Annotated in this window: 50 protein-coding genes, 2 tRNA genes, 3 rRNA genes and 1 other RNA gene (1 of these 56 running past the window's edge); 47 read left to right on the top strand and 9 right to left on the bottom strand. The window is 57.3% G+C overall.

Features of this window, described 5'->3' with window-relative positions:
- Positions 1–151 precede the first annotated feature (151 nt).
- From ABJM11_RS12125 to ABJM11_RS12205, 17 genes are all read left to right on the top strand, one after another.
- A 16S ribosomal RNA gene (locus tag ABJM11_RS12125) occupies positions 152–1691 on the top strand.
- 233 nt (positions 1692–1924) lie between these two features.
- Positions 1925–2001: transfer RNA gene (locus ABJM11_RS12130), tRNA-Ile, on the top strand.
- 229 nt (positions 2002–2230) lie between these two features.
- Positions 2231–2306: transfer RNA gene (locus ABJM11_RS12135), tRNA-Ala, on the top strand.
- Between the two features lie 344 nt (positions 2307–2650).
- Positions 2651–5545: ribosomal RNA gene (locus ABJM11_RS12140) — 23S ribosomal RNA — on the top strand.
- A 108-nt stretch (positions 5546–5653) separates the two neighbouring features.
- Positions 5654–5769 (top strand): 5S ribosomal RNA (gene rrf / locus ABJM11_RS12145).
- The 16S, 23S and 5S rRNA genes sit together here with 2 tRNA genes alongside, the layout of an rRNA operon.
- A 162-nt stretch (positions 5770–5931) precedes the next feature.
- Positions 5932–7482, top strand: a complete 1551-nt coding sequence (locus ABJM11_RS12150; protein WP_348296753.1) for a 2-isopropylmalate synthase — start codon at positions 5932–5934, stop codon at positions 7480–7482.
- Entirely contained in the window at positions 7475–8335 is an 861-nt protein-coding gene (locus ABJM11_RS12155; RefSeq protein ID WP_348296754.1) for a hypothetical protein, read from the top strand. Before ABJM11_RS12150 ends, ABJM11_RS12155 begins: the two co-directional genes overlap by 8 nt.
- Before the next feature lie 3 nt (positions 8336–8338).
- Entirely contained in the window at positions 8339–8845 is a 507-nt protein-coding gene (gene rimI, locus ABJM11_RS12160; RefSeq protein WP_348296755.1) for a ribosomal protein S18-alanine N-acetyltransferase, read from the top strand.
- A gap of 97 nt (positions 8846–8942) precedes the next feature.
- Complete coding sequence (gene prfC / locus ABJM11_RS12165; protein ID WP_348296756.1) at positions 8943–10523, top strand: peptide chain release factor 3; 1581 nt, start codon at positions 8943–8945, stop codon at positions 10521–10523.
- 16 nt (positions 10524–10539) lie between these two features.
- A complete protein-coding gene (locus tag ABJM11_RS12170; RefSeq protein ID WP_348296757.1) occupies positions 10540–11328 on the top strand; it encodes a TatD family hydrolase in 789 nt (262 codons plus the stop codon).
- A 241-nt stretch (positions 11329–11569) separates the two neighbouring features.
- On the top strand, positions 11570–11998 hold the full coding sequence (gene rplM, locus ABJM11_RS12175) for a 50S ribosomal protein L13 (protein WP_150993376.1): 429 nt from the start codon (positions 11570–11572) through the stop codon (positions 11996–11998).
- A 12-nt stretch (positions 11999–12010) separates the two neighbouring features.
- The gene (gene rpsI / locus ABJM11_RS12180) at positions 12011–12403 is read left to right on the top strand and encodes a 30S ribosomal protein S9 (protein WP_150993378.1); all 393 of its coding nucleotides are present in this window, start codon (positions 12011–12013) and stop codon (positions 12401–12403) included.
- 244 nt (positions 12404–12647) lie between these two features.
- A complete protein-coding gene (gene petA / locus ABJM11_RS12185) occupies positions 12648–13244 on the top strand; it encodes a ubiquinol-cytochrome c reductase iron-sulfur subunit (RefSeq protein WP_348296758.1) in 597 nt (198 codons plus the stop codon).
- Positions 13244–14476: a cytochrome bc complex cytochrome b subunit gene (locus tag ABJM11_RS12190; protein ID WP_348296759.1), complete on the top strand. Its 1233-nt coding sequence runs from the start codon at positions 13244–13246 to the stop codon at positions 14474–14476. Before petA ends, ABJM11_RS12190 begins: the two co-directional genes overlap by 1 nt.
- Positions 14476–15231 carry a cytochrome c1 gene (locus ABJM11_RS12195; RefSeq protein WP_348296760.1) on the top strand — a complete coding sequence of 252 codons (756 nt, stop codon included), beginning with the start codon at positions 14476–14478 and terminating at the stop codon, positions 15229–15231. The genes ABJM11_RS12190 and ABJM11_RS12195 overlap by 1 nt, the downstream gene beginning before the upstream one ends.
- A 108-nt stretch (positions 15232–15339) precedes the next feature.
- Positions 15340–15969 carry a glutathione S-transferase N-terminal domain-containing protein gene (locus ABJM11_RS12200; protein WP_027831043.1) on the top strand — a complete coding sequence of 210 codons (630 nt, stop codon included), beginning with the start codon at positions 15340–15342 and terminating at the stop codon, positions 15967–15969.
- Between the two features lie 56 nt (positions 15970–16025).
- A complete protein-coding gene (locus tag ABJM11_RS12205) occupies positions 16026–16445 on the top strand; it encodes a ClpXP protease specificity-enhancing factor (protein WP_348296792.1) in 420 nt (139 codons plus the stop codon).
- 68 nt (positions 16446–16513) lie between these two features.
- Here ABJM11_RS12205 and ABJM11_RS12210 read toward each other — a convergent pair whose 3' ends face one another.
- Genes ABJM11_RS12210 through ABJM11_RS12220 form a run of 3 tightly spaced genes read right to left on the bottom strand, consistent with a single transcriptional unit; the run spans position 16514 to position 19503 of the window.
- Positions 16514–17104 carry an SIS domain-containing protein gene (locus tag ABJM11_RS12210; protein ID WP_348296761.1) on the bottom strand — a complete coding sequence of 197 codons (591 nt, stop codon included), beginning with the start codon at positions 17102–17104 and terminating at the stop codon, positions 16514–16516.
- A 2-nt stretch (positions 17105–17106) separates the two neighbouring features.
- A complete protein-coding gene (locus ABJM11_RS12215) occupies positions 17107–17481 on the bottom strand; it encodes a YraN family protein (protein ID WP_348296762.1) in 375 nt (124 codons plus the stop codon).
- A gap of 15 nt (positions 17482–17496) precedes the next feature.
- Positions 17497–19503: a penicillin-binding protein activator gene (locus ABJM11_RS12220; protein ID WP_348296763.1), complete on the bottom strand. Its 2007-nt coding sequence runs from the start codon at positions 19501–19503 to the stop codon at positions 17497–17499.
- A gap of 50 nt (positions 19504–19553) precedes the next feature.
- Between ABJM11_RS12220 and rsmI the strand changes: the two genes are divergently transcribed.
- The 18 genes from rsmI to lpxC all read left to right on the top strand — a co-directional run bounded on the left by rsmI (position 19554) and on the right by lpxC (position 39247).
- A complete protein-coding gene (rsmI, locus tag ABJM11_RS12225; protein WP_348296764.1) occupies positions 19554–20420 on the top strand; it encodes a 16S rRNA (cytidine(1402)-2'-O)-methyltransferase in 867 nt (288 codons plus the stop codon).
- Positions 20421–20483: 63 nt separating this feature from the next.
- Positions 20484–20845: RNase P RNA component class A (gene rnpB, locus ABJM11_RS12230), an RNA gene on the top strand.
- A gap of 304 nt (positions 20846–21149) precedes the next feature.
- Positions 21150–21602: a division/cell wall cluster transcriptional repressor MraZ gene (mraZ, locus tag ABJM11_RS12235; RefSeq protein WP_348296765.1), complete on the top strand. Its 453-nt coding sequence runs from the start codon at positions 21150–21152 to the stop codon at positions 21600–21602.
- Entirely contained in the window at positions 21599–22558 is a 960-nt protein-coding gene (gene rsmH, locus ABJM11_RS12240; protein ID WP_348296766.1) for a 16S rRNA (cytosine(1402)-N(4))-methyltransferase RsmH, read from the top strand. Before mraZ ends, rsmH begins: the two co-directional genes overlap by 4 nt.
- Positions 22559–22591: 33 nt before the next feature.
- Positions 22592–22999, top strand: coding sequence for a cell division protein FtsL (gene ftsL, locus ABJM11_RS12245; protein ID WP_348296767.1), 408 nt, complete (start codon positions 22592–22594; stop codon positions 22997–22999).
- 30 nt (positions 23000–23029) lie between these two features.
- Positions 23030–24769, top strand: a complete 1740-nt coding sequence (locus ABJM11_RS12250; protein ID WP_348296768.1) for a penicillin-binding protein 2 — start codon at positions 23030–23032, stop codon at positions 24767–24769.
- Between the two features lie 4 nt (positions 24770–24773).
- Positions 24774–26258, top strand: coding sequence for a UDP-N-acetylmuramoyl-L-alanyl-D-glutamate--2,6-diaminopimelate ligase (locus ABJM11_RS12255; RefSeq protein ID WP_348296769.1), 1485 nt, complete (start codon positions 24774–24776; stop codon positions 26256–26258).
- A complete protein-coding gene (murF, locus tag ABJM11_RS12260; protein ID WP_348296770.1) occupies positions 26255–27646 on the top strand; it encodes a UDP-N-acetylmuramoyl-tripeptide--D-alanyl-D-alanine ligase in 1392 nt (463 codons plus the stop codon). The genes ABJM11_RS12255 and murF overlap by 4 nt, the downstream gene beginning before the upstream one ends.
- On the top strand, positions 27631–28716 hold the full coding sequence (mraY, locus tag ABJM11_RS12265) for a phospho-N-acetylmuramoyl-pentapeptide-transferase (protein WP_348296771.1): 1086 nt from the start codon (positions 27631–27633) through the stop codon (positions 28714–28716). The genes murF and mraY overlap by 16 nt, the downstream gene beginning before the upstream one ends.
- A gap of 14 nt (positions 28717–28730) precedes the next feature.
- Positions 28731–30071: a UDP-N-acetylmuramoyl-L-alanine--D-glutamate ligase gene (gene murD / locus ABJM11_RS12270; protein WP_348296772.1), complete on the top strand. Its 1341-nt coding sequence runs from the start codon at positions 28731–28733 to the stop codon at positions 30069–30071.
- On the top strand, positions 30071–31273 hold the full coding sequence (ftsW, locus tag ABJM11_RS12275; RefSeq protein ID WP_348296773.1) for a putative lipid II flippase FtsW: 1203 nt from the start codon (positions 30071–30073) through the stop codon (positions 31271–31273). Before murD ends, ftsW begins: the two co-directional genes overlap by 1 nt.
- Positions 31266–32351 carry an undecaprenyldiphospho-muramoylpentapeptide beta-N-acetylglucosaminyltransferase gene (gene murG, locus ABJM11_RS12280; RefSeq protein ID WP_348296774.1) on the top strand — a complete coding sequence of 362 codons (1086 nt, stop codon included), beginning with the start codon at positions 31266–31268 and terminating at the stop codon, positions 32349–32351. Before ftsW ends, murG begins: the two co-directional genes overlap by 8 nt.
- On the top strand, positions 32344–33789 hold the full coding sequence (gene murC, locus ABJM11_RS12285) for a UDP-N-acetylmuramate--L-alanine ligase (RefSeq protein WP_348296775.1): 1446 nt from the start codon (positions 32344–32346) through the stop codon (positions 33787–33789). Before murG ends, murC begins: the two co-directional genes overlap by 8 nt.
- Positions 33782–34756: a D-alanine--D-alanine ligase gene (locus tag ABJM11_RS12290; protein WP_348296776.1), complete on the top strand. Its 975-nt coding sequence runs from the start codon at positions 33782–33784 to the stop codon at positions 34754–34756. Before murC ends, ABJM11_RS12290 begins: the two co-directional genes overlap by 8 nt.
- Entirely contained in the window at positions 34749–35588 is an 840-nt protein-coding gene (locus tag ABJM11_RS12295; RefSeq protein ID WP_348296777.1) for a cell division protein FtsQ/DivIB, read from the top strand. The genes ABJM11_RS12290 and ABJM11_RS12295 overlap by 8 nt, the downstream gene beginning before the upstream one ends.
- Positions 35589–35624: 36 nt before the next feature.
- Entirely contained in the window at positions 35625–36860 is a 1236-nt protein-coding gene (ftsA, locus tag ABJM11_RS12300; protein ID WP_348296778.1) for a cell division protein FtsA, read from the top strand.
- A gap of 99 nt (positions 36861–36959) precedes the next feature.
- A complete protein-coding gene (gene ftsZ / locus ABJM11_RS12305; protein WP_285357980.1) occupies positions 36960–38117 on the top strand; it encodes a cell division protein FtsZ in 1158 nt (385 codons plus the stop codon).
- A 215-nt stretch (positions 38118–38332) separates the two neighbouring features.
- Complete coding sequence (lpxC, locus tag ABJM11_RS12310) at positions 38333–39247, top strand: UDP-3-O-acyl-N-acetylglucosamine deacetylase (RefSeq protein WP_150993425.1); 915 nt, start codon at positions 38333–38335, stop codon at positions 39245–39247.
- A gap of 11 nt (positions 39248–39258) precedes the next feature.
- Here the strand turns inward: lpxC and ABJM11_RS12315 are convergent, their stop codons facing one another.
- Positions 39259–39705: a DciA family protein gene (locus ABJM11_RS12315; RefSeq protein ID WP_348296779.1), complete on the bottom strand. Its 447-nt coding sequence runs from the start codon at positions 39703–39705 to the stop codon at positions 39259–39261.
- A 292-nt stretch (positions 39706–39997) separates the two neighbouring features.
- Here ABJM11_RS12315 and ABJM11_RS12320 point away from each other — a divergent pair, with 292 nt between their 5' ends.
- The 6 genes from ABJM11_RS12320 (at position 39998) to ribA (ending at position 47441) form a co-directional block, all read left to right on the top strand.
- On the top strand, positions 39998–40951 hold the full coding sequence (locus ABJM11_RS12320) for a M23 family metallopeptidase (RefSeq protein WP_348296780.1): 954 nt from the start codon (positions 39998–40000) through the stop codon (positions 40949–40951).
- 175 nt (positions 40952–41126) lie between these two features.
- Complete coding sequence (gene secA / locus ABJM11_RS12325) at positions 41127–43874, top strand: preprotein translocase subunit SecA (RefSeq protein WP_348296781.1); 2748 nt, start codon at positions 41127–41129, stop codon at positions 43872–43874.
- Between the two features lie 94 nt (positions 43875–43968).
- Positions 43969–45186 carry a bifunctional glutamate N-acetyltransferase/amino-acid acetyltransferase ArgJ gene (argJ, locus tag ABJM11_RS12330; protein WP_348296782.1) on the top strand — a complete coding sequence of 406 codons (1218 nt, stop codon included), beginning with the start codon at positions 43969–43971 and terminating at the stop codon, positions 45184–45186.
- A 2-nt stretch (positions 45187–45188) separates the two neighbouring features.
- Positions 45189–46148, top strand: coding sequence for a Nudix family hydrolase (locus ABJM11_RS12335; RefSeq protein ID WP_348296783.1), 960 nt, complete (start codon positions 45189–45191; stop codon positions 46146–46148).
- A gap of 79 nt (positions 46149–46227) precedes the next feature.
- A complete protein-coding gene (gene moaC, locus ABJM11_RS12340) occupies positions 46228–46716 on the top strand; it encodes a cyclic pyranopterin monophosphate synthase MoaC (RefSeq protein WP_348296784.1) in 489 nt (162 codons plus the stop codon).
- Positions 46717–46826: 110 nt separating this feature from the next.
- Positions 46827–47441, top strand: coding sequence for a GTP cyclohydrolase II (ribA, locus tag ABJM11_RS12345; RefSeq protein WP_348296793.1), 615 nt, complete (start codon positions 46827–46829; stop codon positions 47439–47441).
- A gap of 17 nt (positions 47442–47458) precedes the next feature.
- Here ribA and dxs read toward each other — a convergent pair whose 3' ends face one another.
- The 4 genes from dxs to ABJM11_RS12365 all read right to left on the bottom strand — a co-directional run bounded on the left by dxs (position 47459) and on the right by ABJM11_RS12365 (position 51523).
- Positions 47459–49393 (bottom strand): 1-deoxy-D-xylulose-5-phosphate synthase, encoded by a 1935-nt coding sequence (gene dxs, locus ABJM11_RS12350; protein ID WP_348296785.1) that lies wholly within the window; start codon positions 49391–49393, stop codon positions 47459–47461.
- 142 nt (positions 49394–49535) lie between these two features.
- On the bottom strand, positions 49536–50435 hold the full coding sequence (locus tag ABJM11_RS12355; protein ID WP_348296786.1) for a farnesyl diphosphate synthase: 900 nt from the start codon (positions 50433–50435) through the stop codon (positions 49536–49538).
- Positions 50435–50689: an exodeoxyribonuclease VII small subunit gene (locus ABJM11_RS12360; RefSeq protein WP_348296787.1), complete on the bottom strand. Its 255-nt coding sequence runs from the start codon at positions 50687–50689 to the stop codon at positions 50435–50437. The genes ABJM11_RS12355 and ABJM11_RS12360 overlap by 1 nt, the downstream gene beginning before the upstream one ends.
- Positions 50690–50737: 48 nt before the next feature.
- A complete protein-coding gene (locus ABJM11_RS12365; protein WP_348296788.1) occupies positions 50738–51523 on the bottom strand; it encodes an NRDE family protein in 786 nt (261 codons plus the stop codon).
- 85 nt (positions 51524–51608) lie between these two features.
- Between ABJM11_RS12365 and ABJM11_RS12370 the strand changes: the two genes are divergently transcribed.
- The 4 genes from ABJM11_RS12370 (at position 51609) to ABJM11_RS12385 (ending at position 54989) form a co-directional block, all read left to right on the top strand.
- Entirely contained in the window at positions 51609–52403 is a 795-nt protein-coding gene (locus tag ABJM11_RS12370) for a sulfite exporter TauE/SafE family protein (protein WP_348296789.1), read from the top strand.
- 15 nt (positions 52404–52418) lie between these two features.
- Entirely contained in the window at positions 52419–53207 is a 789-nt protein-coding gene (lgt, locus tag ABJM11_RS12375; RefSeq protein ID WP_348296790.1) for a prolipoprotein diacylglyceryl transferase, read from the top strand.
- The gene (locus tag ABJM11_RS12380) at positions 53204–54043 is read left to right on the top strand and encodes a thymidylate synthase (RefSeq protein WP_348296791.1); all 840 of its coding nucleotides are present in this window, start codon (positions 53204–53206) and stop codon (positions 54041–54043) included. Before lgt ends, ABJM11_RS12380 begins: the two co-directional genes overlap by 4 nt.
- A 430-nt stretch (positions 54044–54473) precedes the next feature.
- Positions 54474–54989, top strand: coding sequence for a dihydrofolate reductase (locus tag ABJM11_RS12385; RefSeq protein ID WP_348296204.1), 516 nt, complete (start codon positions 54474–54476; stop codon positions 54987–54989).
- 9 nt (positions 54990–54998) lie between these two features.
- Here the strand turns inward: ABJM11_RS12385 and ABJM11_RS12390 are convergent, their stop codons facing one another.
- The gene (locus ABJM11_RS12390) at positions 54999–56516 is read right to left on the bottom strand and encodes a DEAD/DEAH box helicase (protein ID WP_348296205.1); all 1518 of its coding nucleotides are present in this window, start codon (positions 56514–56516) and stop codon (positions 54999–55001) included.
- Positions 56517–56714: 198 nt separating this feature from the next.
- On the opposite strand from ABJM11_RS12390, the gene ABJM11_RS12395 reads away from it, so the two are divergent.
- Together ABJM11_RS12395 and ABJM11_RS12400 are read left to right on the top strand one after the other, a co-directional pair.
- Positions 56715–57503, top strand: coding sequence for a thioesterase family protein (locus ABJM11_RS12395; protein ID WP_348296206.1), 789 nt, complete (start codon positions 56715–56717; stop codon positions 57501–57503).
- Positions 57504–57548: 45 nt separating this feature from the next.
- Positions 57549–57671, top strand: partial view of a YbfB/YjiJ family MFS transporter gene (locus ABJM11_RS12400; protein WP_348296207.1) — the 5' portion only. Its footprint extends 1068 nt past the window's final position; only the first 123 of its 1191 coding nucleotides appear in the window; it begins with the start codon at positions 57549–57551; the stop codon falls past the right edge of the window.

A 57671-nucleotide genomic window follows, 5' to 3' on the forward strand; every position in this document is an offset into this window, starting at 1 on the left:
AACGCTCCGAACGCTCTTTAAAAAGTTGACCAAGTAATTCGTGTGGGCGCTGGCCGAGGTATTTCGGATACGAAATATCAGGACAGTGACTCGTCGAAATTGAGTTTTGTCTTGAGCAAGAATAGAGGATCTTCGGATTCTTGTATGATTTAAACTGAAGAGTTTGATCATGGCTCAGATTGAACGCTGGCGGCAGGCTTAACACATGCAAGTCGAGCGGTAACAGGGGGTGCTTGCACCCCGCTGACGAGCGGCGGACGGGTGAGTAATACATAGGAATCTGCCCAGTAGTGGGGGATAGCCCGGGGAAACCCGGATTAATACCGCATACGCCCTACGGGGGAAAGCAGGGGCTCTTCGGACCTTGCGCTATTGGATGAGCCTATGTCGGATTAGCTAGTTGGTGGGGTAAAGGCCTACCAAGGCGACGATCCGTAGCTGGTCTGAGAGGATGATCAGCCACATCGGGACTGAGACACGGCCCGAACTCCTACGGGAGGCAGCAGTGGGGAATATTGGACAATGGGGGCAACCCTGATCCAGCCATGCCGCGTGTGTGAAGAAGGCTTTCGGGTTGTAAAGCACTTTCAGTGAGGAGGAAAACCTTACGACTAATACTCGTGAGGCTTGACGTTACTCACAGAAGAAGCACCGGCTAACTCCGTGCCAGCAGCCGCGGTAATACGGAGGGTGCAAGCGTTAATCGGAATTACTGGGCGTAAAGCGCGCGTAGGTGGTTTGATAAGCGAGATGTGAAAGCCCCGGGCTCAACCTGGGAACGGCATTTCGAACTGTCAGGCTAGAGTATGGTAGAGGAGTGTGGAATTTCCTGTGTAGCGGTGAAATGCGTAGATATAGGAAGGAACACCAGTGGCGAAGGCGGCACTCTGGACCAATACTGACACTGAGGTGCGAAAGCGTGGGGAGCAAACAGGATTAGATACCCTGGTAGTCCACGCTGTAAACGATGTCTACTAGCCGTTGGGACTCTTGAAGTCTTAGTGGCGCAGCTAACGCACTAAGTAGACCGCCTGGGGAGTACGGCCGCAAGGTTAAAACTCAAATGAATTGACGGGGGCCCGCACAAGCGGTGGAGCATGTGGTTTAATTCGACGCAACGCGAAGAACCTTACCTGGCCTTGACATGCAGAGAACTTTCCAGAGATGGATTGGTGCCTTCGGGAACTCTGACACAGGTGCTGCATGGCCGTCGTCAGCTCGTGTCGTGAGATGTTGGGTTAAGTCCCGTAACGAGCGCAACCCCTATCCCTAGTTGCTAGCAGTTCGGCTGAGAACTCTAGGGAGACTGCCGGTGACAAACCGGAGGAAGGTGGGGATGACGTCAGGTCATCATGGCCCTTACGGCCAGGGCTACACACGTGCTACAATGGCGCGCACAGAGGGCTGCAAACCCGCGAGGGGGAGCCAATCTCACAAAACGCGTCGTAGTCCGGATCGGAGTCTGCAACTCGACTCCGTGAAGTCGGAATCGCTAGTAATCGTGAATCAGAATGTCACGGTGAATACGTTCCCGGGCCTTGTACACACCGCCCGTCACACCATGGGAGTGGATTGCACCAGAAGTGGTTAGTCTAACCTTCGGGAGGACGATCACCACGGTGTGGTTCATGACTGGGGTGAAGTCGTAACAAGGTAGCCGTAGGGGAACCTGCGGCTGGATCACCTCCTTAAACGAAGCCGAACGCTTCGGTCAGAGTCCACACGAATTACTTGGTTAGCTTAAGAGGAGAGCAAAAGGGTCTATGCAGACCCGATGTCGGTTTGACCAGGCCTCAGGGTTTGGCGCCGGATTCGCGCCAGCTGGCAAGGCGCAGGCTGAGAGAGTGAGGGAGCGTACATCAGTACGTGACCGAGTGAACGAAGACTGCAACGCAGATCAGGTGGTGCGAAGACAAGCGAAACCGGGTCTGTAGCTCAGTTGGTTAGAGCGCACCCCTGATAAGGGTGAGGTCGGTGGTTCAAATCCACCCAGACCCACCAGAATTTCACTGCTCGTCGTTGTCGAAGCACTTGCATAGCAGGCTATGCGGCGCACTTCGACGCCTAGATCAGTAAAATTCTGGTCGATAGTTGCGACGTAAGCAGAGGCGCCGGACAGATTTCGTTAATCTAGGCGCAGCGGGAGTGAGTGAAGGAGTGACCCTCGATGGGTCATGACTGAAGCGAACGAGCGTTGCAACGACGAGTAACGAAAGCTGGACAAGCATCTGGGGCTATAGCTCAGCTGGGAGAGCGCCTGCCTTGCACGCAGGAGGTCTGCGGTTCGATCCCGCATAGCTCCACCATAATTACTGACTAACTCCGGTTAGCAGTGTGCAGAAACAAGTATTTCGATTTAATGACAGGGGTTGTTAAACGAAGTCCTTCTTTCTGATCACTGGGTCAGATTTGCTCTTTAACAAATTGGACGAGATAGAACACGAAGCTATTTTTCTCATTATCTCCGAGAGAAATAGTTTCAATGTGATAGCGATTTCAAGCGTTATCCGGTGTTGTCGTTGAAGTGGTTGTATATAGCTTCAAGTGACTGTCTCTGAATCTCATCCTGGATGAGAAGGCTGTATTCACTTCGGTGAGTGCCGTGTTCTTGTTGAGGGTGAGGCACAGATCAGTTGTCTTGGGGTTATATAGTCAAGCAACTAAGCGCATACGGTGGATGCCTTGGCAGTCAGAGGCGATGAAAGACGTGGAAGCCTGCGATAAGGCTCGGGGAGCTGGCAAACAAGCTGTGATCCGGGCATCTCTGAATGGGGAAACCCACCGACTTTCGGGTCGGTACCGTACAGTGAATCCATAGCTGTGCGGGGCGAACTCGGGGAACTGAAACATCTAAGTACCCGAAGGAAAAGAAATCAACCGAGATTCCCTCAGTAGCGGCGAGCGAACGGGGACCAGCCCTTAAGCTGGACAACTGGTAGGAGAAGGCTCTGGAAAGTGCCGCCATAGTGGGTGATAGCCCCGTATCCGAAACCTGAGTCCAGTGAAATCGAGTAGGACGGGACACGAGACATCCTGTCTGAACATGGGGGGACCATCCTCCAAGGCTAAATACTCCTGACTGACCGATAGTGAACCAGTACCGTGAGGGAAAGGCGAAAAGAACCCCTGTGAGGGGAGTGAAATAGATCCTGAAACCGTATGCGTACAAGCAGTCGGAGCCGACTTGTTCGGTGACGGCGTACCTTTTGTATAATGGGTCAGCGACTTATGTTCAGTGGCGAGGTTAACCGTTTAGGGGAGCCGTAGGGAAACCGAGTCTGAATAGGGCGATTTAGTCGCTGGGCATAGACCCGAAACCGGGCGATCTATCCATGAGCAGGTTGAAGGTTGAGTAACATCAACTGGAGGACCGAACCCACTGTCGTTGAAAAGCCAGGGGATGACTTGTGGATCGGAGTGAAAGGCTAATCAAGCCCGGAGATAGCTGGTTCTCCCCGAAAGCTATTTAGGTAGCGCCTCGGACGAATACCACAGGGGGTAGAGCACTGTTTCGGCTAGGGGGTCATCCCGACTTACCAACCCGATGCAAACTCCGAATACCTGTGAGTACTATCCGGGAGACACACGGTGGGTGCTAACGTCCATCGTGAAGAGGGAAACAACCCAGACCGCCAGCTAAGGTCCCCAAATACCAGTTAAGTGGGAAACGATGTGGGAAGGCTCAGACAGCTAGGAGGTTGGCTTAGAAGCAGCCATCCTTTAAAGAAAGCGTAATAGCTCACTAGTCGAGTCGGCCTGCGCGGAAGATGTAACGGGGCTCAAACTGGTTACCGAAGCTGCGGCTGCATACTTTGTATGCGGGGTAGGGGAGCGTTCTGTAAGCCTGCGAAGGTGTGTTGAGAAGCATGCTGGAGGTATCAGAAGTGCGAATGCTGACATGAGTAACGACAATGGGGGTGAAAAACCCCCACGCCGGAAGACCAAGGGTTCCTGCGCAACGCTAATCGGCGCAGGGTGAGTCGGCCCCTAAGGCGAGACCGAAAGGTGTAGTCGATGGGAAACGGGTTAATATTCCCGTACCCTGGATAGCTGCGATGGAGAGACGGAGAAGGCTAGGTGAGCCGGGCGACGGTTGTCCCGGTTTAAGCGAGTAGGCAGTGGGATTAGGCAAATCCGGTCCCACAATGCCGAGACGTGACGACGACTGCCCTTTACGGGCGGGAAGTCATTGATGCCCTGCTTCCAGGAAAATCTTCTAAGCTTCAGGCTATTCGGGACCGTACCCCAAACCGACACAGGTGGTCAGGTAGAGAATACCAAGGCGCTTGAGAGAACTCGGGTAAAGGAACTAGGCAAAATGGTGCCGTAACTTCGGGAGAAGGCACGCCGGTGGTATGTGACGCCCCTCGCGGGTTGAGCAGAAGCCGGTCGAAGATACCAGGCCCCTGCGACTGTTTATTAAAAACACAGCACTGTGCAAACACGAAAGTGGACGTATACGGTGTGACGCCTGCCCGGTGCCGGAAGGTTAATTGATGGGGTTAGCATTCGTGCGAAGCTCTTGATCGAAGCCCCGGTAAACGGCGGCCGTAACTATAACGGTCCTAAGGTAGCGAAATTCCTTGTCGGGTAAGTTCCGACCTGCACGAATGGCGTAACGATGGGGGCGCTGTCTCTACCCGAGACTCAGTGAAATTGAAATCGCCGTGAAGATGCGGTGTATCCGCGGCTAGACGGAAAGACCCCGTGAACCTTTACTATAGCTTCACAGTGAACTTTGAGCATGTTTGTGTAGGATAGCTGGGAGGCTTTGAAACCAGGACGCCAGTTCTGGTGGAGCCAACCTTGAAATACCAGCCTGACCTGTTTGAGGTTCTAACTTCGACCCCTTATCGGGGTTAAGGACACTGTGTGGTGGGTAGTTTGACTGGGGCGGTCTCCTCCCAAAGCGTAACGGAGGAGCACAAAGGTGGGCTAAGCATGGTCGGACATCATGCGGTTAGTGTAATGGCACAAGCCCGCTTAACTGCGAGACAGACACGTCGAGCAGGTACGAAAGTAGGTCATAGTGATCCGGTGGTTCTGTATGGAAGGGCCATCGCTCAACGGATAAAAGGTACTCCGGGGATAACAGGCTGATACCGCCCAAGAGTTCACATCGACGGCGGTGTTTGGCACCTCGATGTCGGCTCATCACATCCTGGGGCTGAAGCCGGTCCCAAGGGTATGGCTGTTCGCCATTTAAAGTGGTACGCGAGCTGGGTTTAGAACGTCGTGAGACAGTTCGGTCCCTATCTGCCGTGGACGTTGGAGATTTGAGGAAAGCTGCTCCTAGTACGAGAGGACCGGAGTGGACGAACCGCTGGTGTTCGGGTTGTGTCGCCAGACGCATTGCCCGGTAGCTATGTTCGGACAGGATAACCGCTGAAAGCATCTAAGCGGGAAGCCCCTTCCAAGATGAGATCTCCCTGGACCCTTGAGGTCCCTGAAGAGCCGTTCAAGACCAGGACGTTGATAGGTCGGGTGTGTAAGCGCTGCGAGGCGTTGAGCTAACCGATACTAATTGCTCGTGCGGCTTGACTATATAACACCCAAGACAATTGCGGATAACGCAAGAGCCAAGGCCAACGCCAAAGCTCGGAAATCACCATCACAACGTTCTACCTCGTCCTCCCAGTGATCAACCGTTTTGCCTGACGACCATAGCGGTCTGGAACCACCTGATCCCATCCCGAACTCAGCAGTGAAACAGACCAGCGCCGATGGTAGTGTGGCTTCTGCCCATGTGAGAGTAGGTCATCGTCAGGCTCCTAATACCTAAACCCCGACAGCGTAAGCTGCCGGGGTTTTTTATTGCCCGAACAAAACTACAGGGCTGGGTAGGGCACGTTGTTACCGCTGCCCCTTCTCCAGTCACTCAGTGATATACTGACCGAACACACTCGTTACGTTGTTCCGACGGAGATCGCCATGCCTGCGACAGACCACCTCGTTATCTTTGACACCACTCTGCGTGACGGCGAACAAAGTCCTGGCGCCACTATGACGAAAGCGGAAAAGCTCCGTATAGCCAAAGTGCTTGAGAAACTCCGGGTTGATGTGATCGAAGCCGGGTTCGCAATCGCCAGTCAGGGTGATTTTGAAGCGGTGAAAGGTATTGCTGAGGCGATCAAGGGCTCCACCATCTGCAGTCTTGCCCGGGCTCTGGATAAGGATATCGATCGTGCAGCGGAAGCAGTAAGGCCGGCCGAACGCGGCCGCATACACACATTTATAGCAACGTCTCCTATTCATATGAAGCACAAGCTGCAGATGCAGCCCGATGAGGTCGTGGAGCAGGCGGTCCGGTCCGTCAAACGGGCCCGGGGTCATGTCGATGATGTTGAGTTTTCCTGTGAAGACGCCGGCCGCTCAGAACTGGACTTTCTGTGCCGGATTATTGAAGCGGCGATCAGTGCCGGTGCAACCACCATCAATATCCCCGACACCGTGGGCTATGCTATCCCCGAGCAATTCGGCGAGACAATCCGTCAGTTGCTGAATCGTGTTCCGAATGCGGACAAGGCGGTTTTTTCCGTGCATTGCCACAATGACCTCGGCCTTGCGGTTGCAAATTCTCTGGCGGCAGTCAGCAGCGGAGCCCGTCAGGTAGAGTGCACCATCAACGGGTTGGGTGAGAGGGCTGGTAATGCGTCCCTCGAAGAGTTAGTAATGGCCGTTCGCACTCGCCAGGATCTGTACACCATTGACACCCGCATTGATACGCAACACATAGTTCCCGCGTCCCGGTTAGTGTCGACCATTACCGGGTTTCCGGTGCAGCCTAATAAAGCAATAGTGGGGGCAAATGCGTTTGCCCATGAGTCTGGTATCCACCAGGACGGGGTTCTCAAGCATCGCGAAACCTATGAGATCATGCGGGCGCAGGATGTTGGCTGGCACACCAACAGTCTGGTACTGGGCAAACACTCCGGAAGAAATGCTTTCCGTTCCCGTTTGCTCGAGCTGGGGATTCAGTTCGAGACTGAAACCGAACTTAACGAGGCTTTTACCCGATTCAAGGCCCTGGCGGATCTGAAACACGAGATTTTTGATGAGGATCTGCAGGCAATTGCCAGTCACACCCGTCAGAAAGAGGAAGACGGCCGCTACGGCCTTGTAACCATGCAGGTATGCTCCGAAACCGGTGTCGTACCCAAGGCCTTCCTTACGCTGTTAATGGATGGAAAAGAACACAAGGTTGAGGCAGAGGGCAGTGGGCCGGTGGATGCGACGTTCAAGGCTATTGAATCCCTGGTGGATTCGGGATGTAATCTCCAGCTTTATTCCGTCAACAACATTACCAGCGGAACCGACGCGCAAGGTGAAGTAACTGTGCGCCTTGAAAGGGGGGGGCGTATCGTAAATGGCGTGGGCGCTGATACCGACATCATCATTGCCTCTGCAAAGGCGTACATCGAAGCTCTTAACCTCATCAGTCGCGGTGGCATCCGGCAGCACCCCCAGGGTGCCGATGTCTGATCATGAAAGTGGCAAGCGGGTCAGTACTATGATGACAGAGGCCGAGCGCCAGTATTATCTCGGGAAGGCGGGTATCCACCTTTGGTACGCCCGTGCGCCCTTACCGGGCGCTGCCCCCAGCCCGGAATTCCGGTTTCCGGAAGCCGATGGTGCTCCTGAGGCTGAATCAGAACTGATTGTTACCCGTTCTTCGTACTCATCAGCGCCGCATAGCCGAAGTCAAGGCCCAGGCAAAGATCGGCTTGCCGGCCTGCAGGCATTGATGGGCAATACTGAACAGAGCGTGCGCAAGGAGTCTGAGGGTGTCAAACCGGCCGAGCCGGATAATGCCGGTACCATCGGGCCGCCGACTTCTGTGGCCGATATGCCATTGTCGGGGGACGTATCACAGGATACGAGTGCTGTGGCTGAACCCGAACCACAAGCCCAGGTTGATGCGCATCTGGGCTTCTGGGTATCCGAGCATCTGGTACTTGTCAGTGGTATCTCTGATGAGGCAAGTGAGCGCTTGCAGCACACGCTGGCCGACAATATTCTCGCGTCACTTGGCGACTCCCCTGTGGAAGCCCCGCACCATATCTGCTGGCCGGTCTTTGGAAACCCGCGGGTGCCCGGGAATAGCGTGGAGGATTTCCAGCAGGTTCTTCGCAGTATGAGCAAAGAGTTCGGGTCCCGGAAACTCATCTTATTGGGGGTTATGACGGACGATATGGCTCCAGTTCGCTCTGAATGGCTGGCAGCGGCTCTTGGAGTTCCCACGGTCGATTTTCCCCGGAGTCTGGCTGAACTGGCAGCGGTGCCTGCTTACAAGCGTGAGCTGTGGCAACAACTCAAAACCGGTGTCGGAGGCTGACTGGTGCCTAACGATGTCTATCGTAGGATCGAAGCCAGTGCAATGACGGTCAGGGCGTTGTGCGAGGACGACCTCCCTGAAGTGCTTGATATTGAGTGCCAGGGCTACTCCTTCCCCTGGAGCGAGTCGGTGTTTCGCGGCTGCTTCCGTCCGGATTATCGGCTTTGGGCACTGGAAACGCACCGCAGGCTGTCGGGTTACGCAGTGGTTGCCTACATGGCGGGTGAGGCACACCTCCTGAATCTTTGTATTGCTCCCGCCGATAGAAGCCTGGGGGGCGGTCGGCACCTGCTGAGACACCTGATTGCAGAATCTGCACGTGACGGTATGTCACAGGTTCTCCTGGAGGTGAGGGACAGCAATGCCAGCGCCATGAACCTGTATGCCAGCGAAGGTTTTTCCATTATCGGTCGCCGGCCCGGCTATTATCCCGGCGGGCAGGAGCGTGAGGATGCTTTGGTAATGGCTCTGCGGGTCGGTGGGCATTGTGTCTCTTCAGGTTCGCCCTAGCTTGCTGGGTGGGCTGACACGTATTCGCTTGAGTGTGCTATTACCCCTATAATGGCGACCATTTTTACAGTTTCTCCGAATCAGGTTTTTACCAATTATGACGAGCCTTGCCAGCGAAGTATCCCATCGCCGCACATTTGCGATTATTTCGCATCCGGATGCCGGTAAAACCACGATTACAGAAAAAGTGCTCCTGTTTGGTCAGGCCATACAGAAGGCAGGCACGGTAAAGGGTAAAAAATCCGGCCAGCACGCCAAGTCTGACTGGATGGAGATGGAAAAAGAACGTGGCATCTCGGTTACTACCTCGGTTATGCAGTTTCCCTATGGCGGCCGCCTGGTGAACCTGCTGGACACGCCGGGCCACGAAGATTTCTCTGAAGATACCTACCGGACGCTGACCGCCGTCGACTCCTGTCTGATGGTGATCGACAGCGCAAAGGGGGTCGAGGAGCGCACCATCAAGCTGATGGAAGTAACCCGGCTCCGGGATACCCCGATTCTTACCTTTATGAACAAGCTGGATCGTGAAACCCGGGACCCCGTGGAGTTGATGGACGAAGTGGAAGACGTTCTCAAGATCGCCTGCGCTCCGATTACCTGGCCCATAGGAATGGGTAAGAACTTCAAGGGTGTTTACCATCTGACGCGGGATGAAGTAATTCTCTATCAGTCCGGGCAAGGACATATGATCCAGGAGAGGCGGGTTATCAGTGGTATTGATAACCCCGAGCTCGACACGGTGCTTGGTGCATATGCAAATGATCTGAGGGAAGAGATTGAACTGGTGAAGGGGGCCTCTCATGAGTTTGATCTGGAGGCGTTCCTGGCTGGTGAGCTGACGCCGGTGTTTTTTGGTACCGCGCTGGGTAACTTTGGTGTCGACCACATGCTCGATGGGCTGGTGGAATGGGCGCCGGAACCGCAGCCACGGGAAACCGACCAGCGTCTGGTTCAACCGGCTGAAGACGTGTTCTCCGGCTTTGTCTTCAAGATTCAGGCCAATATGGACCCTCAGCACCGGGATCGCGTGGCGTTTCTCCGGATTGTCTCCGGGCGGTACCACCAGGGCATGAAAGCCCGCCATGTGCGTATCGGCAAGGACGTCCGGTTTTCCGATGCGCTGACGTTTATGGCGGGCGACCGGGAGCACGCGGGGGAGGCATTTGCAGGGGACATTATAGGCCTGCACAACCACGGCACCATTCAACTGGGTGATACCTTTACCTCGGGCGAGGAGATGAAGTTTACCGGCATTCCCAACTTTGCGCCGGAGCTGTTCCGCCGGATTCGCCTGAAAGATCCGCTAAAGTCCAAACAGCTGCAGAAAGGCCTGATTCAGCTTGCCGAGGAGGGGGCTGTCCAGGTGTTTCGACCGCTGCGCAACAACGATCTGATTGTGGGCGCGGTCGGCGTACTCCAGTTCGATGTGGTGGTCAGCCGGCTCAAGAGTGAATACAAGGTCGAGGCGGTCTATGAGCCAATCAACGTGGCGACTGCCCGGTGGGTAACCTCCGCTGATGAGCGCAAACTGGATGAGTTTGAACGCAAGGCCAACGACTTCCTGGCCCTCGACGGCAGTGACCGCCTGACTTATATCGCTCCGACCATGGTCAACCTGCAACTGGCTCAGGAGCGGCATCCTGACATAAGCTTCCATAAAACGCGGGAGCACTGACTCACCCGGGGGAAGGATGAGACTCATCGACGCACATTGCCATTTTGACTTCCCGGAATTTGACGGGCGTCGAGATGCCGTGCTTGATGACGCTCGCAGTGCAGGCTTGTCCAGCCTGGTTATTCCCGGCGTTCGCCGGTGTGACTGGGGCAGAGTAAGTCGTATTGCCGCGGAGTATGAGGTGTTATATTACTGCCTCGGGATTCATCCCTGGTATGTGAGTGAACACAGCGAAGGCGACCTGGGTGCCTTGCGCGATACGCTTATTGCTCGACCGGGTCACTGCGTTGCACTGGGGGAGTGCGGGCTTGACCGTCTGCATGGTGATCTCGGTGGGCAGTATTCCTGGTTTGAGGCGCAGGTTGATATTGCAACCCAGACGCGCTTTCCGCTTGTTGTGCATTCAGTGAAGGCGCATGACGAAGTCTATGAAGTGCTGCGCCGCAAACGTTTCGCAGGCAGGGTGCTTGTGCATGGGTTCTCGGGCAGTTACCAGCAGGCATCAAAACTGATTGATCTGGGGTGTTTTATTGGTGTTGGCGGTGTTATCACCCATCCCCGTGCCCGAAAAACTCGCGACACCATTGCCCGCTTGCCAGTCGATGCCCTGGTGTTGGAGACGGACGCACCGGACATGGCGCCGGAAGGCGTATCGCCGGGGTTTAACTCGCCAGCCTTTCTTCCGTTTATTTTCAATACACTCGCGGAGTTACGCGGTGCGGGTCGCGAAGACTTGGCGCGCTCGCTGCTCGGCAATGTGCAGCGTCTTTACGGCTGGAGCGAGATCGGTGCATCCGAACGTTAGGCATGTTGGTTGGCATTGCTTCTGGCAGCATACGGGAATAACGAAACAAGCCGCTTCAGGGTTGGCTTTCCTTTGCGGTTCGGATATACTTCGCGCCCTGGCTTTTCAAGGCGATGCCATCATCTCAGCCCCGAATGATGTCACTGCCGCTTAATATACAGGTAAAGGACCTCCTCCGGATGCCATGCATTTACCGGTGGTGGTTTTTAACGTTTCTTATATAGCGTTCAAGGCGGAATCAATGAAGACTCTGAGTGCGAAACCAGAAACAGTAACACGTGACTGGTACGTTGTAGACGCAGCCGGCAAGACGCTGGGTCGTCTGTCAACTGAAATCGCCCGTCGTCTGCGGGGCAAGCATAAGCCTGAGTACACCCCTCATGTCGACACTGGTGATTACATCGTGGTGATCAATGCCAGTCAGGTACGGGTTACCGGCAAAAAAGCATCTGACAAGATGTACTACAGTCACACCGGCTTTCCGGGTGGAATCAAGTCCATCAACTTCGAGAAGCTGGTCGACAAGGCTCCTGAGCAAATTATCCAGAAGTCTGTCAAAGGCATGCTTCCCAATGGTCCGCTCGGGCGTGCCATGTTCAAGAAGCTGAAAATTTATGCCGGCGCTGAGCACCCTCATGCAGCCCAGCAGCCCAAAGAACTCGACATTTAACGGAAGGCGGATATGTCTGTAGCACAAAATTACGGTACTGGTCGCCGCAAGACATCCACGGCTCGGGTTTTTATCAAGCCGGGAAGCGGTAACATCTCCATCAACGGTCGCACCATCGAACAGTTTTTCGGTCGTGATACCCTGCGTATGATCGTTCGTCAGCCTTTGGTTGTCGCCGAATCTACTGATCGTTTTGATATCAATATCACCGTCAAGGGTGGTGGCATCAGTGGCCAGGCCGGCGCTATTCGCCACGGTCTGACCCGCGCCTTGATGGACTACGACGAAACACTGCGCCCCGCACTGCGCAAAGCGGGCTACGTAACCCGTGATGCCCGTGAGGTTGAGCGTAAGAAAGTCGGTCTGCGCAAGGCGCGTAAGCGTCCTCAGTTCTCCAAGCGTTAAGTTTTCTGGAGAAGAAGACCCGAAGAACCCGGTCCATTGGCCGGGTTTTTTTGTGGGCCTGAAAACCAATTATCAATTTGATCCGGAACAGGTAATGCTCCGGCCCGGGACCTTTCCGACTTGTAAGGGCAGGGTAATTTCATTACCATTTGAGCGCTTATATTTTTGGGTTGTGAGAAGTCCTTTTCGATGTGCAGTTTTCCTTTAAACGGGGCTGCATGTCGCCTGATGGGAGAGAACCATAATGAGTAATGGCGACGTGAGCCAAGGCAGGCGCCGGTTTCTGATCGGTGCCACGTCTGTGGTGGGGGGTGTCGGCGTCGTCGGTGCGGCCGTGCCTTTCGTAGCATCCTGGAATCCCAGTGCCAAAGCGGAAGCGGCCGGTGCACCGGTAACCGTCAATATCAGTAAACTGGAGCCTGGTCAGCAGATGACCGTTGAGTGGCGCGGCAAGCCGGTGTGGGTCATACGACGAACCGAGGCCATGAATGAGAACATTCTTGAGCTGAACGACGTGGTGAAGGATCCGCTTTCGAAGGAAGCCGATCAACCTGCCTACATTGACGGTGAGCTTCGTGCTATCAAGGATGAGTACGCGGTCGTTGTCGGGATTTGCACACACCTGGGTTGTTCTCCCCAGTTCCGGCCCGAAGTGGCTCCCGCTGATCTTGGGGAAGACTGGCTTGGGGGATTCTACTGCGCTTGCCACGGCTCAAAGTACGACCTGGCCGGTCGTGTCTTCCCGAATCAGCCGGCACCCACTAACCTGGAGGTGCCTCCCTATCGCTATGACGACGAGAACACCTTGACCGTCGGTCTGGATCCTGAGGGGGCAGCGTAATGAACAAGTTAGTAAATTGGGTTGACGAGCGTCTTCCGATTGTTGAAGCGTGGAACAAACACCTGGGCAAGTACTACGCGCCCAAAAACTTCAACATGTGGTATTTCTTCGGCTCGCTGGCCATGCTGGTGCTGGTTAATCAGCTGATCACCGGTATCTGGCTGACCATGAGTTATAACCCTTCCGCTGAAGGTGCCTTCGCGTCGGTCGAATACATAATGCGGGACGTGGAATGGGGCTGGCTGCTCCGTTATCTGCACTCCACAGGGGCTTCCGCTTTCTTCGTGGTTGTTTACCTCCACATGTTCCGTGGCCTGATGTATGGTTCATACCAGAAGCCCCGCGAGCTGATCTGGATTTTCGGCATGCTGATCTACCTGGTGCTGATGGCGGAAGCCTTCATGGGCTACCTGCTGCCATGGGGGCAGATGTCATACTGGGGCGCTCAGGTCATCGTGAATCTTTTTGGTGCCATTCCTGTTATTGGTGACGACCTTTCGCTGTGGATTCGTGGTGATTACCTGATTTCCGGCATTACCCTGAACCGATTCTTCGCATTGCACGTTGTTGCCTTACCGATTGTCCTTCTCGGGCTCGTAGTGCTGCATATCCTGGCGTTGCACGAAGTGGGTTCCAACAATCCCGATGGTATCGACATCAAGAAAAACAAGGACGAAAACGGTGTGCCTAAAGACGGCATTCCTTTCCACCCTTATTACACCGTTCATGATCTCATGGGTGTTGGTGTTTTCTTCTTTATCTTCTTTATCGTGGTGTTCTTCTTCCCGGAGATGGGCGGCCTGTTCCTTGAGAAGCCGAATTTTGAACCGGCAAACGCGCTCAAGACGCCCGATCACATAGCGCCAGTGTGGTACTTCACACCCTTCTACGCGATGCTGCGTGCGGTCACCGTTGACCTCTTCGGTCTGGATGCAAAATTCTGGGGCGTCGTCGTCATGGGTGGAGCCATCGCCATACTGTTTGTGCTGCCCTGGCTTGACAAGAGCCCGGTGCGGTCCATGCGGTACAAGGGGTGGCTCAGCAAAATTGCCCTGGCGATTTTTGCGGTGAGCTTCGTCATCCTGGGGTATCTCGGTATTGTTCCGGCAACAGCGGGGCGTACGACCGTTGCGCAGATTCTGACAACGTTCTACTTCCTCTACTTTATCCTCATGCCGTTCTACACACGCATGGAGAAAACAAAGCCAGTTCCAGAGAGGGTGACAGGATAATGAGAAAGCTGATAGTTGGTCTTTTCATAGCGATCCTGCCGGCTCTCGGGCTGGCAGCCGGGCCATCCGTTGAACTGGATACGATGGAGCCGGACCACACCAACAAAGAGTCACTCCAGCGCGGTGCGGCCCTGTTCACCAACTACTGCATGGGGTGCCACTCCATGGAGTACGCTCGCTACAAGCGGGTGTCGGAAGACCTGGATATTCCTCAGGAGCTGTATGAGGAGAACCTTATCTTCACCGGCGCGAAAATCGGCGAGCTGATGAAGAACTCCATGAACAAGGACATGGCGGCCGACTGGTTTGGCGCGCCGCCACCGGACCTGACACTGGAGTCCCGTCTTCGCGGCGAGGACTGGATCTATTCGTACCTGCGCGGCTTCTACAAGGATGATACCCGGCCATTAGGCGTGAACAATGTTGTCTTCGACAACGTTGGTATGCCCCATGTTATGGCAGACCTGCAGGGCCTGTGTGCTGTCGAGCCGCGAATTGGTGAAGGTGCAAGCGTTGATCCGCTCAGTGGTGATGTCCGCAACGCCGATACCTGCCCGGAGTGGGAAACCGAGGGATCCATGTCGCCGGCAGAGTTCAACAGTGCCATGTACGACCTGACCAATTTCATGTCCTACATGGGCGATCCGGTTAAGGTTGAGCGTGAAAGGCTTGGTATGTTTGCCCTGATCTTTGTGGCAATCTTCTTTATCTTTGCCTACCTGCTTAATCGCGAATACTGGAAGGACGTACACTGAGATTTCAGGTATAATCCTTATCCCTGAGTTCCAGCGGGCAATTGCCGGCCCGCTGGATTTTTGCGTTTTTCAGGGTCAATTCGGTTAGTCAAATCGTGAGGTAGTTCTATGGGCGTTGTGACCAAGCGGTCATCAATGACGTTTTTCTCGGACCCGGCCAGTCATTACAGCCACAGAGTCCGCATTGTGCTGGCAGAAAAGGGCGTAACAGTAGACGTCGTGAATGTTGATCCGGATAACCCTCCCGGAGAGCTGGCCGATCTGAATCCTTACAATGCCCTTCCCACCCTGGTGGATCGTGACCTTGTGCTCTACGAGCCAAATATCATGATGGAGTACCTGGACGAGCGGTTCCCGCACCCGCCATTGCTTCCGGTATATCCTGTGGCGCGGGCGAACAGCCGGCTGATGATTCATCGCATCCAGAAAGACTGGTGTGGGCTGGTGGATCAGATTCTTGCCCAGCCAAATGCCAAGGCTTCGGATGCCGCGCGCAAGGAGCTTCGCGAAAGTCTGCTGGCGACTGCACCGTTATTCGGTGAAATGCCGTTTTTCCTGTCGGAAGAGTTCACTATCGTGGACTGTTGCATTGCGCCGATTCTCTGGCGTTTGCCGTCGCTGGGAATTGAACTCAATGAAAAGCAGGCAAAACCGCTTCAGAAGTATATGGACAGCATTTTCAGTCGCGAAGGGTTCAAGGCGAGCCTCTCGGATCTGGAAGAAGATATTCGTAGTTGATTTGCAGAGCCTGAAACCGGTTCAGGAGAAAGGCAGTGCCTGATAGCAAGATAACCATGACATCGAGCCGTCCCTACCTTGTCAGGGCGTTCAATGAGTGGATTCTCGATAACGACTGCACCCCCTATATCGTGGTCGATGCCGGGGTCCAGGGCGTGCAGGTCCCTACTGAACACGTCGCAAACGGGCAGATCGTGCTCAACATCAGCCCCGGGGCCGTTCGCGGTCTGGTGATCGGTAACGGTGCGCTGGAGTTCAGCGCCCGCTTCGGTGGCGTGCCTATGCAGGTGTTCATACCTCTGCAGGCGGTTATGGCGGTCTATGCCAAGGAAAACGGCGAGGGTATGGTTTTTGGCAGTGAGCCTGGCTCGCCGGATCCGGAAGGCCCGGAAGGCAAACATGGAGATAATGCTGGCGACAATGGACAGAACGGAGATCGGCCCAGTGGCCGGCCAACCCTCAAGGTGGTGAAATAACCCCTCGTCATTCCGGAAAGTGTTGTCAGCCCGAAAAAGCCAATGGTTAGAACCCGTTGGCTTTTTTCTTATCCGCCGAAAAGTTTTTCGTCAATCAGCCCACACAGAGCGTTGATGATCACCAGCATGATAGGCGTTGCGGCAGTTGGTGAAAGGTTATCGAGCGCAATCTCATGATCTTCGGGATGCAATAGCGATGTAATGTCGGTCTTTTCCTTGGCGCTCAGTACCACAACGTTCATCTCCCTGTCGTGGGCGGCCTGAATGGCCTGTATCAGATTGGCCTTGTGGCCGTCATCCACGAAGACCATTAGCAGGTCGTTGGCTTTGCCAATGGCCCGTACCTGTCTGGAAAACGTGTCATTGAAACGGTTGTCGCGGCAGATGGCAGAATAGGTGGTTGCGTCTGCACCCAGGTTAATCGCCGGCAGTGCCGGGCGATCCTGCTCAAACCGATTTAGCAGCGCGGTACAAAAGTACTGGGCAAGGATGTTGGCGTTACCATTGGCGCAGGTAATAATTTTGCCGTCACTGAGCAGGGTGCCGACGAGGGCGTCCGAGGCTCTTTCTATGCCGGGTGCTGTGGAGCTGGCTGCGTGTGCGGTGTGCTCCATGTGGTTGGCGAACCACTGATTTATCTGTTGCTCGGTATCCGTCATAATCAGGCCTGAATGGCATTTTTGATCCATTGTATCCGGTATTTTGTGCTTTTGCCCGGTGCGATCGCAACCACATCGATGCGACTAGAGGCATTCCACAGGCCATGTTTGTGGAGATAGAACGAGGCCGCTCTGATCAGTCGTTTCTGTTTCGTGGGGGTGATCGACTCTGCTGCCCCGGCCAGGCTGCCGCCTCCCCGGAAGCGAACTTCAAAAAACACCAGTGTTTCCTCATCGAAGCCGATCAGGTCGATCTCGCCGCCCCGGCTGAAAACGTTTCGCTCAAGGATATTAACGCCACGGCTCATAAGGTAACGAGCGGCGACACCTTCTGCGTGATTACCGGTGGATTTTCTTGTTTGCTGAGCGCCATCCATGGCGGGGACCTGTGTTTACTGTTCCTGTAGGGGGAGTTCGTTTGTTTCCCGCGTTTCTGTCGTCCCGGACTCTTCAAGTGGTGGCAGGCTTTCTGGCGTTCCGTTACGGAAGCGTGCCCACAGTTGTTCCCGGTGGATGCTACCCTGGGGGGTCATGGCCAGCTGTCCGGTCTGGCCGTCGAGGGTTGCTCCTTCAACGTGCTGAAGTAGCGGCAGACGTTTGCTCAGATTCCAGGCGTCCGCGCCCATGGCGAAGAGGCGCCCAAGCTGGCCTCTTATATCCGGCATGGCCTCTTTTACAATACTGCGAAACGGATTGTTTTCTTTCAGTATCCATGGCGTGTCGGTAAAAATAACCCCATTCAGGTCGCGGTCCCGGGATGGATCCGGGTTGCCCTCATAGACCATCGAGGGAGAATATACTGGCAGATCGCCCCCAAAATAGAAGGCGAATAACGGTTTGAACTGTCTGGCAATCCTGGGCTCGGCAACCATGACGATGCCGTCTGCATCCTGGCGACGCCGGGGTTCGAACTCCACGTCGATGCCAGCCGTGCGCTCAACGTCGATGGCCCGGTCTCGGGAGACGGTAATTCCCAGCAAATCGGCCGTCACTGCCCGAAGATTGTCTTCAGGGTAGTACCGCTCTATGTCCAGCGCCGCGCCGTCGTTCTGTTCCAGACGCTGAAGCAGGGCGTTCTCGAGTCTGTCGCCCCACTCCCCGGCGGGGATCAGTGCCAGAATCTGGTCGATGCCTTCGGTCGTCATGCGGTCAGCGATCTGCCGCGCCTCGTCCTCTGCAGAAAGGCCGAACTGATAAAGCCCGGACGGCGCTTCGGTATCTGACGGCAAATAGTTCAGCCCAAGTACCGGAACCGGCAAAGCGTCCATCTCGGCCAGTGATGCCAGCGCGTCTTTTTCCAGCGGGCCGACGATCAGGTCCTGGTTCTCATTGGCCAGCTCCTTGTAAAGCTGGGTGAAGGAGCTGCCAGAGGTATCTACAACCCGGACGCTGATTTTTTCCCGGTCCGCTGAGTCGTCTTCATAATAGGCGGCAAAGAATCCGTCGCGGATGGCGGCGCCGGCGCTGGCGAGAGGGCCGCTTAGTGGGACTGCCAGAGTAATGCGTTCGGGGCGGTTTTCGGCGAGACTGGCAATGAGCTGCAGCTCTGCCGGTGGTGTGGAGGCAGCGGGGTGGTCCGGCCAGTTATTCTGCCACTTACGGATCATCCTGCCCTGTTCTTCCAGATTGGCACCTGGCTCTCTGAGAATGCCTGCCAGCTCAAGCCAGCCCTGGGCCTCGTAGCCAATGGCTCGTCCTTCCTTGTCCGCCAGTTCGGTGTTGGATGTCTGTTTCAGGTTCTGCCAGATAGCGTCGTGGAGAGCCTGGACGTCAGCGTTGGCGTCGGCCTCTGCAAGCAGGATCAGAGTGACAGCTGCTGCCAGGTTGTCGCCGGCAAGCCGATAGGTCTGCTCCTGCAGCTTTGCGGCGCGGTCAATCAGGTTTCGCTCATAATTTAGAAAGTGGTCTGGTGTAATTGTCGCCGCGATTTCTTCTGCCCACGGGGCATCCTCGAGAGCGGTTGCGCTTGCCATGGACAGAAGCAGTTGCTGGTTTGCCGTCTCCTGATCGGCTGCGTCAAACTGTTCACTCTGCAGAAGAGTTCTGGCGTCCCGGTGCTGATTCTGGTTCTGGAATCTGTCTGCTGCCCGCAACAGGTAGGACTGTGACTCTTTGCGGTCTCCCACGCTACCAGCAATATCAAGCGCTTTACCGGCGCTGGTGGCGACGTGGGAGTCGAGGTTCACGCTGGCGCAACCCGCAAACAACAGTACCATCGCCATAAAGAGGGCGGTGATTCTCAGGTTCAGGCGATATCTGGTCATGGCTGGCTCACAATACTCCGGGTTATTACGCTTGTGGCGCCGGGTAATCGGCGGCATCATGCCGGAAGCCCGAGTCCGGCCGGGCTTCCCGTAAAGGGTTTGCTTTATCAGGCCCGCAAGTTTAACAGCTCCCACGTGAATTCACATGACGTTGGTGTCATACGCAGGAGTAAAGAGAGGTGTTCGTGAACTCGGAGAATGACCAGCCAGAGAAATCTGGCACACTTTACATCGTGGCCACTCCCATCGGTAATCTGGATGACCTGTCTCCCAGGGCCGCCTCCATTTTATCACGGGTTTCCATAATCGCTGCGGAGGACACCAGGCACAGTGGCCGACTTCTACAGCACCTGGGAATTCGCAAGCCTATGATGGCGCTGCACGATCATAATGAACGGGACAAGGCCGTTCAGATTCTGGACAGGCTTGCGGCCTCCGAGGATGTTGCCTTGATCTCCGATGCCGGAACACCACTGATTTCTGACCCGGGGTATGTGCTGGTACGAGAAGCTCGTGCTCGTGGTTTTCGGGTCACTCCTGTACCCGGGGCCTGTGCTCTTGTCTCGGCATTAAGCGCGGCCGGCTTGCCAACTGACCGGTTCTTGTTCGCTGGTTTTCTGCCCGCCAGGCAGGGCGCCCGGAAAGCAGCCCTGGAGCGCCTTGCCAGGGAGCCCGCAACCCTCGTGTTCTATGAGTCCCCCCACCGGATTGTCGACACGGTCAGGGAGATTGAGCGGGTTATGGGGAGTCAGCGTGAGCTGGTGCTGGCCCGGGAGCTTACCAAGGCGTTCGAGACTTTCTATGCAGGAGGGGCCGGTCCGGTAGCCGATGCCCTTGAGGCCGACCCTCATGGTAGCCGCGGTGAATTCGTGGTCATGGTTCACGGGGCCAGTGATGCCGAGGTTGCTGTAGGTTCGGTTGAGGTAGACCGTGTACTGGGGGTCCTGCTGCAGGAGCTGCCGGTTAAGAAAGCGGCAAAGCTGGCGGCAGAGTTGACTGGTAGCTCCAAGAACGAACTCTACCAGCGTGCGCTGGAGCTGAAAGCGGAATAGTCCGTGCCATGATGTTGTTCGTTTTCCCTTGCCTGACATCGTGAGCTGGAGTATGGTCTCGCCCGAGCTCGCCAGACAGTCGCCGCCGGTTTTTCCGGGGGAGGAAAGTCCGGGCTCCACAGGGCAAGGTGCCAGGTAACGCCTGGGCGGCGCGAGCCGACGGAAAGTGCAACAGAAAGTATACCGCCTAAGTGGTCGTGACACGTTCACGGTCGCCGGTAAGGGTGAAACGGTGCGGTAAGAGCGCACCGCGTGACTGGCAACAGTTCACGGCGATGGTAAACCCCACCTGGAGCAAGACCAAATAGGAATCCTATGGCGCGGCCCGCGCTGGATTCGGGTAGGTCGCTTGAGGCCTGTGGCGACGCAGGCCCTAGATGAATGACTGTCCCAGACAGAACCCGGCTTACCGGCGAGCTCATTTTCTTTTCTGCTTTATGTGACATCTGTCATTCTCACCAGCGTGCTTTTATAGCCAAAAAATCTTAGAGCTCACTTGTCATCTTCACTTCTGTCTGCAGGTGATTGATTTTTGGGTTTTTCTTATCCGTAATCTCCAGGTTGATGCCAGTCTTGTTCTGTAACCTCTTGTCATAAAAGGAACTTTCCCGGGTGTGGCGCTGTTCGCGGCGCTTGCATTGTGTATTGCGTGTTTCTATAGTGTGCACAAGTGGGAAAAAGTGGTTTCTTGTGGTTATTTGTGGTTTCTGAACCCCGGAATTGGTGCAAATGAGCAATTTTCTTGGCAGTCATGCCATCAATATGGATGCGAAGGGTCGTCTTGCGATCCCCGCCAGAGTGCGTGAAGAGCTCGCGCATGCCTGTGGTGGCCGCATTGTATTGACGGCCAACGCCGACGAAGAGCGCTGCCTTTTAGTGTATCCGGAGCCGCAATGGGAAGTTCTGAGGCCGCAAATTGAAGCACTCCCCAACATGAACAAGGCTGCGCGCAGGCTGCAGCGCCTGTTATTGGGGCACGCTACGCCACTGGAGCTGGACTCTGCCGGCCGAATCCTGGTGCCGCCTACGTTGCGTAGTTATGCACGCCTCGAGAAGAAGCTGATGTTGATAGGTCAGGGCAAGAAACTGGAGCTCTGGAGTGAAGAGCGCTGGTTCGCATGGCTCGACGAGTCGTCGGATGAAGAAGAAATGCCGCCTGAAATGGAGGCGTTGTCGCTATGACCCCCGGCCGCCGTCAGGAGCCGGCCGGGGAGTACCGGCATCGCTCTGTGCTCCTGGACTCGGCGGTCGATCTGCTGGTCAGCGATCCGGATGGCGTCTATATCGACGGCACCTTCGGTCGAGGTGGGCACAGCCGTCTGATTCTCGGCCAGCTTGGGCAGGGCGGAAAACTGTTGGGTATCGACAAGGATCCGGAGGCTATTCGGGTGGCCCGCGATCTGGCACTTGAGGATTCGCGTTTTCAGCCATATCACGGCTCATTTGCTGAACTTGGTGCGGCTGCTGATGCCCAGGGATGGATGAAGGTTAATGGCGTATTGCTGGATCTTGGTGTTTCATCCCCGCAGCTGGATGACGCTACCCGGGGATTCAGCTTCATGCGGGATGGTCCGCTGGATATGAGGATGGATCCGGGGCAGGCGCCGAGTGCGGCGCAGTGGCTGGCCGAGGCGGACGAAAAAGACATCGCCTACGTGATCTGGCGATACGGTGAGGAACGGTTCTCCCGCCGTATCGCCCGTCTCGTTGTGGAGCGTCGTAAAGAGGCGCCAATCGAGACCACGCATCAACTGGCTTCACTGGTTAGTGAGGCGGTTCCAAAAAAGGAAAAGCACAAGCATCCGGCGACCCGGACGTTTCAGGCGATCCGGATTTTTATAAACCGGGAGCTGGAAGATCTGGAGGCAGGGCTCAGTGCTGCCGTTGAAAAGCTGATGCCCGGCGGAAGGCTGGTGGTCATCAGTTTTCACTCTCTGGAGGATCGGCTGGTGAAGCGTTTCATGCGGGACCTTGCTCGCGGCCCGAGGTTGCCGAAAGGTGTTCCGGTAACGGCGGAGGAGGAAGCCTCGGCATTCCGGCTGATCGGTAAGGCGAACAAGGCGGATTCGGAAGAAGTCAGTGACAACGTGCGAGCGAGGAGCGCGGTTATGCGTGTTCTCGAACGGATATCGGAATAACACAAGCAAAAACACAGGTAGGGAGCGCGGACCATGGGCGCGGTAGCCATTGAAAGGCCGACAAGAACAGCACGACTCAACAAGCAGCGGGTCAGAGATGGTGTGGCTACGGCGGTCAGGCTGTCGCAGCAGGTATTCAGTGCGCTTCAGCAGAGACGTGTACTGATATCCATGGGGTTGGTGATGCTTCTGGTGATTTCATCACTGGGTGTTGTCGTCAGCGCCCATGAAAACAGGGAACTGTTCAACACCCTGTCGCAGTTGCAGGAGCAGCGTGATAACTACCAGCGCGAGTGGAGCCAGTTGCTACTGGAACAGAGTGCATTGAGTGCGCATGGTCGGGTTGAGCAGTTAGCTTCCGAACGGTTCGGCATGGTCGTGCCGGGTAAACAGGACATCGTCCTGGTGCCATTGATAGCGCCTCTCGTCGGGGCGCGATAAACGAATATAACAAACCGTAAGGTGAAGGCATTGTCCGATCAGGGAAAGACAGCATCATGGGGCCAGCGACTGGCTGCCGGGCTCGGAGCCTGGCGGTATGGCACTGTGCTGGGTGTGTTTCTTCTGGTAGTGGGTGCCCTGGCGTGGCGCCTGGTTGACCTGCACGTAGTGGATAACGAGTTCCTGCGAAAGCAGGGTGATGTAAGGACTATAAGGGTCGAAAGTATCGATGCCCATCGGGGTGTTGTGACAGATCGCCATGGTGAGTCGCTGGCTGTCAGCACACCGGTTCAGACCATCTGGGCGAATCCGTCGGAGACCGATCCGGACGAGCCCGCGTTGACCAACGTTGCGCGCTTGCTGGGTATTAATGAAGCCCGGCTCCGGGAGCGGCTTCGGAAGTATGCAGAGCGTGAGTTTGTCTACCTGCGCCGCAAACTTCAGCCAGAGATCGCAAGGCAGGTTCTCGCCATGGGAATTCCCGGGTTGTATAGCCGTCAGGAATACCGTCGCTATTACCCGGCCGGAGAGGTGACTTCCCATGTCGTGGGCTTCACCAATATTGATGAAAGTGGCCAGGAAGGTATCGAGCTGGCCTACAACGAGTGGCTGAGCGGTGAAAGCGGACGAAAGCGGGTGCTCAAGGACAATCGTGGGCGTGTCATCAAGGATCTGACGCTGATCCGTGATGCCAGGCCCGGGCGCAATCTTGAGCTCAGTATCGATTTGCGATTGCAATACCTGGCTTACCGCGAACTCAAAGCTGTGGTGGGTGCTCATGATGCCCGCGGCGGCACACTGGTGATGCTGGATGTGGACACCGGTGAAGTTCTGGCGATGGTGAATCAGGGATCTTACAACCCGAATGATCGCACCCAGCTCAGCCCTGACCGTTTGCGGAACAAGGCGATAACCGACCTGTTTGAGCCCGGGTCGACCATGAAACCTGTGTCCATGGCGGCTGCCCTGGAATCGGGCAAATTCAAGGCGTCCAGCACAATAGACACGGCGCCGGGGTATCGGCGTTTTGGTCGTTTTACGATCCGTGATCACCGGAACTATGGCGTGATCAGCCTGACAGATGTGATTGCAAAATCCAGCAACGTCGGTATCAGCAAGATTGCCACTGAGTTGGGTGGCGACACCATACGGGATCTTTACGCTCGCCTCGGCCTGGGCCAGCCCACCGGGATCGGTTTCCCCGGTGAGGCCGTTGGTGTGCTTCCGGCCCCACCGAAGTGGCGTCCGGTTGAAGAGGCGACCCTGTCCTATGGCTATGGTATGAGCGTCAACGCTCTTCAGTTGGCTCAGGCCTACATGGTGCTGGCCAATGGGGGCATCCGCTATCCGTTAAGTCTTCTGAAAGTGGAGGAACGCCCTGTCGGGGAACGAGTTCTTTCTGAGCAAGTCTCATTTCAGGTCAGGGAAATGTTGCGTGAGGTGGTGGAAAACGGCACCGGGAAACGAGCTCAGCCCGGTTTTTATTCTGCCGGGGGCAAAACCGGAACCGTTCACCTGGTTGGCAAGGGTGGATATGAAGATAGCCAGTACAAGGCGATATTCGCAGGGATGGCTCCGATCGACAATCCGAGAATTGTCACAGTGGTGGCTGTGGATGCGCCCCAGTCCGGAGAATATTACGGTGGCGAAGTGGCGGCACCGGTATTCGCCCGGGTGATGGGTGACGCGTTACGGCTGCTGAATGTAAAGCCGGAACTGGAGCTGGGCGGGGCGAAAGAGCTGCGCGGGGCTTCCGGGGAGCGGGGTTAGGGTTATGTGTATTACATCACTCAGCACATTGTTGCAGGGAATTGCGCCGGTGCCATCGGTGTTTGATGTCACTATCCACGGCCTGAAAACCGACAGCCGCGAAGTCAGGTCGGGTGATGCCTTTGTTGCACTGGCCGGAGCCCGAACGCCCGCGGACCACTATATTGAACATGCTATCCGTGCGGGGGCCACCGTTGTCCTGCTGGAAGTGATGCAGGCGGATGAGTGCCATGAGCATGAAGGGGCGCTGATCGTGCCTGTGACGGATTTGCGAGCCCGGCTGGGAAAAATCGCGGACCGGTTCTTCGAGCACCCGTCCCAGCGATTACGCCTGATAGGCGTGACCGGCACCAATGGCAAAACCTCCGTGAGTCATTACGTCGCCACTCTTTTGCAGGAGACCGGTACCCCGTGCGGTGTTATCGGTACGGTTGGTTATGGCATGCCCGGTGCGTTGCAGCAGGGCTCCCATACCACACCGGATGTTGTGGAGATAAATCACGTACTGTCGCGGATTCTTGCGCAGGGGGGGCGTGCGGCGGCAATGGAAGTGTCGTCCCACGCTCTTGATCAGGGGCGTATCGATAACCTGACCATGACCGGGGCGGTTTTCACTAACCTTACCAGGGACCACCTGGACTACCACGGTTCCATGGAGGCCTATGGCGCTGCGAAGGCCCGCCTGTTCGAACGGGAAGAGTTGCATTTTGCCGTCGTCAATTTTGATGATCCGTTCGGATGGCAGCTTTATGAGCAGCTTGAGGGCAAGTGCGACCGCGTGCGTTACAGCCTGCACGAGGCCCAGACCGAACTGTGGTTGACGGAGTTCTCGCCCTCGATCGACGGATTTACGGCCCGTGTTGATGGGCTATGGGGGCAGTTGGAAATTTCCGCTCCGGTACTGGGTAGCTTTAACGTCAGCAACGTTCTGGCTGCGATGGCGGCAGTTCTCAGCCTCGGTGTGCCTGTTGAAAGAGTTCAGCGCGCCATCGAGAGGTTGTCGCCACCGCCCGGTCGACTGGAATCGTTCGCCGGTGGTAACGGTGTGCGCGTGGTTGTGGACTATGCCCATACGCCGGATGCCCTGAACAGCGCGCTTGCGGCCTTGCGCCCTCATGTGAGTGGTCGGTTATTCTGCGTTTTTGGATGCGGGGGAGACCGCGACACCGGCAAGCGCCCTGAGATGGCCCGCGAAGCTGAACAAGCAGCGGACGTGGTGATCGTGACGGATGACAACCCCCGCAGCGAGGACCCTGGCACCATCACCGCCGACATAGTCGCTGGTTTTAGCCATCCGGAACAGGTAGCCGTTATTCACGACCGCGCCGAGGCTATCCGACAGGCCATTCACCTCGCGGTGGCGGGTGATATTGTGTTGATAGCGGGTAAGGGGCATGAGGCCTGGCAGGAAATGGCTGGGCAGCGCATTCCGTTCAGCGATGCCGAGCAGGTTCGGCACGCACTGGCATTGAACGGAGGTGTCGCATGATGCAGGCCTTCGCTTTGACCGACGTCCTGGCCTGGCTGGGTGGTACGGCCACCCGAGCCAGCCTGGAAGGGCTGATGTTCCGTGGCGTCTCCACAGACACGCGCAAAATTGCGAAAGGTGATCTGTTTGTGGCGCTGCGAGGTGAGAACTTTGACGGCCATGACTACCTGGAAGTTGCTGAACAGGCAGGTGCCGTAGCTGCGGTGGTCGACACCGCCTATCCGGACCTGGCCCTTCCACAGATCCTGGTGCCTGACACGATTGAAGCACTGGCAAAACTGGCAGCAGGTAACCGTAACGCCAGCCGGGCACGGTTTGTGGCTATCACCGGGAGCAGTGGCAAAACCACGGTGCGGGAAATGGTCGCTGCGATTCTGTCCCGCGTCGGTAGCACTCTGGCCACCGAAGGCAATCTCAACAATCACATCGGTGTCCCCCTGACCCTGTTCCGGCTGGCCCCTGAACACGAATATGGCGCGATCGAGCTGGGTGCCAGCGGGCTGAATGAAATTTCCCACACCGTCAACATTGTACGCCCGGATGTGTCGATCCTGACCAATGCGGGGCAGGCTCATCTGGAAGGCTTCGGCAGCTATGAAAACATCGTACTTGCCAAGGGTGAAATTATTGACGGCGTCACCGAAGCCGGCCTTGTTGTGCTTAATCGGGATGACCCTGCATTCGATCAATGGAAACGGCGAGCCGGTGAACGGCGGGTTGTTGGTATCAGCAGACACGCCAGCGCCGGAGGCGACTACTTTTCCGAAAGTACCCATGATGACGAAACTTCGCTGGCCTTTCGCGCTTGCGGCCCTGCGGGCTGGACCTGTGACGTGAGCCTGCCATTGCACGGTGAGCACAACATTACCAATGCATTGCTGGCGATTGCCGCCACACGGGAGCTGGGCGCCAGTGATGAGGCTGTTCAGCTGGGGCTGGCGTCGGTTCAGGCGGTCAAGGGGCGGCTGCAGATTCTTGAGCTGTCGCCCCGGTTAACCGTCATTGATGACAGCTATAACGCCAATCCGGCTTCGATTAAAGCAGCGCTCGGCGTGTTGGCGGCGCGCCAAGCCAGTCGTGTTGCGGTTCTGGGAGCCATGGCGGAGCTGGGGCCGGACAGTCTCGCGCTGCATCGGGACATTGGGGAGTTTGCCAGGGCCGTGGGTATCGAACGCCTGCTTGTCGTGGGCGATGGTTGTGAGGGATATGTTGACGGGTTCGGGGATGCCGCCGAGGTGTGTACGACCCATGAGGACGCGGTGCGTCGTCTGTTCGAGGGGCCTGCCGATTCGCAGACGGTACTGGTCAAGGGTTCTCGCAGTTCCGCCATGGATCGTGTGGTGGAGGGAATTAAAGAAAAGGTGGGTAACACATGCTGCTCTGGCTGACAGAGGCTCTTTCACAATATTTTTCCGCGCTCACGGTTTTCCAGTACCTGACCGTCCGGGGCATTTTCGGTGTGCTGACGGCATTGCTGATTTCCCTGCTCATTGGGCCGTTCATGATTCGCAAGCTAAGTCAGTACCAGATCGGTCAAGCGGTACGTGACGACGGCCCACAGACGCATCTGAGTAAAGCCGGGACCCCGACCATGGGTGGGGCTTTGATCCTGGTGGCAGTGGGAGTCAGCTCATTGCTGTGGGCTGATCTGAGCAACAGGTATGTCTGGGTCGCGATTCTGGTAACCCTGTTCTTCGGAGCCATTGGCTGGGTGGATGATTATCGCAAGGTAGTGGAGCGCAACCCCCGTGGCCTGCCGGCCCGCTGGAAGTACTTCTGGCAGTCCGTGATTGGTGCCACGGCGGCTTTTGCATTGTTCATGAGCTCCTCGCTGCCTCAGGAAACATCGCTGTATGTACCGTTCCTGAAGAATGTGTCGCTGACCCTGGGCCCGGTGCTGTTCATACTGCTGAGTTATTTCGTGATTGTTGGCAGCAGTAACGCGGTGAACCTCACCGATGGCCTTGATGGTCTCGCGATCATGCCGACGGTTATGGTCGCGGCGGCTCTGGGCATCTTTGCCTATGTCTCCGGCCATGCCCAGTTCGCGGATTACCTCCTGATCCCCCACCTGCCGGGCACAGGTGAGCTGATTGTTTTTTGTGGCGCGCTGGTGGGTGCCGGGCTGGGTTTCCTGTGGTTCAACACCTATCCCGCCCAGGTCTTCATGGGCGATGTGGGAGCACTGGCCCTGGGCGCCGCCCTGGGCGTGGTGGCCGTGATTGTGAGGCAGGAGATAGTGCTTTTCATCATGGGCGGTGTGTTCGTGATGGAAACCATCTCGGTGATTCTGCAGGTGGCGTCTTTCAGGCTGACCGGCCGGCGGATATTCCGCATGGCGCCCCTGCATCATCATTTTGAATTGAAAGGTTGGCCTGAGCCACGGGTTATCGTGCGCTTCTGGGTCATTACCGTTGTACTTGTACTGGTTGGCCTGGCCAGCCTGAAACTCAGATAGGGAAGCAGAACACCATGGGTGTCATCGTTTCGGATCGTCGTACGCTGGTGGTAGGGCTCGGTAAAACCGGGCTTTCCTGCGTGCGCTATCTGTGCGAACAAGGCCGCGAGGTTGCCGTGGCCGACAGCCGCCCTGCGCCTCCCGGCCTTGAGGAACTCTCGACCGGTTGGCCAGAGCTGCCCGTGTATCTGGGGGATTTTGATCCGGATGTGTTCGCCGGTTTCAATGAGCTGGTGGTCAGCCCTGGTATCAGCATCGCCGAGCCCGCTATTCGACATGCGGCAGAACAGGGCGCAACCATCCGTGGTGATATTGACCTTTTCGCTGAGGCAGCAGACGCGCCGATTGTTGCCATTACCGGCTCAAATGGCAAAACCACCGTGACCACCCTGGTGGGAGAAATGGCCCGGGCGGCCGGCCGCAACGTGGAGGTGGGTGGCAATATTGGCACCCCCGCGCTGGACCTGCTTGGCCGCGGCGCGGACCTTTACGTGCTCGAATTATCCAGTTTCCAGCTGGAGACAACCCGCGAGCTCAACGCACTGGCAGCCACCGTTCTCAATGTCAGCGACGACCATATGGATCGGTACCCGACCAAGATGGCCTATTTCCAGGCCAAGCAGCGGATTTTCAACGGCTGCAAGAATGCGGTGGTGAATCTCGACGATGCCCTGAGCACGCCGATGGCACGGGACAGTCTCCGGTTCCTGTGCTTCGGTTTTCATCGCGTTAACCCGGATACCTTCAGTACACGTGAGGACGACGAGGGAACCTGGATCACCTTTGGTTTCGATAACCTCTTGCTGGCCGATGAGCTGGGTCTGATGGGGAGCCACAACATCAGTAATGTGATGGCAGCTCTGGCTCTGGGGCATGCCGCAGGGTTACCGATGGATGTCATGCTGGGGACGGTCCGGAACTTCAGGGGGTTGCCGCACCGGTGTGAGTTCGTCCGGCGGGTTGGCGAGGTGGATTACATCAATGATTCGAAGGGCACCAATGTCGGCGCCACCGTCGCGGCGATCGAAAGCCTGATGCCGGCGAACGGAAAAGTGGTTCTTATCGCTGGGGGCGAGGGCAAAGGGGCCGACTTTTCGCTGCTGGCGGAGCCGGTCGCGACACGTTGCAGGGCTGCAGTATTGATGGGGGCCGACGCAGGGCTTATAGCATCTGCCCTTGGCAATGAGGCCGAGATTGTAATGGCAGCCACTATGGAGGACGCCGTTCGCAAAGCTGCTGATCTGGCCGAACCCGGCGACCGGGTGCTGTTGTCGCCAGCCTGCGCCAGCTTTGATATGTTCCGCGATTACATCGATCGCGGTGACAGTTTTCGCAAACAGGTGGAGGGGCTGTGATGCACGCTGAGCTGTCGCGCCCCGATTATCAAGGCCTTTTCCGCGATCTGCGCCCGCTGCCGTTGCTGGTTATCAGTGCGGCGGCGTTGCTGGTGATGGGGATTGTGATGATTTCATCCGCTTCCATGGATATGGCAGCGGAAACCATGGGCAACAGTTATCACTACGTGATCCGGCAGTTGATTTTTGCCGGCATCGGCTGTGTGTTCGCCCTGATTGCAGTGAATGTGCCGATCTCCTGGTGGGAGCGCAGTGGGTGGCTTTTGTTGGGAATCGGGCTGTTGTCACTGTTGTTAGTGTTGACGCCACTGGGCCGCACGGTTAACGGCTCCACCCGCTGGATCTCTTTCGGCCTGTTCAATGTGCAGGTGTCCGAAATCGCGAAATTGTGTCTGATCGCCTACCTGGCGGGATACGTGGTGCGTCGAAGGGAAGAACTGCTGAATACCTGGTCAGGATTCCTGAAACCACTCGGTGTTCTTGGAATTGCCTCCGTTCTTCTGGTTATCGAGCCCGATTTCGGGGCCACCGTTGTACTTGTGGCTGCCGCAGCCGGCATGATTTTCCTGAGCGGGGTTCGCCTGAGCCGGTTCATGCCGCTGATTGGCGTTCTGATAGTGATGGGCGCCATCCTTGTATTTACCCAGCCCTACCGTTTGAAGCGGGTTGTCAGCTACCTCGACCCCTGGAAAGACCAGTTTGATACCGGCTACCAGCTTACCCAGTCGCTGATTGCCTTTGGTCGCGGCGAATGGGCCGGCACGGGGCTCGGCAATTCGGTGCAGAAACTGTTCTACCTGCCCGAAGCCCATACTGATTTTATCTTTGCCATCATCGCCGAAGAGTTCGGACTACTGGGTTCACTTATTGTGCTTGGCCTCTTCACCATTCTGGTGGTCACGGGGTTCGTGATCGCCAGAAGGGCAGAAAAGGCCGGGATGCCGTTCGCAGCGTGCTTCTCCTACGGCATCACACTGCTGATAGGTTTGCAGGCCAGTATCAATATGTCGGTCAGCACCGGGCTGCTGCCTACCAAGGGGCTGACGTTGCCTCTGGTGAGCTACGGCGGCTCAAGCCTGATGATTACAGCGGTCTGTATCGGCGTGTTGGCGCGGGTAGAAATGGAACGGCTCGACCGTGAAAGAGTCGCCAGCGAGAAGACGCGCAAACCGGCAGCCAGGGGAGGTGCGGTTTATGACTGATAAGCGGCGCTTTCTGATGATGGCCGGGGGAACGGGCGGGCATGTGTTTCCCGCCCTGGCCACCGCAAGAAATCTACAGGAAAAAGGTCACGAGGTGTTCTGGCTTGGCTCCAGAGGGGGCATGGAAGAGCGTTTGATTGGTGAAACTGACATACCGCTGTCGTTGATCCGGATTTCAGGGTTGCGGGGCAAGGGCCGGCTGGCTCTCGCGCTGGCCCCCTTCCGGTTGATGCGGGCATTGGGGCAGGCGTTTATGGTGGTCCGGGGCCTCCGGCCCCATTGCGTCATCGGCATGGGTGGGTTTGTCACCGGTCCGGGTGGTGTTGCTGCCTGGCTGACAAAAGCGCCGCTGGTGATTCACGAACAGAATGCGATTGCCGGTATGACGAACCGGATTCTCGTGCGTTTCGCAACCACTGTGCTGGAAGCATTTCCCGGCAGTTTCGGTGCGGATGTGGTAACGCGCTGTACCGGCAACCCGGTAAGGCAGGACCTGGCTGCACTTCCTGAGCCGGAGCAGCGGCTGGCCGGTCGCGCCGGGGCGCTCCGGTTGCTGGTGGTGGGAGGAAGCCTCGGTGCCCAGGTCTTCAACAGCACCTTGCCTGCGGCACTGGCGAAGATGGCCAGCGCCGAGCGGCCGACGGTTCGCCACCAGTGTGGCGAAAAGAATGCAGACGAAGCCCACCAGGCCTACGAGGAACATGGCGTGGAAGCGTCTGTGGAACCCTTTATCAAAGACATGGCTGAGGCCTATGGCTGGGCGGATATAGTGCTGTGCCGGGCCGGGGCTCTGACGGTGTCTGAACTTTGTGTGGCCGGCATCGGCGCGGTCCTGGTGCCGTTTCCCCATGCCGTGGATGACCATCAGACCAAAAACGCGCAGCAAATGGTTAATACCAAAGCCGCAATCCTGATTCCGCAGCCCAAGCTGTCGGCGGATCTGTTAGCCGAAACCCTGACGGATCTGGCAAAAGACCGCGGCCGGATTATTGAAATGGCGAAGGCCGCGAAAAGCCTGGCCCGCCCTGATGCAACGGAGAGAGTCGTGAATTACTGTCTGGAGGCTGCCAATGGCTGAGCCCACTAATCCCCCGCTGGTCTATCAGGTGCCCGAGATGCGCCGTATCCGCAACATCCACTTTGTTGGGATAGGCGGTGCCGGCATGAGCGGTATTGCCGAAGTGTTGAAGAACCAGGGTTATGAAGTCTCCGGTTCGGACATTCGTGAAGGTGCGGTTACCGACCGGCTGACAGCGATGGGTATCGAGGTGTTCATTGGGCATCGTGAGCAGAACAGTGCTTCGGCGGATGTCGTGGTGGTGTCCTCGGCGGTGGGCGGTGACAACCCGGAAGTGACTGCGGCTCGTAGTCGTCGGGTGCCCATCGTGCCCCGCGCGGAGATGCTGGCGGAGATCATGCGTTACCGCCATGGTATTGCGGTAGCCGGTACTCATGGCAAAACCACCACCACCAGTCTGATCGCCTCAATACTGGGAGAAGCCGGCCTTGATCCCACGTTCGTGATTGGCGGCAAACTCAACAGTGCCGGCACGAATGCCCAGTTGGGCGGCTCCCGTTACCTGGTGGCCGAGGCCGACGAGAGCGATGCCTCGTTCCTTCATCTGACGCCGGTTATCTCTGTTGTCACCAATATCGAAGCCGACCACATGGACACCTATGGGGGTGATGTCGGGCGGCTGAAGCAGACCTTTGTGGACTTTCTTCACAATCTGCCATTTTACGGCGTGGCCGTGATGTGCGTGGATGACGACTATGTGCAGGAGATCATTCCCAGGATTTCCCGCGCCATCATCACCTACGGCATCGACAACCCGGAGGCGGATTACCGTGCCGAGAACATCCAGTCGGACGGGCTCAGAACCCGTTTCGTTGTTCGTCGCCCCGGCGGGCGCAGTGATCTGGATGTGGAACTGAAAATGCCGGGGCGCCATAACGTCCTGAATGCCCTGGCATCGATTGCCGTGGCCACGGATGAAGGTGTGGAGGATGCTGCCATCTGTCGTGGCCTGGCGGGCTTTGCCGGTGTCGGTCGCCGGTTCCAGGTCTATGGCGACTACAAGACGCGCAAGGGCACCATCACGCTGATTGATGACTACGGCCATCACCCCACGGAAGTCGAGGCAGTTATTCGTGCCGCCCATGATGCCTGGCCTGACCGCCGGCTGGTGATGCTTTACCAGCCGCACCGCTACACCCGCACCCGGGATCTTTATGAGGATTTCGTGCGGGTGTTGTCGGAAGTGGACGGTTTGCTGCTGATGGAGGTTTATTCCGCAGGTGAGCCCGCCATTAACGGTGCCGACGGCCGCGCGCTTTGCCGCAGTATCCGTCAGCGCGGCAGTGTCGAGCCGGTGTTCGTGGAAGACAACAACGAGATTGAAACCCTGCTTGCCAACAATCTGCAGGACGGTGACCTGCTGATTACTCAGGGGGCGGGGGATATTGGTGGTGTCGCGGCTCGTCTTGCTGCGGCAGGAGTGATTGCAGATGAGTGAGTTGAACCGGGTGGACACTCAGGGTTACCAGGCTGATCCGGAATTGCTGAAAGCGTTCGGGCGCGTTGCCGTTTTTATGGGCGGGGACTCCGCCGAGCGTGAGGTTTCGCTGAAAAGCGGTCAGGCAGTGCTGTCGGCCCTGTTGTCGGCCGGCGTGGATGCCTACCCCGTGGATGTTCGCGGGTGTCTGCTTAAAGCCGTGGAAGATCCCCAGTTTGACCGTGTATTCATTGCACTGCACGGCCGCGGTGGAGAAGACGGCACTATTCAGGCAATCCTGTCCCAGGCGGGCATTCCCTACACCGGCAGCGAGCTGTTGGCCTCGGCACTGGCCATGGACAAGCTGCGCACCAAGTATGTTTTTGAGGGCTGCGGATTACCCACTCCGAAATTCCGCGCCATGGCCTCGGTGGATGACGCCGACAGTATTCTGCAGGCACTGAGGCTGCCGCTGAGTGTCAAGCCTTCGCGGGAAGGGTCCAGTATCGGCATTCGTAAGGTGGCCAGCCGAGAGGAGCTGGTTGAAGCCTATCAGCAGGCTGCGGTTCTGGACCCACTGGTACTGGTCGAAGAATGGGTGGAAGGCCCGGAGTTTACCGTCAGTCTGCTGCAGGATCAGCCACTGCCGGCCATCGGTCTGAGTACTGACCACGTGTTTTATGACTACGACGCCAAGTACCTGGCTGACGATACCCGTTATCAGATCCCCTGCGGGCTTGACCCGGACAGCGAGCTCGAGCTCCAGCATCTGGCCCTGGAGGCCTTCCGGGTGCTGGGCTGCCGAACCTGGGGACGGGTGGACATCATGCAGGACCGGGAGGGTGATTTCTGGTTGCTGGAAGTCAATACGGTGCCCGGCATGACTGATCACAGTCTGGTACCCATGTCGGCAAGAGCTGCGGGAATCAGTTTTGAGGAGTTGGTGGTGCGCATCCTGACTGACACGCTGGAGGCTGGCGATGCTTGAACGGCTACTGATCCGGAGTCGGGCGGTTCCGTCTGACCCACCCAGGCGCCGGGGAGCAACTTCCCTGGGCGCTGATCGGGACCGGTTTGGTTTGCTGAAGGCGGTATTGGCTGCTGCGCCCTGGGGCCAGGTATTGATGGGAGCCGCCATTGTGCTGTTGGCGGCATTGGTTCCCTGGGGGACAAGCCAGGTTCTTAACGCAATGGACCGCCAGGTGATGGCTATTGATGTCACCGGCACGCTGGTAGGTGAGAGCAGGACGTCACTGGAGCGCAGTGCCGGAAAATGGATTGGTCGTAGCTTTTTCGCTACTGATCTTTCCGAGATCAAGGACAGTCTGGAGCAGCGGCCCTGGGTAGAGTCCGCGGCAGTAAAGCGGGTATGGCCGGACCGGCTGCAGGTCGAGATACGTGAGAAAAAGCCGCTGGCCTACTGGAACAATGACCGGTTGGTAAGCCGCAATGGCGAGCTCTTCTCGCCAAATAACCCGGAGGTGGCAGGGAAACTGCCGCGGCTTGCCGGACCGGACGAACGGGTCAAGGAAGTGATCAGCATGGCAAGGCTTATGGCAGACACACTTACCGGCCACAACCTCGGGTTTGCTGGGTTGAGCCTGGAGCAACGGGGCGCCTGGACTCTGACCATGGCCAATGGCATTGAAGTGGTTCTTGGCAGGGACCAGGTGGAGGAGCGCTTTGAACGTTTTATCACGGTTTATCAGGAACGGCTGGCATCACGTTCAGACGAAGTCAGCCGGGTGGATGCCCGCTACAGCAACGGGGTGGCGGTTCAGTGGAAGTCGGTAGAGTCGGCTTCCCGGTCAAAATCATAGCAACGCACAATTCAGACCTACGGTTTGGTGGAATACATGTCATCGGTTGAAACGGAAAACATGATTGTCGGCCTCGATATCGGAACCTCGAAAGTGGTTGCGATTGTCGGCAAGCGCAAAATGGACGGGACCATTGAGGTGGTGGGTATCGGGTCCAACCCGTCCCGGGGCCTCAAGCGTGGTGTGGTGGTGAACATCGAAACCACGGTCCAGGCGATACAGCGTGCTGTAGAAGAAGCAGAACTGATGGCTGGATGCCGGATTCACTCGGTGTATGCCGGTATTGCAGGCAGCCACATCAAGAGCCTGAACTCCCATGGCATTGTCGCCATCCGTGACCGGGAGGTAACCCAGGCCGATATAGACCGTGTTATCGATGCGGCTCAGGCAGTGGCTATACCGGCGGATCAGAAAATTCTCCACATACTGCCCCAGGAGTTCGTGATAGACAGCCAGGAAGGCATCAAGGAGCCCATGGGCATGTCCGGGGTGCGTCTTGAGGCGAAAGTGCATCTGGTGACCTGTGCCGTAAACGCCGCGCAGAACATTGAAAAGTGTGTGAAGCGCTGCGGTCTGGAAGTGGATGACATCATCCTCGAGCAGCTTGCCTCGAGTCACGCGATCCTCACCGAGGACGAAAAGGAACTGGGCGTCTGTGTCGTGGATATTGGCGGCGGTACCACGGATATCGCTGTGTTTACCGGTGGCGCCATTCGCCATACGGCGGTGATCCCCATTGCCGGTGACCAGGTCACCAACGACATCGCCATGGCCCTGCGCACACCCACGCAGAATGCCGAAGAGATCAAGATCAAATACGCCTGTGCCCTGACACAGCTGGCCGGGGCGGACGAAACCATCAAGGTGCCCAGTGTGGGCGACCGGGCGCCGCGGGATCTCTCCCGCCAGGCTCTGGCCGAGGTGGTGGAGCCGCGCTACGAAGAGCTGTTTACCCTGGTGCAGTCGGAACTTCGCCGCTCGGGATTTGAGGATCTGATCCCGGCCGGCATCGTGATTACCGGCGGTTCCTCCACCATGGAAGGTGTGGTGGAACTGGCCGAGGAGATCTTCCACATGCCGGTGAGGCTGGCCTGTCCGCAGGCGGTGTCCGGTATGACGGAGGTGGTCAACAACCCGATCTACGCCACTGGCGTGGGGTTGCTGATCCATGGCTTCCGCCAGATGGATCTGGGGCGGGCGCCGGCGCTTAAGGGTGAAGACGCACCCACGCTGTTTGAGCGCATGAAAGCCTGGTTTACCGGTCATTTCTGACGGTAGCCGGGAGAAGACGTACACGAAGGTATCTCGAAAATCATAATCTCGAAAAATCGGTCTGGAAAAGGCCGATAAACAGCACGAAGGAGTAGGGGAATGTTTGAACTCGTCGATAATGTCCAGCAAAACGCTGTCATTAAAGTAGTGGGTGTTGGCGGTGGAGGCGGCAATGCCGTTCGCCACATGCTCAACAGTGATATTGAAGGTGTGGAGTTCATCTGCGCCAATACCGACGCCCAGGCCCTGACGGACCTGGACGCGCGTCAGATCATCCAGCTTGGTGGCAACATCACCAAGGGCCTGGGGGCCGGCGCAAATCCGGAAGTGGGGCGCCAGTCTGCCCTGGAAGACCGTGACCGCATTGCCGAGGCACTGAAAGGCGCCGATATGGTCTTCATCACCGCCGGTATGGGTGGTGGAACCGGCACAGGGGCAGCACCGGTAGTGGCCGAAGTGGCTCGCGAACTGGGCATCCTTACCGTGGCCGTGGTCACCAAGCCGTTCATGTTTGAGGGTGGCAAGCGTATGAGCGTTGCTGACGCCGGCCTCAAGGAACTGGAAGAAACTGTTGATTCCCTGATCACCATCCCCAACGAAAAGTTGCTGGCGGTGATGGGCAAGAAAACCAGCCTGCTGGACGCGTTTGCCTCGGCCAACGATGTGCTGCTGGGAGCGGTCCAGGGGATTGCAGACCTGATTACCCGCAACGGAATGATCAATGTCGACTTTGCCGACGTAAAGACTGTCATGTCGGAGATGGGCAACGCCATGATGGGTACCGCGCGTGCCACCGGCGAAAATCGGGCCCGCGAAGCCGCAGAAGCCGCTGTACGCAGCCCGCTGCTGGAAGATATCAATCTGCAGGGCGCGAAGGGTATTCTGGTCAACATTACCGCGGGTATGGACCTCAACCTGGGCGAGTTTTCCGAGGTTGGCGATATTGTTCGCGAATTCGCATCCGATTCCGCCACTGTTGTGGTGGGTACGGTGATCGATCCGGACATGACCGACGAACTCAAGGTAACGGTGGTTGCAACCGGCCTGGGCGGTGATCGTGAAAAGCCCACCAAGGTAGTGGATAACACCCGCAGCCTTGATGGCACAACGGATTACAATCAGCTTGATCGTCCGGCAGTGTTGCGCCGCAGGGCCGTGGCCCATGGCAACGTTGCGATTGATCACAGCAAAGACAGCGAGGAGCAGGGGGTCGACTATCTCGACATTCCCGCATTCCTTCGCCGCCAGGCTGACTGATAATCTGTTGCAAAGGCGTTCAGAAGTGGAACCATTTTCGCTGAATGACGTGTGCTGACTATCATGCCGGTCTCGCGCCGGGGAGCCAGTCGAGTAGTTACAGTGGTTACAAAGAGCTACGATTGGTTAAATGGTATTCAGTGTTAACTTCTGGTATTCTCCGGGCAGATTTTTGCCCCGACTATATCGCATTTATGTGACGGAAATATGTACCGATGATCAGACAACGGACACTCAAAAACACCATCCGCGCCACCGGTGTCGGGCTTCACTCAGGGGAAAAGGTATACCTGACTCTGAAGCCGGCACCAGCGGACTCGGGCATCGTATTCCGCCGTACCGATCTCGACCCTGTGGTCGAAATCCGGGCCTGTGCGGAAAACGTGGGTGAGACCATGCTTTCCACGACACTGCTGAAAGACGGTGTCCGGGTTGCAACAGTAGAGCATTTGTTGTCAGCCATGGCTGGTCTCGGGATTGATAACTGCTTCGTCGAACTCAGTGCGGCAGAAGTACCCATTATGGACGGCTCGGCCGGACCTTTTGTGTTTCTTCTGCAGTCTGCCGGCATTGCTGAGCAGGACGCGGCCAAGCGATTTATCCGCATCAAGCGTGAAGTGACAGTTGAAGAAGGTGACAAGAAGGCGACCCTGCTGCCATTCGAAGGCTTCAAGGTCAGCTTTGGCATCGACTTCGATCACCCTGTATTCAAGGGGCGCGCCCAGACCGCAACCGTTGATTTCTCCAGCACGTCTTTCGTGAAGGAAGTCAGTCGCGCACGGACTTTCGGGTTCATGCGTGACATCGAAAAGCTGCGGGCGATGAACCTGGCGCTGGGTGGCAGTGTGGATAACGCTATCGTCGTTGACGACTACAAGATCCTCAACGAAGACGGGCTGCGTTACGACGATGAATTCGTCAAGCACAAGCTGCTGGATGCCATTGGTGACCTCTACCAGTTGGGTAATAGCCTGATTGGTGAGTTCCGTGGTATCAAATCCGGCCACGATCTGAATAACAAGCTTTTGCGCAAGCTCAGGGCTGAAGAGGATGCATGGGAAGTGGTGACCTTTGACGATGAGGCCGCTGCCCCGATTTCCTATATGAAACCTGTGCTGGCGGCGGGCTAGGGCAGGACGCCTTAATCCCGGACGTGGCTTGCGAGTTTTTCGAGAACCTCGCGTAATTGTTTGTCCTTCGTGTGCCCGGCCTCCTCTTTGAGGAGCCGGGCATTTTCGTTGCTCAGCGGCGTCATTTTCACTTCAGGTCGTTCATTGAACCGTGGTGGCACGACTTTTACCTTCAGTTTCCAGACAAAGCGGAACAGTTCCTGCTTGCGCAATTCTTCCATGATTTCGTGCTGGCGAAAGCGTATCTGGCTGGCAGCCGTGGCTGCTGGCGCCGACAGCACCAACTCACCCTCCTTACAGCTGACAAATCGGGTGCCTTTGGCAAGGCTCTCGGGCAGTGCCGCGAGAACCAGCTGTTCAGCCCGTGTATGATGCTGGGCCTTGGCCATCAGCTCCCGCAGGGTTGAAGCCCTGGAGAAACTGTCCGGCGTCAATTCGAGGTCGGTTTTCTTTTTCATGGCAATCAGTAGTTCTCGACGACAACGGTAACGATTGGTTACACTTCGGCACGGTTAATAGGCAGAGCCTGTATTACACTCGTTTTACATTGCTTGGCGCGTGTATGTCCACGGGTGACTGCCATTTTATTAATTGTAGTCGTTGCATGGGATGGCACGGGCGTTTCAGGCGCGGTCACTGCTGCCCAGGATTGAGTAGTCGGAGAGGAGCTCCGCAATCTGGCAAAGGATGCCACGGCAGGCCCAGTCAGAACACTCAGGATGCAACACTACAGGATCGGGTTGCGTCCCCATGAAACCAGAAAACGATATGAATATTATCCTCGTTGGCAAACGCCATGGGAAGTCCCGTGCGGTTTCGTTAAACGCTCCAGTTGCAGTCGGTCTGGTCTTTACCGTAACTGCACTGCTGGCAGTGGCAGGCTGGTCTGGCTATCAGATCGCCTTGGAGCAAGCCGAAGCGACGGAACCCGCAGAGTCGGAACTGGTGGCCGAATGGCGCTCTAAACTGACTGAACAGAAGCTCGAGCTCGCGCAAATTGAGCGGAACGTCCAGCAGCAGGTTGACGCACTGACACTTCGGCTGGGTGAGATGCAGGGGCGCCTGCTTCGCCTCGATGCACTCGGTCAGCGATTTGTGGAGTCGGGTCTTGTGGCCAGTGACGAATTCGATTTTGATCAGCCGGCTGCGGTAGGTGGCCCCGAAGACGGTCTGGATGGCGATTCTTACACGGCTCCCGAGCTCACCGGTATGATTGATCAGCTGGCAAGGCGTATTGAAGACCGTGAACAGCAGCTACGTATGCTGGATATGGTCACTTCCCGCCAGAAGCTTGAAAAAGAACTCTATGTCCAAGGCCGTCCGATTACCTGGGGCTGGTTGTCTTCCAAGTATGGTTATCGTTCGGACCCCTTTACCGGAAAGCGTACCTGGCACGCCGGTGTCGACCTGGCGGGCAAGGAAGGCAGTGACATAATTGCCGTTGCCGGAGGTGTGGTCACCTACGCCGATGAACGCTACGGTTATGGCAACCTGGTTGAGATAGACCACGGTGATGGCCTGCTGACCCGTTACGCTCACGCCAAGACGATCAAGGTCAAGGTCGGGGACGTGGTCCAGAAAGGCCAGGTGTTGGCACTGATGGGCAGCACAGGCCGTTCTACAGGACCCCATGTGCATTTTGAAGTGATTCGGAGCGGTAAGTCCGAGAACCCGGAAACCTATATCAAGAGAGCCAGCCGCTAGGCGGCCTGTCAGGCGTCCAAAGCGGCGCCAGACTCCTTCCTGTTGCCCCGGCCCGGTACCCTTTTTTCAATCTTTTCAGCGTTGTGACAGGCTTCTGTGAGGCCTGACTTTTGTACTGCTGCGAAATAAGGTTAGAATGCCGGCTTCCTCCGTTTAATCAAAGAAGCAGTGGTCTATGTTCACAAAGCTTGCAACCAAGATGTTCGGCAGTAAGAACGCCAGAGAAATCAAGCGAATGCGCAAAACTGTCTCGCGCATTAATGAACTTGAAGAACAGTATGGCAATTTGTCGGACACCGAGTTGCAGGGAAAGACCGCCGAATTCCGTCGCCGCTATGAAGAGGGCGAAACCCTGGATGCGCTGCTTCCGGAAGCCTTTGCCACTGCCAGAGAGGCCAGCCGGCGGGTCATGGGCATGCGTCATTACGACGTACAGATGGTTGGTGGTATAACGCTGCACGAAGGCCGGATTTCCGAGATGAAAACCGGCGAGGGTAAAACCCTTGTGGCCACGCTGGCGGTTTACCTGAATGCTCTGACCGGAAAAGGCGTTCATCTGGTAACGGTAAACGATTATCTGGCTCGCCGCGACGCTGAGTGGATGGGCAAGCTGTACCGTTTTCTGGGCCTTCAGGTTGGCGTCGTGGTTGCCGGACAGCCCCAGGAAGAGAAGCGGGCTGCCTATCAGGCCGACATTACCTACGGTACCAATAACGAGTTCGGCTTCGATTACCTCCGGGATAACATGGCGTTCAGCACCGAAGACAAGGTGCAGCGCGGATTGCACTTCGCCATTGTCGATGAAGTGGACTCCATTCTGATTGACGAAGCCCGTACGCCGCTGATCATTTCCGGTGCCGCTGAAGACAGCTCAAAGCTCTACCTGGCCATCAACGAACTGGTGCCAAGACTGGAGCAGGGCGAAGTAAGCGAAGAAGAAGCCGAACCCACCGGTGACTTCACGATTGATGAGAAGTCCCGTCAGGTAGAGCTGACGGAAAGTGGTCATGAGCGAGTGGAAGAGCTGTTGCTGGAGCGCGGCCTGCTGAAAGAAGGCGAGAGCCTTTATTCCGCCGCCAACCTCAGCCTGTTGCACCATATCCATTCAGCCCTCAGGGCGCACCATCTGTTCCAGAAGGATGTGGACTACATCGTTCAGGGTGACCAGGTTGTCATCGTCGATGAGCATACCGGCCGCACCATGCCTGGTCGCCGCTGGAGTGAGGGCCTGCACCAGGCGATCGAGGCCAAAGAAGGTGTCCGTATCCAGGCGGAAAGTCAGACCCTGGCGTCCACGACCTTCCAGAACTATTTCCGCCTCTACGAAAAGCTCGCGGGCATGACTGGCACCGCCGACACGGAAGCCTTCGAATTCCGCCAGATTTACGGTTTGGATGTTGTGGTTATTCCCCCCAACAAACCGATTCAGCGGGTCGACTATAACGACCTGATCTATCTGACCCAGGAAGAAAAATTCCACGCTATTATTGATGAGATCAAGGACGTGACGACTGAAGGGCGGCCAATCCTGGTGGGCACCGCCTCTATCGAAGCATCCGAGCTTTTATCCATGCTCCTCAAAAAAGCGCGGATTGATCATAAGATCCTGAACGCCAAACAACACGAAAGCGAAGCCCAGATCATTGCCCAGGCTGGTCGCCCGGGGGCGGTTACCATTGCCACCAACATGGCAGGCCGTGGTACTGACATTGTGCTCGGTGGTAACTGGGAATTCGAGGTGGCGGGTCTGGACAACCCCACCGAAGAAGAAGTTGCCCGTATCAAGGCAGAGTGGACAGAGCGTCATAACCAGGTGCTGGAGGCTGGCGGCCTGCACATTATTGGCACCGAGCGCCATGAATCCCGTCGTATCGATAATCAGCTCCGTGGCCGTGCCGGTCGTCAGGGCGACCCTGGTTCGTCACGATTCTTCCTGTCCCTGGAAGACAACCTGATGCGGATCTTCGCGCCTGACCGGGTGAAGAGTCTGATGCAGGCCATGGGCATGAAGAAGGGGGAGGCCATCGAACATCGCATGGTCACCAACGCCATCGAAAAGTCCCAGCGCAAGGTGGAAGGCCGCAACTTTGATATGCGGAAAACCCTGCTGGAATATGATGATGTCGCCAATGATCAGCGCACGGTGATCTATGATCAGCGTAATGAGGTGATGTCCTCCGAAGATATCTCCGACATGGTCAAAACCATCCGCGAAGACGTTGTGGACTCATTGATCAGTGAATTCATCCCGCCGCAGAGCATGCCCGAGCAGTGGGATGTTCCAGGCCTTGAAAGTCAGTTGCAGTCGGAACTGGCCATTAATCTCCCGGTTCAGAAGTGGCTGGATGAAGACAGCAAGCTGTTCGAGGAGAACCTCAGGCAGCGGATTCTTGATGAGATTGTCGCAGCCTATGAGGCCAAGGAAGAGATTGCCGGCTCTGAGCCCATGCGCAAGTTCGAGAAGCAGGTGTTCCTGCAGGTGCTTGATACTCTGTGGAAGGAGCACCTGTCGAACATGGATCATCTTCGCCGTGGTATCCACCTGCGTGGTTATGCCCAGAAGAACCCGAAACAGGAATACAAGCGTGAGGCATTCAACCTGTTTGAAAGCATGCTGGAAACCATGAAGCGTGATGTAGTGCGGGTGCTTTCGCACGTTCGCGTGCAGAGTCGCGAAGAGATGGAAGAGGTGGAGCGCCGCCGCAAGGAAGAACTGGAGCGCGAGCTTGCCCAGGCGCGACTGCGCCATGACGAGACCAGCGTCACCGGCCAGAAGCAGGACGACAATGCAGGTGCGTCCGGTGCCCAACCCCAGGGTACCCCCGAAACCTTCGTGCGACAGGAAAAGAAAGTCGGTCGCAACGAGCCTTGCCCCTGCGGGTCCGGCAAGAAGTATAAGCAGTGTTGCGGAAAGGTCAGCTGAAGCCCGTTACTGACCAGTAGAATAACGACCCGCACCCTGGCCCAGTCAGGCTGCGGGTTTTTCGTTTGGTAGCTGTTGTGGAAGGAGAACGAAGATGGCAGTTGGTCCAGGCACCTTGCCGACATTTTTTCCGGTTGCCGGCGTAAGGCTCGGTATCGGTAGCGCCGGCATCAAAAAGCCGGGCAGGAAGGATCTGGTGGTTATTGAGCTGGCCCCGGGCAGCCGTGTGGCAGGTATCTTTACCCGTAACCAGTTCTGCGCCGCGCCGGTCCATATTACCCGTCGGCATCTGGCCAGTGACGCCCCCCGGTACCTGTTGATCAACACCGGCAATGCCAATGCTGGCACCGGGGAGCAGGGCATGAAAGACGCACAGGCCTGTTGCCAGGCGCTGGCAGACCAAGCCGGCGTGCCGGCCGGGGCAATACTGCCGTTTTCAACGGGTGTTATTGGTGAGCCATTGCCGGTGGATAAAATCATTACTGCTCTGCCACATGCGTTGCAGGACGTCTCCGAATCGCATTGGGCGGAGGCCGCTTCCGGGATCATGACCACAGACACCCGGCCCAAGGGCGCAACCCGCCAGATAGAGGTGGATGGCCACAAGGTGTCGATTTCCGGCATCAGCAAGGGGGCAGGCATGATCCGGCCCAACATGGCCACCATGCTCGGGTTTATTGCAACAGACGCAAAAATTGCCCCGGACGTGTTGGCGTCCCTGGCCTCGGAGCTGGGGGAGAGCTCTTTCAACCGTATAACCATTGACGGCGACACCTCCACCAACGATGCCTGCATGCTGATTGCCAGCGGCCGGTATGACGGCCCGGAGATCACCGCTGACAGTCCCTACCTGCCGGAGCTCAAATCGGTACTGCGGGAAGTCTTCCTTGAACTGGCCCACGCCATTGTCCGGGACGGGGAGGGGGCCACCAAGTTCGTAACCATTGAGGTCAGCCGGGCAGGTTCCGTTCAGGAGGCCCTGGACGTTGCCTACACCGTGGCCCACTCTCCCCTGGTCAAAACTGCTCTGTTTGCTTCCGACCCCAACTGGGGGCGGATTCTGGCGGCCGTAGGCCGTGCCGGCATAGAACGGCTGGACCTCGGTGCCCTGGAAATCTGGTTGGGAGATGTCTGCCTGGTTCGCAACGGCGGTCGTGCTGAAGACTACAGCGAGTCCCGGGGGAAGGCGGTGATGGCTGGCGAGGAAATTACCATACATATCGACCTCAAACGTGGCGAGGTCATGGAGCGTGTTTGGACCTGCGACTTTTCCCATGACTATGTCACCATCAATGCCGAGTACCGTACCTGACCATGACCGTTGTGCAGGAAATACACGTCGCGGTGGGAGCCATTTTCCGTGACGGCAAGGTGCTGATAGCACGCCGTCCGGAGCATGTTCACCAGGGCGGTCTGCTGGAGTTTCCCGGCGGCAAGGTCGAGCCGGGTGAAAGTGTTCAGCAGGCACTGGTCAGGGAAATCCGGGAAGAGACAGGGCTGCGTATTGCCCCTGACTCCCTGGAGCCGCTAATTGAAGTTCGCCACGACTACGGGGACAAACAGGTGTTTCTTGACGTCTGGCTTACGTCATCCGCCGAGGGTGATGCGCAAGGTTGTGAAGGGCAGGAGATTCGCTGGCTTGACGCCCGGGAGCTGGCCGATGCCGACTTCCCGGCTGCGAACCGGCCGATTATCCGTGCGCTTCAGCTGCCTCGCCATTACGCCATTACCGGCGCCGCGGAAAGCGAGGATGCTTTTCTCCTGCAACTGCGGGAAAGTGGGGGCAATAAGGGCGCGGAACTTTGTCTGCTCCGGGCGCCGGAGTTGGGAGATGTGGCGTACGCCCGGCTCGCGGATGGAGCTCTGGAGATCTGTCAGGCCGGTGGTTTCGGGCTGATGTTGCATGGTTCACCGTCCCTGGTTGAACAATTTCCGCAGGCTTGCGGTGTGCATTTGCCCTGGCGTGTGGCCCGGCAGTTTTCCGCCCGCCCTGTTGCTGACAACTACCTGCTCGCGGTGTCCTGTCACGATGAAAGGGAAATTGCCCACGCTCTCCAGTTACAGGCGGACTTCGTTACCCTTGGCACGGTGAAGCCTACGTCCTCCCATCCTGGTGACCCCGGGATTGGCTGGCATCGTTTCCGCGAACTGGTCGCTACCGCCACCCTCCCCGTTTATGCCCTGGGCGGCCTCTCTCTGGCCGATATGGCTGAGGCTCGAAGTGCCGGTGCTCAGGGTATTGCCGGTATCAGTTACTGGTGGTTTGACGCCTGATAGCGATCAGGCTGCAGAGCCTGTGCGCTCTGGTATGATAGTGGCAATAACACCCACCCGATGATTCCCTGGAGAGATTGTGAGTAAACTGACGCATCTTGATGAAAAAGGCGCTGCACGGATAGTCGATGTGACGTCCAAGGCAGTCACCGAGCGAGAGGCCAGGGCGGAAGCACTGATCAGGATGGCACCTGAAACCCTCGCAATGATCGTGGAAGGACAGCACCCCAAGGGGGACGTATTGGCGGTCGCCCGGGTGGCGGGCATTATGGCGGCGAAAAAAACCCACGACCTGATTCCCTTGTGCCACGCGCTGAACCTGACGTCGGTGAAAGTTGAGCTGACGCCGGGTGAAGATGGTGCGTCGGTCCATATTGCCACGCTCTGCAAACTCGCGGGGCAGACGGGCGTCGAAATGGAGGCCCTCACTGCGGCCAGCGTGGCTGCGCTGACTCTCTACGATATGTGTAAAGCGGTTGATCGCGGCATGGTGGTGGACAATGTCCGCCTGCTGGAGAAGAAGGGAGGGCGCAGTGGCCACTGGTCCGCTTCGGACTCCGCTTCGTAAGTGCTGTATGAACCAGCAATTCCGGAGGAATGACCGTGCAGAGACTACGCCAGGAAGGTGGCCACGTGATAGAATGCGCGGCCCGATTGACTGAACCACGAGGAAGCACTGTGGCCGTTCGTTACATCCAGACATGCCGGTTGCCTACCCCTTTCGGCGTTTTCGACATGCATGGTTTCGAGGAGCCGGACACCGGGAAGGAACATGTGGCACTTACGCTGGGTGAGCTTGACAGCCCCGAGCCAATGCTGGCGCGGACACACTCTGAATGCCTGACCGGCGATGCGCTTTACAGCATGCGCTGTGATTGTGGTTACCAGCTTGAGGAAGCGCTGCGTAGCATAGCCCGTGAAGGCCGTGGCATTCTGATGTACTTACGTCAGGAGGGCCGGGGTATCGGCCTGTTGAACAAGATCCGTGCCTACAATCTGCAGGATCAGGGCGCCGACACGGTGGAGGCCAACGAACAGCTTGGGTTTGCCGCTGACCTGCGGGACTACAGCATGTGCCGGGATATGCTTGAGCATCTGGGTATCAGCAGCCTCCGGCTGATGACCAACAATCCTCGCAAGGTAGACGCGCTGACGGACCTGGGTATTGAAATCGCGGAGCGCGTACCGCTGCACGTGGGTCGCAATCCTCACAACGAGCATTACCTGAATACCAAGCAGAGCAAACTTGGACACTGGTTCGAAACACACCAGGATGACGACCCCACCGTCTGAATACTGCCGCTGACGGCCTACTTCACCGCCTTGAGCGACTGAGTGTATCTCATTCGCTCCCGGCGGCTCTCAATAGTGCGCTTGATTCCTTCTGCATCCAGACCGCACGCCGACAGCAGTTCACCGTGTTTGCCGTGATCAATGAAGGTGTCCGGAAGCCCGATCTGAAGTACCGGCTGGCTGACGTCACGGCTGTTCAGGAACTCCGTCACGGCGCTGCCGGCACCGCCGGCAATGGCATTTTCCTCAACAGTGACCAGCAGCTCGTGCCGTTCCGCTAGTGACAGAATCAGCTCCGCATCCAGCGGTTTTACAAAACGCATGTCGGCCACCGTGGCGCCCAGTGCTTCGGCCGCTTCCAGTGCCGGCGTGAGCAGGGTGCCAAAGTTCAGGATGGCAATGTCTGTGCCTTCTTGCACCACACGTCCCTTGCCGATCGGCAACGGAGCTAGCTCCTGGACAATCTCGGTGCCAGGACCGGTTCCCCGGGGGTAGCGAACTGCTGCGGGCCCCTCGAACAGCATGCCGGTGTGCAGCAACTGACGGGTTTCGTTTTCGTCAGAGGGTGTCATCACGATCATGTTGGGGACGCAGCGCAGGTAGCTGATGTCGAATGCGCCAGCATGGGTGGGGCCATCCTCTCCCACCAGGCCGGCGCGATCAATGGCAAACAGTACATCCAGGTTCTGTATGGCCACATCGTGAATTAACTGGTCGTAGGCGCGTTGCAGGAATGTGGAGTAGATGGCAACCACTGGCTTGGCTCCGTCACAGGCCAGTCCTGCCGCCAGGGTGACGGAGTGCTGCTCGGCAATGGCGACGTCGAAATACCGGTCCGGGAAGCGCTGGGAGAATGCCAGCAGGTCGGAGCCTTCACACATGGCCGGCGTGATGCCAACAATGCGTTCGTCCGTTTCCGCGGCGTCACACAGCCATTGGCCAAAGATATTGGCGTACTTGGGCCGTGATGGCTTGGGCGCCACCGGTTCGGGCTTGCTGGCAGGCACCGGCTCGATCTTGTTGATGGCGTGATAGCCAATGGGATCGGCTTCAGCCGGCGCGAACCCCTTGCCTTTGGTTGTTACCACATGAAGGAACTGCGGTCCGTCCAGCTCGCGGATATTTTCCAGGGTCTCGACCAGCAGGGGCAGGTCGTGGCCATCGATGGGACCGATGTAGTTGAAGCCGAGCTCCTCGAACAGAGTTCCCGGAGCAATCATGCCCTTGAAGTGTTCCTCGGTCTTGCGGGCCAGCGCCATCAGGTGAGGCGCTCCCTGGAGTACCCGTTTGCTGCTGTCCCGTACCTGGTTGTAGGTTCGGCTCGCCAGCAATTTGGCAAAGTAGTTCGACAGCCCTCCCACATTGCGGGAAATGGACATGTCGTTGTCGTTAAGAATCACCAGCATATCGGCGTGCAGATGGCCGGCGTGATTCAGTGCCTCAAAGGCCATGCCCGCAGTCATGGCGCCGTCACCGATCACGGCGATGCTTTTGCGGCCAGTGCCCTGCAGGCGCGAGGCGACGGCCATGCCCAGGGCGGCACTGATCGACGTGCTGGAGTGCCCAACACCGAAGGTGTCGTATTCGCTCTCTGCCCGTTTCGGAAAGCCCGCCAGGCCATCCTTGCGGCGAATGCTGCTCATGCGCTCGCGACGACCGGTGAGGATCTTGTGGGGGTAGGCCTGATGCCCTACATCCCATACCAGGCGGTCTTCGGGCGTATTGAACACATAGTGCAGGGCAACGGTCAGTTCAAGAACCCCGAGGCCGGCACCAAAGTGTCCGCCGGTTTGCCCTACGGACCATAGCAGGAATGCACGCAGTTCCCTGGCGAGTTGGGTCAGCTGGTCGTCTGCCAGCTCTCGCAGCTGGGCGGGAGCATCAATCCTGTCCAGGAGCGGCGTGTTGGGCCGTTTTGACGGGATTTCCTTGAAAGTATATGTATCCTGCATCTGCTCGGGTCTTTTCCGGGTGGTTCAATAAGTGGGTTCTATTATAGGGGATGAAGGCGCCCGGTTTCATACTGATTGGGCCAGACAGGCTGCACCAGTTCTTCACCCTGGTTGCCAGTGTGCATCCCAGCGCCGTGATGGTTCAATGGGTGCGGGCAACCACGTAGCCTGCCATGTCCCTGAGTATGTCGCCTTCCTCGCCAAACCCCTCCAGGCTGGACAGTGCGGCGTCCAGCAACTGGGCGAGGTAGTCTCTGGCGCCCATGGTGCCGAGCAGCGAAGGGTAGGTGGGCTTGGCGCGGGCAAGGTCCGACCCCTGGGGCTTTCCGATGACGGCTGTATCACCTTCAATATCCAGCAGATCATCCTGTACCTGGAAGGCCAGCCCCAGGGTTTGTGAATAAATGGTAAGGGCTGACAGTTGGTCATCACTGACGCCGGGAGCCGTCAAAGCACCCATTCGTACACTGGCGGCAATCAGGGCGCCGGTTTTGTGGCGGTGCATCTTTTCCAGCTGGTCGATGGTCAGCCTCTTGCCAACGGATTCCAGGTCGATGGCCTGGCCGCCCACCATGCCCAGGTGTCCGCTGGCCGAGGCCAGCTCCCGTATCAGGGCCAGGCGGATCTGGTCACTCAGCCCCGGGGCGTCGGCCAGCCAGCCGAATGCCAGGGTCTGCAGGGCATCGCCGGCAAGAATGGCGGTGGCCTCGTCGAAGGCAATATGGGTTGTGGCGCGGCCCCGCCGCAATTCGTCGTCATCCATGGCGGGCAGGTCATCGTGAATCAGCGAATAGGCATGGACCAGTTCGAGGGTGCAAGCCGGAACAGTCGCCTTGTCCTGCGGCTGCCCCAGCGCAGCCGCCGCCGCCATGCACAGGGCGGGGCGAATACGCTTGCCGCCACCCAGTACGCTGTACCTCATGGCCTGCTGCAGGCGGCCAGAACCATTGCCAGTGGCAGAGAGCCGTCGCTCCAGTTCTGTGTCGATCCGCTGGCGGCACTCTTCCAGAAATGTTGTCAGGCGGCTGTTCGGTGCTGGCATCAGGCAGGTTCGTCCGGGGCAAAAGGTTTCGTTTCCAGTGTGCCGTCGCTGTTTTCCACCAACTGTTCCACGCGCTGTTCCGCCGTCTTGAGCGCCTGCTGGCACTCGCGTGTGAGCTTGACCCCCCGCTCGAACGCTGTCAGCGACTGCTCCAGGGACAATTCGCCCTGTTCCAGGTCACGGACCAGTTTTTCCAGCTCATCCAGGGACTTCTCAAAGTCGGCGATGGACGCCGTGCTTTTCTCGCCGGCCATACAGGGCCTCCGGTTGCTTCGCGGAATTTCGCGGATTATACCAAAGCTTCAGGCCGGCCGCTGCCAGCAGAATGCTCTGGCCTCCTCCTTTTTGCCCTCCGGTCCCCAAACCTGCTCGGTCACGCGAATCTCCCCTGAGGCGCTTACGGTGACGACCGTGGTGGCACGGGTACCGTAATCACTGCCGATAATGAAAGGCGATGACAGAAAGCGCTCGGTCTCCCTGCCCACTCCGGTGTCGGGAAGCTCATGGTCGGGAGCGGGTGTGGTGTCCTGGAGCTGAGTGATCAGGCTTTGATGGAGGTTCTCCGTGGTTCCTGAGCTGGCTTTCTCAAGTATCCCCGAAACCGAGTTCCTGAGACGGAGCAGCTTGGGCCAGGGTGTTTGCAGCAGATGATTACTGAGCCCATAGGTGCCACGGTGAACGTGGCGGCCGGGGTGGGCGTCCCGGTTACTGAAATACCAGCCATGTTCCGCGTTCAGACTGACCAGGTTGAACCCGGAGTACCGGTTTTTCTGTTGCCGGAGCCGTGATTCCAGGGCATCACTGTCCTGGGCAAGAGCCCGTAGTGGAAGTTCGCCACGGGAGCTGGTGCCAGCCGCCTGTGAGCCTTCCCGTACGTTGGTCACCGCGGAAACGTGACCATTGGTGTCAATGGCGAGCCAGGTCCCGCCGGACAGCAGATCGCGCCCCGCAAGAACCTCCCGGCCGGCGGTTTCGCTGGGCCACCAGTCCATGGCAGCAGTAGGGCGGCGAAAGAACTCATCACGATTCGCGGCCACCACCAGTGGGAATTCGGAATGCTGGCGCAGGGAAAAAACAATCAGGCACATGGGGTGGGCTCATCCATCACGAGTGAACAAAGGTGCATCGGTGTGTATCATACCAGCCTGTTTTGTTCTCTGCGTGTGGCTGAGTATGACCCTGATTGCAGTAATTGGTCTTTATCTGGCGCTGGGCGCCCTGGCGGGCACCATGGCGGGCCTTTTCGGTATTGGTGGCGGGCTGGTGATCGTGCCGGTCCTGATCTTCAGTTTTGGTTTGCAGGGAATCAGTACTGAAATCACCGCGCACCTGGCTGTGGGAACATCCCTGGCAACCATCGTTTTCACATCAATGAGCTCCATTCGCTCGCATCACCTCCATCAGGCTATTCGATGGGAGATTTTCCGGCCCATGACCGCCGGTATTGTGATAGGTGCCATGGTTGGCGCCTGGACCGCGTCCATGCTCAGTGGCGATGCCCTGGAACTGATCATTGGTGTGTTTGTCATTGTGGTGGCGCTGAAAATGCTGCTGCAGGTCAATCCGAAACCCGGCCGCGAGGTGCCCGGTCCCGCCGGGCTGGGCGGGGCTGGCGCGGGAATTGGCTGGGCGTCTGCAATTTTCGGTATAGGCGGCGGTACACTGACGGTGCCTTTTCTGAGCTGGTGTAACGTTCGCATGCAGCAGTCGGTGGGAACCTCCGCCGCCTGTGGCTTGCCCATTGCCGTGGCTGGCGCACTGACGAACATCGGCACCGGCTGGCAGAATCCGCAATTGCCGGAGCTCAGTGTGGGATTCATTTACCTGCCGGCGTTCCTCGGTATTGTTCTGACCAGCGTCCTGTTCGCGCGGGTAGGCGCCAATCTGGCTCATCGCCTGGACGCCGCCCTGCTGAAAAAAATCTTCGCCATGGTGCTGATCGTGGTGGGTATCCGTTTTCTGTTATGACCTGAGGGGTTATTGATGCTCCAGCATCCGCAAATCGATCCGGTGGCGATTTCCATCGGGCCGCTGAAAATACACTGGTACGGCCTCACCTATCTGGTTGGATTTCTGGTGGGCTGGTGGCTGGGGCGTATTCGGGCCCGCAAACCCTGGTCGCCGATTACCGAAGTTCAGATGGGTGACATGCTTTTCTACATCGCCCTCGGGGTCATATTGGGCGGACGCTTCGGCTATGTGATCTTCTACAACTTCGGAGCCTTTACATCCGACCCGTTGATGCTGTTTCGGGTATGGGAGGGCGGTATGTCCTTCCACGGCGGGCTGTTGGGCGTAATGTTCGCCATGTGGTGGTTTGGCCGCAAGGTGGACCGCACTTTCTGGCAAATCGCGGATTTCGTCGCTCCACTGGTGCCGGTCGGCCTTGGGGCCGGACGTATCGGCAACTTTATCAACGGCGAACTCTGGGGCAAGCCCACGGACCTGCCCTGGGGTATGGTCTTCCGCACGGCCCCCGACGCCCTGGCTAGACACCCGTCCCAGCTGTACCAGTTCGCCCTCGAAGGGGTGGTCTTCTTTTTCATTCTGTGGTGGTTTTCCTCAAAGCCCCGGCCACGCATGGCCGTATCCGGGCTGTTTCTGGCGTGCTATGGGGTGTTCCGTTTTCTTGTGGAATTCGTTCGCCAGCCCGATCCACAGCTTGGCTACCTGGCCTTCGACTGGCTGACGATGGGGCAGGTACTGTCATTCCCGATGATCCTTGCGGGCGTTGCATTGATTGTTTTTGCTTACCGGAGAAACGCTGAATGAAAGCCTATCTCGACCTGATGAAAGACGTGGTGGACAACGGCATGGACCGCGGCGACCGCACCGGAGTCGGCACCCGGTCCGTGTTTGGCCGCCAGATACGCTTCAACCTGCAGGAAGGCTTTCCTCTGGTGACCACCAAGAAAGTCCATCTGCGCAGTATCATTCAGGAGCTTCTGTGGTTCCTGCAGGGCTCTACCGACAACACCTGGCTGAAAGAGCGCAACGTGTCCATCTGGAACGAGTGGGCTCTCGAAAATGGCGATCTGGGACCTATCTACGGCAAGCAGTGGCGCAGCTGGCAATGCCCAGACGGCAGCACGGTTGACCAGATCAGTGACGTGATCGAGCAGATCCGTAACAAGCCCAACTCCCGCCGGCTGATTGTCTCCGCCTGGAACCCGGCAGAACTCCCTGACGAATCCATTGGCCCCCAGGACAATGTCCGCCAGGGCCGAATGGCACTGGCGCCCTGCCACTGCCTGTTCCAGTTCTACGTCTCTGACGGCAGGCTCTCCTGCCAGCTGTACCAGCGTAGCGCCGATCTGTTCCTGGGCGTACCGTTCAATATCGCCTCCTACGCATTGCTGACCCATATAATCGCCCAACAGTGCGATCTGGGCGTTGGCGAATTTGTTCACACGTTTGGCGATTGCCATCTGTACCAGAACCATCTGACCGACGATATCGTCTTCGAGCAGTTAAAGCGTGAGCCACGAGCGTTGCCAAAGCTTGTGATCAAGCGGAAGCCTTCATTGATCTTCGAGTACGAACTGGAGGATTTCGAGTTTGACGGATACGACCCCTATCCCGGAATTAAGGCGCCCATTGCAATTTAATCTCTAGTTGGGACCGGCCCTTTGATTTTGGCGTTTGCAGGACAGCGGGTGGGGACTTCCGAAAAACGCCTCAAGACGTCCCTGTGCGGCTTGGGCTCCGCCATCCATGGCTCCGCACATTTTCGGAAGTCCCCACCCGCTGCCCTGCGATCAGATAGCAGAGTTCGATTATCAAAAAACTTGATCGGATTGGAGTATCTACTCTGATCTAAGCCTAGTTAAGTGTACTGGTTAGTGGTGATTGTGGATCAGCTGACTGTAATGTCGAATCGCAAGAGGGCGGGAGACGTGTCCAAAAATGTGCGGAGCCATGGATGGCGGAGCCCAAGCCGCGTATGGATGCCTTGAGGCGTTTTTTGGACACGTCTCCCGCCCTCTTGCAGCCCCATAGTCAAAGGCCAGAAAAACTCCCAAGCCAGAGGTTTAAGCAATGAGGAAAGCTCTTATAGTGGCGATGTCCCGCAACAGGGTCATCGGCCGTAACAACAAGCTGCCATGGTACCTTCCCGGTGATTTGAAGTACTTTAAACAGGCAACTATGGGCAAGCCCATCATCATGGGGCGGAAAACCTGGGATTCTATTGGTCGGCCATTGCCAGGGCGGATGAACGTAGTGATTTCGCGGAATACTGACTGGGAAGCGCCCGCAGGCACAGTGGCTGCAAAGTCACTGGATGAAGCATTGATGAAGGCCGAAGCTCAGGCCGAGATCGAGGGTGGGGACGAAGTCATGATTATCGGTGGCGGGCAGATCTACGCAGAAGCCCTGCCGATAGTGGACAGAATCTACATCACTCAGGTGCATGCTGAGGTGGAGGGGGACGCATTCTTTCCGGAAGTGAACTGGGAGGAATGGGAAGAAATCGGACGGGAGGATTTCTCCGCGTCCGATAACAACCCTTACGACTACAGCTTCGTCGTCTGTCAGCGATTAAAGCAGCCCTGAGCGACTGAATCAGTCCTGACGGGGTGGGCGTTTGCCGGCCGGCTTGCCGCCTTTACCAGGGGGCTTGCCCTTCGGGCCGGGGCCGCCGCGGCCTTTGGGGCCTTTCTTGAAGCCAGGCTTATAACCAGGTTTGCCACCCGGACGACCACCGCCGCCCTTGCGGTCCCGACGTGGCGGCGCGGTGGCTGAAATCTCCGGCAGGGCCTCTGGCTGCTCCAGCGGGAGTGAGCCTGGCTGGGACGCTTCCAGCCAGCAGGCCAGGGCGCCGGCTACCATCGCGGTGTCCATTTCATTGCGCTCGGCAATCTCGTCCAGCAGCGCCATCGCTTTGGCCAGCTTGCCATCTTCAGCAAAACCCAACAGCTGCGTTTCAAACTGCTCTTCACGCATCTTCTTGAGTTCGACCGGCGAGGGCAGCTGATAGGATTTCATCGGCGAGTTGGTGGCACGCTCCAGAGTACGCAGCCAGCTGCGTTCGCGGGGCGTTACCAGCAGAATCGCCTTGCCTTCGCGACCCGCTCGGCCGGTGCGGCCGACCCGGTGGATATAGGCTTCCGTATCGTAGGGCACGTCGTAGTTGATGACGTGGGTGATACGGGGCACATCCAGGCCGCGCGCGGCAACGTCTGTGGCGACGATGATGTCTTTCTTGCCACGCCTGAGGTCTTCCACCGTCTGTTCACGCTGACGTTGGTTGAGATCGCCGTTCAGCGGCGCTACGGCATGCCCGCGCGCTGACAGCTTTTCTGCGAGCAGCGTGGTTTCCGCTTTGGTGCGGACGAAGATAATGGCAGCATCCAGCGGCTCTACTTCCAGAATGCGCGTCAGGGCATCCAGTTTGCGCTCGGCATAAACGGGCAACACAAACTGGGAAATACGCTCAACCGTGCGAGTTTCGCTCTCGATTTTTACTTCCGTGGCATCGCGCAGATAGGTCTGGGCGACTTTCTTGATCTGCGGCGGCATGGTCGCGGAGAACAGGGCGCGCTGACAGTTTTCCGGGGTTTTCGCCAGAATGGCTTCCACATCGTCAATAAAGCCCATGCGAAGCATTTCATCCGCTTCGTCGAGTACCAGGGCTTTGAGGCTGTCCAGCTTCAGGGTGCCCTTGCGCAGGTGGTCCAGCATACGGCCCGGAGTGCCCACAATTACCTGGGCACCACGGCGCAGGCCTTTGATCTGGGGGAAAAAATCCTGGCCGCCGTAAATCGGCAGTACATGGAAATTGCGGAACTTGCTGGCGTAGGTGGTGAATGCCTCGGCCACCTGGATGGCCAGTTCCCGTGTTGGGGCCAGCACCAGGATCTGCGGCTCCATCAGGGCCGCATCAATGCGGCTCAGCAATGGCAACGCGAAGGCTGCGGTCTTCCCGGTGCCGGTCTGGGCTACGCCCAGCAAATGCTTACCGGCCAATAGCGCAGGAATGGTCTGGGCCTGTATGGGAGAAGGTTTTTCATAGCCGACGGCGGCAACAGCTTCAAGGACAGCTGGATCCAGGCCGAGTTCGGCAAAAGACAAGTCAGACATTAAAGTACTCGGAATTCGAAGGGTAGAGCATTGCAATGCAATGCATGATGTGGCGGGGATTATAACTGGTTTCTTGAGTCTTTAACACGGCTAATGCCGGCAGGGCTGTAGGTAGTTGCCGGCGCCGACAGTTGCGTTGCGGGAGGATATTCGGCAATCTCCGGAGTGAATCGGGTAGGATGCTAATAAGGCAGGCTGATGAATTTCGAAAAATTATTGGAAGTGGCCGCAAGTGGTGGCGAAGTAACCATTCCGTCTTCCTGGGCCCAGGGCCGGGCCTCCTTTGGCGGTGTGAGCGCGGCGCTTGTGTTTGACCGGATGGCCAATGTTGTTGCACCTGGCCGGCCGATGCGGTCCATGCAGGTGTCATTTGTGGGGCCGGTAACACCGGAAGAGCCTGCAACGGTGGAGGCCGAGCTTCTGCGTGAAGGAAAAGCTGTCAGCCAGGTGTTGGGCCGCATCGTTCAGGGTGGCGAGTCCAGGCTGGTGGTTCTTGCCAGTTTTGGTGGCGACAGGGATTCGGAAGTGCAGGTGGAGGCCTTGCCAGCACCGGAAGCGAAACCGGTAGACCAATGTAACGGATTGGATTATATCAAGGGCGTGACCCCGGAATTTATCCAGCAGATCGAAATGCGCTGGGCTTTTGGCAACCTGCCATTCACTGGTAAAGGTGGTCGCGAGCTTGGTGGTTGGATGCAGTTCAGGAAGGCTCCGGAAACCTTTTCAGACGCACACATTATCGCTCTCGTTGATGCCTGGCCGCCTGCTGTTTTGCCCTATGTGAAAGGGCGGGTGAAAACCAGTTCCCTGAGTTGGACCCTTGATATCGTGCATCCCAGACCGGTTCTGGAGCCAGGAGATTGGCTGCTGTACAAGGCGACGATTGATGAGGCAAGTTCGGGATACGGTCACACTCATGCGGGTATCTGGACCGCAAGCGGAGAGCTGGTAGCCCTGAGTCGACAAACGGTAACGGTTTTTGGATAGCGATAATACCGGCGGCCATCCCTGTCTTTGAAGTAAGGAATCATTGTGAAACCGGTCGAAACGATGAAAGTGCTGGTGGCCAGCGTGATTGCGGTGGTGGTCATGGTGGGTATTGCTCGCTTCTCCTATACGCCGATGATCCCCGAGATGGTCGGCGCGCTTGGTCTG

This window comes from Marinobacter sp. (assembly GCF_039977835.1).
In the GTDB taxonomy this organism is placed as follows: Bacteria; Pseudomonadota; Gammaproteobacteria; order Pseudomonadales; family Oleiphilaceae; genus Marinobacter.

What these genes read in the sequence shown, in the direction of transcription:
- ABJM11_RS12150 (WP_348296753.1), top strand. Translation starts at nt 5,932, where the DNA reads ATGCCTGCGACAGACCACCTCGTTATCTTTGACACCACTCTGCGTGAC.
- ABJM11_RS12155 (WP_348296754.1), top strand. Translation starts at nt 7,475, where the DNA reads ATGTCTGATCATGAAAGTGGCAAGCGGGTCAGTACTATGATGACAGAG.
- prfC (WP_348296756.1), top strand. Translation starts at nt 8,943, where the DNA reads ATGACGAGCCTTGCCAGCGAAGTATCCCATCGCCGCACATTTGCGATT.
- ABJM11_RS12170 (WP_348296757.1), top strand. Translation starts at nt 10,540, where the DNA reads ATGAGACTCATCGACGCACATTGCCATTTTGACTTCCCGGAATTTGAC.
- rplM (WP_150993376.1), top strand. Translation starts at nt 11,570, where the DNA reads ATGAAGACTCTGAGTGCGAAACCAGAAACAGTAACACGTGACTGGTAC.
- rpsI (WP_150993378.1), top strand. Translation starts at nt 12,011, where the DNA reads ATGTCTGTAGCACAAAATTACGGTACTGGTCGCCGCAAGACATCCACG.
- petA (WP_348296758.1), top strand. Translation starts at nt 12,648, where the DNA reads ATGAGTAATGGCGACGTGAGCCAAGGCAGGCGCCGGTTTCTGATCGGT.
- ABJM11_RS12190 (WP_348296759.1), top strand. Translation starts at nt 13,244, where the DNA reads ATGAACAAGTTAGTAAATTGGGTTGACGAGCGTCTTCCGATTGTTGAA.
- ABJM11_RS12195 (WP_348296760.1), top strand. Translation starts at nt 14,476, where the DNA reads ATGAGAAAGCTGATAGTTGGTCTTTTCATAGCGATCCTGCCGGCTCTC.
- ABJM11_RS12200 (WP_027831043.1), top strand. Translation starts at nt 15,340, where the DNA reads ATGGGCGTTGTGACCAAGCGGTCATCAATGACGTTTTTCTCGGACCCG.
- ABJM11_RS12205 (WP_348296792.1), top strand. Translation starts at nt 16,026, where the DNA reads ATGACATCGAGCCGTCCCTACCTTGTCAGGGCGTTCAATGAGTGGATT.
- ABJM11_RS12210 (WP_348296761.1), bottom strand. Translation starts at nt 17,104, where the DNA reads ATGACGGATACCGAGCAACAGATAAATCAGTGGTTCGCCAACCACATG.
- ABJM11_RS12215 (WP_348296762.1), bottom strand. Translation starts at nt 17,481, where the DNA reads ATGGATGGCGCTCAGCAAACAAGAAAATCCACCGGTAATCACGCAGAA.
- mraZ (WP_348296765.1), top strand. Translation starts at nt 21,150, where the DNA reads ATGAGCAATTTTCTTGGCAGTCATGCCATCAATATGGATGCGAAGGGT.
- rsmH (WP_348296766.1), top strand. Translation starts at nt 21,599, where the DNA reads ATGACCCCCGGCCGCCGTCAGGAGCCGGCCGGGGAGTACCGGCATCGC.
- ftsL (WP_348296767.1), top strand. Translation starts at nt 22,592, where the DNA reads ATGGGCGCGGTAGCCATTGAAAGGCCGACAAGAACAGCACGACTCAAC.
- ABJM11_RS12255 (WP_348296769.1), top strand. Translation starts at nt 24,774, where the DNA reads ATGTGTATTACATCACTCAGCACATTGTTGCAGGGAATTGCGCCGGTG.
- murF (WP_348296770.1), top strand. Translation starts at nt 26,255, where the DNA reads ATGATGCAGGCCTTCGCTTTGACCGACGTCCTGGCCTGGCTGGGTGGT.
- mraY (WP_348296771.1), top strand. Translation starts at nt 27,631, where the DNA reads ATGCTGCTCTGGCTGACAGAGGCTCTTTCACAATATTTTTCCGCGCTC.
- murD (WP_348296772.1), top strand. Translation starts at nt 28,731, where the DNA reads ATGGGTGTCATCGTTTCGGATCGTCGTACGCTGGTGGTAGGGCTCGGT.
- ftsW (WP_348296773.1), top strand. Translation starts at nt 30,071, where the DNA reads ATGCACGCTGAGCTGTCGCGCCCCGATTATCAAGGCCTTTTCCGCGAT.
- murG (WP_348296774.1), top strand. Translation starts at nt 31,266, where the DNA reads ATGACTGATAAGCGGCGCTTTCTGATGATGGCCGGGGGAACGGGCGGG.
- murC (WP_348296775.1), top strand. Translation starts at nt 32,344, where the DNA reads ATGGCTGAGCCCACTAATCCCCCGCTGGTCTATCAGGTGCCCGAGATG.
- ABJM11_RS12290 (WP_348296776.1), top strand. Translation starts at nt 33,782, where the DNA reads ATGAGTGAGTTGAACCGGGTGGACACTCAGGGTTACCAGGCTGATCCG.
- ABJM11_RS12295 (WP_348296777.1), top strand. Translation starts at nt 34,749, where the DNA reads ATGCTTGAACGGCTACTGATCCGGAGTCGGGCGGTTCCGTCTGACCCA.
- ftsA (WP_348296778.1), top strand. Translation starts at nt 35,625, where the DNA reads ATGTCATCGGTTGAAACGGAAAACATGATTGTCGGCCTCGATATCGGA.
- ftsZ (WP_285357980.1), top strand. Translation starts at nt 36,960, where the DNA reads ATGTTTGAACTCGTCGATAATGTCCAGCAAAACGCTGTCATTAAAGTA.
- lpxC (WP_150993425.1), top strand. Translation starts at nt 38,333, where the DNA reads ATGATCAGACAACGGACACTCAAAAACACCATCCGCGCCACCGGTGTC.
- ABJM11_RS12315 (WP_348296779.1), bottom strand. Translation starts at nt 39,705, where the DNA reads ATGAAAAAGAAAACCGACCTCGAATTGACGCCGGACAGTTTCTCCAGG.
- ABJM11_RS12320 (WP_348296780.1), top strand. Translation starts at nt 39,998, where the DNA reads ATGAAACCAGAAAACGATATGAATATTATCCTCGTTGGCAAACGCCAT.
- secA (WP_348296781.1), top strand. Translation starts at nt 41,127, where the DNA reads ATGTTCACAAAGCTTGCAACCAAGATGTTCGGCAGTAAGAACGCCAGA.
- argJ (WP_348296782.1), top strand. Translation starts at nt 43,969, where the DNA reads ATGGCAGTTGGTCCAGGCACCTTGCCGACATTTTTTCCGGTTGCCGGC.
- ABJM11_RS12335 (WP_348296783.1), top strand. Translation starts at nt 45,189, where the DNA reads ATGACCGTTGTGCAGGAAATACACGTCGCGGTGGGAGCCATTTTCCGT.
- dxs (WP_348296785.1), bottom strand. Translation starts at nt 49,393, where the DNA reads ATGCAGGATACATATACTTTCAAGGAAATCCCGTCAAAACGGCCCAAC.
- ABJM11_RS12355 (WP_348296786.1), bottom strand. Translation starts at nt 50,435, where the DNA reads ATGCCAGCACCGAACAGCCGCCTGACAACATTTCTGGAAGAGTGCCGC.
- ABJM11_RS12360 (WP_348296787.1), bottom strand. Translation starts at nt 50,689, where the DNA reads ATGGCCGGCGAGAAAAGCACGGCGTCCATCGCCGACTTTGAGAAGTCC.
- ABJM11_RS12365 (WP_348296788.1), bottom strand. Translation starts at nt 51,523, where the DNA reads ATGTGCCTGATTGTTTTTTCCCTGCGCCAGCATTCCGAATTCCCACTG.
- ABJM11_RS12370 (WP_348296789.1), top strand. Translation starts at nt 51,609, where the DNA reads ATGACCCTGATTGCAGTAATTGGTCTTTATCTGGCGCTGGGCGCCCTG.
- lgt (WP_348296790.1), top strand. Translation starts at nt 52,419, where the DNA reads ATGCTCCAGCATCCGCAAATCGATCCGGTGGCGATTTCCATCGGGCCG.
- ABJM11_RS12380 (WP_348296791.1), top strand. Translation starts at nt 53,204, where the DNA reads ATGAAAGCCTATCTCGACCTGATGAAAGACGTGGTGGACAACGGCATG.
- ABJM11_RS12385 (WP_348296204.1), top strand. Translation starts at nt 54,474, where the DNA reads ATGAGGAAAGCTCTTATAGTGGCGATGTCCCGCAACAGGGTCATCGGC.
- ABJM11_RS12390 (WP_348296205.1), bottom strand. Translation starts at nt 56,516, where the DNA reads ATGTCTGACTTGTCTTTTGCCGAACTCGGCCTGGATCCAGCTGTCCTT.
- ABJM11_RS12395 (WP_348296206.1), top strand. Translation starts at nt 56,715, where the DNA reads ATGAATTTCGAAAAATTATTGGAAGTGGCCGCAAGTGGTGGCGAAGTA.